This is a genomic window from Pedobacter nutrimenti, from assembly GCF_032678445.1.
Lineage (GTDB): Bacteria > Bacteroidota > Bacteroidia > Sphingobacteriales > Sphingobacteriaceae > Pedobacter > Pedobacter nutrimenti_A.
Genome location: NZ_JAVTSQ010000019.1, coordinates 57,672 through 108,992 on the forward strand (window position 1 = coordinate 57,672; position 51,321 = coordinate 108,992).

Consider the following 51,321-nt stretch of genomic DNA (forward strand, 5'->3'; position numbering starts at 1 on the left):
GCAGCCGGAATGATGGCCACAACAGCGATGCAACTGGCTATTGATGCTTTTGGACCGATAGCAGATAACGCTGGTGGTATTGCGGAAATGAGTGGTCTGCCTAAAGAGGTACGTGAGCGTACAGACAATCTGGATGCGGTAGGAAATACAACTGCTGCTACGGGTAAAGGCTTTGCTATTGCTTCTGCAGCTTTAACTTCCCTGGCTTTATTCGCTGCCTTTGCAGGGATTTCGGGAATCACTTCTATTGACATTTATAAAGCCAATGTACTTGCAGGTCTGTTTGTAGGCGGCATGATCCCCTTTATATTTTCTTCACTTTGTATTTCTGCAGTTGGCCGTGCAGCCATGGCCATGGTACAGGAAGTAAGAAGACAGTTTAAGGAAATTCCGGGCATTATGGAATACAAAGCTAAACCGGAATACGAAAAATGTGTAGCCATTTCTACCAATGCTTCTATTCGGGAAATGATGTTGCCGGGTGCAATTGCCCTGGTCGTTCCATTAATTGTAGGTTTTACTTTTGGTCCTGAAGTTTTAGGTGGACTACTGGCGGGTGTTACCGTATCGGGGGTATTGATGGGTATCTTTCAGTCCAATGCCGGAGGTGCCTGGGACAATGCTAAAAAGTCTTTTGAAAAAGGAGCGATGATCAATGGCACCATGCAATATAAAGGATCAGATGCACATAAAGCTTCTGTAACCGGGGATACTGTTGGAGATCCTTTTAAGGATACCTCCGGTCCTTCTATGAATATCCTGATCAAGTTGATGTCTATTGTATCCCTGATCATTGCCCCTCATATCGCTGTAGGCACCGGAAGCAACGCTCAGGCTAAACTGATTAAGAAAACGGAGACGGTAAAAACAATCCATATAAAACCTTAAAGGTCGTTTAAACCATTATCATTGTTACCGTTAAAAAGGGATTTTCAGATGAAAATCCCTTTTCTTTTTAGAGTTTTTTAACTAGGTTTGGAACGGATATAATTTTACATTCAACCTACATTCATAAAAAACACTTAAACTAAACCTCAAACTATGTTATTTAAAAAATCTATAGACTCCCTGATTAAGGAATCTAATGAGAGCGGTGAAGGCACTCTGAAGCGGACGCTTGGTGTTGGCAATCTCGTCGCTCTGGGTATTGGTGCCATTATTGGTGCGGGGCTATTTGTAAGAACAGCTGCCGCAGCGGCAGACCATGCAGGCCCGGCAGTAACCTTATCCTTTATTCTTGCAGCTGTAGGTTGCGGACTTGCCGGTTTATGCTATGCAGAATTTGCTTCAATGATCCCGATAGCAGGAAGTGCATATACTTATTCTTACGCTACAATGGGAGAAGTGGTGGCCTGGATTATAGGTTGGGATTTAGTCTTGGAATATGCACTTGGCGCAGCCACGGTATCTATTGCCTGGTCTGAATATCTTAACAAATTACTGGAGAATTTTGGTTGTTCTGTACCTTATGCCTTATGCCATTCTCCTTTTCAAACCTCGCCTGATGGAATTAGTGGAATCATCAATCTTCCAGCCCTGTTTATTGTGTGTCTATTGACTTTTGTTCTCATTAGAGGAACACAAGAATCGGCTACCCTAAACGGAATTATTGTTATTTTAAAAGTAGCTATCGTAATTGCTTTTATAGCTATTGGCTGGGGCTTTATGAATCCTGCGAATCATACACCTTATATCCCTGTGAATGAAGGCGAAGTGAAATTTTTAAAAGGACAGGAGGGCTTCTTTGACTTCTTTACACATAGTTTTGGGAAATTTGGCTGGTCTGGAATTATTGCAGGTGCAGGTGTTGTATTCTTTGCTTTTATTGGCTTTGATGCAGTATCTACTGCTGCTCAGGAAGCTAAAAATCCAAAAAAAGACATGCCTGCGGGAATTCTGATTTCACTTGCGATTTGTACTGTATTGTATGTATTATTTGGTCACGTGATCACTGGTGTTGCTAACTATACAGAGTTCGCCGGGGCTGGTAAAGAGGCTTCTGTAGCTTACGCTATTGAAAAGTATATGCACAACTATCACTGGCTGTCTACTCTGGTCACTGTAGCTATCCTGGCTGGTTTTTCTTCTGTGATTCTGGTGATGCTTTTAGGGCAGTCAAGAGTGTTTTTCTCTATGTCTAAAGATGGATTGGTTCCAAAAATGTTCTCTGCAGTTCACCCTAAATTCAAGACACCTTACAAATCAAATCTTATTTTCCTTGTTTTTGTGGGTTTATTTGCGGCATTTGTACCAGGAGATGTTGTTGGAGACATGACCAGTATTGGAACTTTATTTGCATTTACACTGGTGTGTATTGGAGTAATTGTTCTCCGTAAAACGGATCCCAACAGGGAAAGACCATTTAAAACTCCTTTTATGCCAGTTGTTCCTATCCTCGGGGCAGCAGTTTGTATACTGATGATGATTGGTTTGGGTAGGCATAATTGGGAGCGTCTAATGATCTGGATGGTTTTGGGCTTTATCATTTACTTTGCTTATAGTGTAAAGCACTCTATAGTACGTAAGAATCAAAAGTTACAGAAATAAAATCGCGTTCATTTGATAAAATAAAAGAGGCTACTGGTTACAGTGGCCTCTTTTATTTTATCAACATTTATTGCTTAGCTTTGTAATCTAAATTCGCTGCTATGGAATTCAACCTACGCCAAATCCTCTCCACCTCTATGGTCCTGTTTGCCATCATTGACATTTTAGGTGCTATTCCTGTAGTGATTGAACTCCGCAGAAAGGCCGGACATATCCAGTCTGAAAAGGCGACCATTGTTGCCGCAGTATTGATGATCATTTTCTTGTTTGCCGGAGAAACTTTACTGAAAGTCATTGGACTGGATGTGGAGTCCTTTGCCATTGCAGGTTCTTTTGTGATCTTCTTTATTGCCATGGAAATGGTTCTCGGCCTGACGATATTTAAAGAAGGAGATGCTCCTGAAACCGTATCCATTGTGCCATTGGCTTTTCCTTTAATTGCCGGCGCAGGAACTATGACGACCTTGCTTTCCTTAAAAACAGAATATGCTACCCAAAATATTATTGTTGGGATTATGATCAATATGATCTTCGTTTATTTTGTTTTGAAAAATACAGAAAGACTGGAAAAGCTATTTGGTAAATCCGGGCTGAATGTCTTAAGAAAGGCCTTTGGAATTATCTTACTGGCCATTGCCATTAAATTGTTCAGAAGTAATACCCACCTGTAACTTTTCCTGCAGGATCGCGTCTTATAGTTAAGTAATAAGTATATGAACAGCTTTGAACAATATACGTTGATTATTGGCCTGCTGGCCGTCTGTATTGAAGCCCTTAGACATCTGAAGGACGGTGTGCGGCATTGGCTGCATCCTCAGCCCCATAACAAAAGGGATTAGTTTTTGATCAGCCTGGCAGCAAACATGGTATCGGCCTTATCCTGATAACCTTTGATGACCTCCATACGTTCCAGGCTCAGGCCTAGTTCTTTTTGCAGGTAATCCACCACCTCTTCGTTTTCCTGTTTAAAAACGGAACATGTGATGTAAATTAAAGGTTTCCCCTCCTTTAGGTATTTGACAACACCTGCAGCAATACTTTTTTGCAGTTTGTTAAAGTAGGCTATTTTATGCTCTTCGAATGTTGTAAGCATTTCCGGTGTCCGTCCCCAGGTACCCGAACCCGAGCATGGGGCATCCAGAATGATCCCGTCAAAAGCATAGTGATGTAATTCCTGATCATTATTCTGAAGCAGGTCAAGTACCTTTTTCTGATATTTTTTCAATCCGGCTGTTTGAAAACGTTCGTCCAGATTGCGCAGGCTGTTTTCCCGTACATCACTGACCAACAGTTCAATCTTTGGTTCCAGATCATGCAACAAAAGAGATTTTCCACCAGAAGCTGCACAGCAATCCCACCAGTAATCATATTTTTGAGGCTCGAAAAAGGCACCGGTTTTCTGAGAAGACAGATCTTGTACCTGATAGGCGCCCTGATTGGATAATACCTGGTCCAGTTTAGTGCCGTTCGGAAGTCCAAATGTCTTTCCATCGATATCATGTACCACTACATTTGCTGCTTTTAGGGCATTTAGAATCTCTAGAGAACGATTTTGCTGTATCCTGATGAACAAGTCCGGCTGGATAAAAAAAGACTGTAAAAAGGCTTCTGTATCAATTTCCTCAGAAAGCAAACCAGAAAAAGGAAATACCTCTTCGAGCTGGAACGCAGGATATGCATCACCAACCAGCGCAAGTTTGGCCGGAACAGGAAGTTCCACCTGCTCGGCAAAGTGTGGCAAATGGGCCTCAATCATCAAACTGCTGGTATTGTTGCATAAAAAATCGGCAACAGCAAGACGTTGCAATGTATTTTCTGCGGGTAAGGCTTTACCCAAACGATAAAAACTATACATGTACCGGCTGGCCCAACGCCTGTCAGAAGAGCCCATTTGCTTATACTTTTTAAAATGTCCCACTAAAAACCGGTGCAGCGGCAAAGCGCCGTCATAGCTTTTCAAGATCAGCTCAAAAGCTTTGATCTGGTGCTCTAATCTCATTCTATTATGTTTAAATCGTAGTCCTTATACTTTAAAAGCATCAGGCTGGTATTAATATACCCGTATTGAGGGTCATGGATAAAATTAAAAGAATTATGCAGGCCTTTATATCTTTCTCTGGTTAAATATTTCAAGTAATTTTCACCATGTTCAGACAACTGTTTTCCAAAGAAATAACCAATATCAAAGCCTTTAAAAGAATACTCACTCGGTTCAAAACTAAATGTCTTTCGGTATTTTTTCACAAAGTCAATAACTACCGGGCTCTTGTAATTTACTTTATAAGAAGAACTGATTACGGTATTGAGGAGTTGCAGCTTTTCTGTTGTATAATTTTGTTTCACCCAGTCAGGATGGCCAAAAAGATCGATATCAAAACCAGCTTTTTTCATTTTCACCAGTTTATCTATACTTGCTGCCACAAACTTGCGATCAGATGAACTCAGCATGACCACATATTTCTTAGTCTTTACAGCTTTTGTTTCCATGGTAAAAACGGAAGCATATTCTTCGAATTTAAACTTGCTGGCTTTTTGTGAAACAAAGTATTCCCGTAGCGGTTCTCCCAGGGTTTCATCTCCATTCTTCCTGGCATTGATCAATATCACTACCGTATTTGCCGGGTCATATTTCCTGACAATAAAGTTGCCCATTTTCTTGGCATGAAGGTCAATATTATTGACGATGGAAATGAGGTTCGGGTTTCCAAACTCTGAGGGTTGTGTCGCTGCCAATGGAGAGACGACAGGCAATTGATGTGCAATGGAATAGGCTGCCATCGCTTTAAGCCCATCCGGAAACACAGGTCCAATAATCAGGTTGTTTTCCAATAAACTTCCGGTATTGAACAAGCGGTTCAGCTGGTCATTGTCATCGCGGGTATCATAGACATTCACTTTGAAATTTAAGCCTGCAGCAGCCGCGGAGTCAATCCCCATTTTAAAGCCCTGATAGAAATCAATGGCCATTGCATATCGCTCTATATCGGCTTTACTTTCCGTTTTTGGCTTGAACTCATTCAGTTTAAACGGCACGAGCAAAGAGATACTCGCTTGTGTAAATTTCTTAGCGGGTTTCTCTTCTTCTTTTTTGACTTCGGCAGTGACTTTATTCTTATTGGGCCGTACCTTTTTCGAACAGGAAGAAAGGTACAGCCCAAGAAGGATCAATAGGAAATATTTACTCCCACTCAATCGTAGCCGGTGGTTTTGAACTAATATCATATACTACCCTATTTATTCCTTTTACTTTGTTAATGATTTCATTAGAAATTTTAGCGAGTATATTGTATGGAAGATGACACCAGTCAGCGGTCATTCCATCAACAGATTCTACAGCCCTGAGACAAATTACATGCTCATAGGTACGCTCATCTCCCATTACCCCAACAGATTGTACAGGTAAGAAGATGGCTCCGGCCTGCCAAACTTTATCGTAAAGGCCGGCTTCTTTAAGGTTATTGATATAGATAGCGTCGGCTTCCTGAAGGATCGCTACTTTGTCGGCTGTTACTTCTCCAAGGATCCTGATGGCAAGCCCCGGACCAGGGAAAGGGTGACGGCCAATAATAAAATCTTCCAGACCTAATGAACGTCCTACTCTTCTTACTTCGTCTTTAAATAGTGTATTCAATGGTTCTACCACCTTTAACTTCATAAAGTCTGGTAGTCCGCCAACATTGTGATGCGATTTTATTGTTGCTGAAGGTCCTTTAACAGAAACGGATTCGATCACGTCGGGATAAATAGTCCCTTGTGCCAGCCATTTAACATCCTGCACCAAATGCGCTTCATCGTCAAAAACCTCAATAAATACGCGGCCAATAGCTTTGCGTTTCAATTCCGGATCTTTAACACCTGCCAGCTGGCTTAAAAAGCGGTCTTTGGCATCTACACCTTTAATGTTCAGCCCTAAATGTTTGTATTGTTCCAGAACGGCATCATATTCTCCTTTACGAAGCAAACCATTATCAACAAAAATACAATGCAGATTTTTCCCGATGGCCTTGTGCAACAGGATCGCAGCAACACTGGAATCTACACCTCCGGAAAGGGCAAGTACGACCTTATCATTTCCTAATTTTGCCTGAAGGTCGGCTATAGTCGTTTCTACAAAGGCATCCGGTGTCCATTGCTGATGACATCCACAGATATCAACCAAGAAGTTTTGAAGCAATTGCTTGCCATCCAAACTGTGGGTTACTTCCGGGTGGAACTGAATTGCATATGTCTCGGTATTTTTAACCTGGAAGGCAGCAACCCTTACACTGTCTGTACTGGCAATCAGTTCAAAATCTTCAGGAACAACAGTGATGGTATCTCCATGGGACATCCACACCTGAGAATCTGAGGAAATATTTTTAAACAGTGGGTTTCCTTTAGCTACATAATTCAGATTTGCCCTTCCGTATTCCCTTGTAGAAGAAGCCTGAACTTCCCCTCCGGATTGCTGAGCAATGTACTGAGCTCCATAACAAACCGCCAGCACCGGGTAGTTTTTATGGAATCTGGACAGATCAATTTGAGGAGCATCTTCCTGGCGTACTGAGTAAGGACTACCGGAAAAGATAACACCTTTTACGTCTGATGAAAACTCTGGAATGTTATTGAAAGGATATATTTCGCAATAAACGTTTAATTCGCGAACTCTGCGTGCAATTAACTGTGTATATTGGGATCCAAAATCGAGAATTATGATTTTTTCTAGCATGGACACAAAGTTAGTATTTATTCACTTCTACACCGAATCTTTTTAAGAAATCAACCCCCTCATCACTCGGAAGTCCTTTATACTCTGCATAGGAGTCTTTATAGACCACTACTTTAATGCCTGAGGAGAGGATTAAACGTGCACAGGCTATGCAGGGGGATAATGTGGTGTACAATGTTCCGCCTTCAATATTAGAACCATTTTTGGTGGCAAACAGGATGGCATTTTCTTCTGCATGCAGTGCCAGGGAGCAACTGCCTCTGGAGTCTCTGTCGCAACCGGTTTCCGGCCATTCCTCATCACAGTTATGTGTCCCCGAAGGAGGGCCATTATAGCCTATAGAGATGATCCGGGTATCTTTGGTCAGGACAGCGCCTACCTGAGCCCTGACACAATGTGAACGGGCAGACAGATCTGTGGCCAGGTGCATAAATATATCTTTAAATCCTTTCTTCATGGGCTGCATTTCAATTAAAACGGATGCAAATATAGGCGAAAAAAAATCCCTCCCTTATTTATTCAGGGAAGGATTTCTTGATTGTTTTATTCCTTTAATGTCCGCCGGAAAGTTTCTTATCGAAACTGATGCCCTGCGATCTCAGGATTCCACTTACCCTCCAGGCATAAAATGCCAGGTAAGAAAAACATATGATACCTACAACATAACTATACTGGATGCCGGTGAATTCGGATACATAACCTTGGATCCAACTGATGATACCTCCACCCATGATCATCATGATCAGGAAGCTACTGCCCTGGCTGGTGTTTTTGCCTAATCCACTTACGGCTAAAGTAAAGATACAAGGCCATAAAGTACTGCAGAATAATCCTACACTGGTAAATGCATATACACTCACCATGCCTTTGGTAAACATACCGATCAACAGGGCTGTAATGCCAATAAACGAGAATATAAGAAGCATCCTGGCCGGATTTCCTTTACTGGCCATATCTGCAATGATCAATACCAGAATAATTAATCCGTACACATAGAACGGTGCCAGGTCATGATGAAACATCGCATTCACCCCTAAGAAAATCGCAAAAGCTAAATAAGGAGCAATAAATCTCAATATTTTCTGGGTTCCTACATTATCTGTGAAAGCCTCTACCGCCCCGGTCCATCTACCGATCATCATACTTGCCCAATACAGGGATACATAGGGTGCAATATCTTTAATCGCAAATCCAAGATCTCTTTCCATATAAGCAGGAAGATTACTGGCTGTTGATACTTCAACACCTACATAAACGAAGATTGCAACCATTCCTAATACCAGTTGAGGGTATTTTAAAGCTGAGCCTTTCATACTTGAATCCTCTACTTTAGCCTCAACCAAAGTTGGCCTGTCGGGTAAAGAAGATAGTTTCAGGAATATGGCTACCACAATAAATGCAACACCTAAGATCAGATAAGGCACTTTAACGCTTTCTATACTTACGTTTTCGCTTGCGCTGGACAGAGAACCAAAAATAGCAAAACTCACAATCAGGGGGCCTATTGTTGTACCAAAATTATTGATCCCTCCGGCAAGCGTTAAACGCTGTGAACCTGTTGTAATCGGACCTAAAGCGATAGCAAGTGGATTTGCAACTGTTTGCTGCAGGGAGAACCCAAGGGCAACAATGAACAGACCAGACAACATCAGCGGAAATGAGCCTAAGTTCGCGGCAGGATAGAACAATAAAGTTCCTACAGCAGAAATAACCAGACCTAATGCCAATGAATTTTTGTAACCGATCTTATTGACAAGATCTTGTTTCATAAGAACCGAAACTGCATTATAGATTAATGAGCCCACAGTATACGCAATGTAAAAGGCTAATGACACCCATTGACTTTGGCTTTGGGTAAGGTCAAAGGCTTTTTTGAAAACGGGAATTAAAATGTCATTACTGGCGGCTACAAAGCCCCAAAAAAAGAATACCGTGACGAGGGGTATGAACTGCCCCCATTTGGTCTGTGTTTGTTGTTCCATGTTTATGGTTAGTGAAAAGTTTTAAGCGCTAAACTTAAATAAAAATTGTTGTATACCAAAGTGTATTGTTTACACGCTAAAACTAGTAAAAAAATAGGCGTATTTAAGGTATAAAATTGCATATTGCATAAAAATACGTTTAGGTTAGATGTTTGAAGCAATATTACAAGGGATAGGTGCAGGGGTTTTATTTTCGTTTTTAACGGGGCCTGTATTCTTCTCCATGATTAAAACAAGTATTGAGAAGGGATTTAAAGCGGGATTTTCTTTAGCCATTGGCGTTATACTAAGTGACATCGTATTCATCAGCGCCACCATTTTCAGTTCGCAATTTGTAGATTACAATTCAAAATACAATCAGTATATAGGTATTATTGGCGGGCTCTTCCTATTGGGTATTGGCCTATATTATCTGATTAAGAAAGTAAAGGTCAATTACGAAATTGATGAAAAGATCAAAATCCGGAAACGGGGTTATATTATCAAAGGTTTCCTGATGTGCCTGCTGTCGCCAACTACCCTAATGTTCTGGATCATGGTTGGCGGAATTGTTTCCGTACAATTGCATTATGATATGAACGAGAAGATTGTCTTCTTTATCATCGCCATGGCTACACAACTTTCCATGGATTCTATAAAGACCTATTATGCAGCAAAACTGAGGTACAAGATCAAAGAAAAGTCTATCCAAACCCTAAACCGCATTGCTGGAGGGGTGATCATTATCTTTGCCATCAGGTTGTTTGTTGAAGTGATCCTGAAATATTACAGATAAAAAAAGCCCTTGCCTGAAATCAGACAAGGGCTTTAGTTTTTATCTATCAGAGTCGCTTAGTAAGCTCTCTGGTTGCTTCCTTCTTTCCAGTTTACAAATGCTTTGTTTACGACTTTGTTTCCTCCCGGAGTCGGATAGTTCCCCGAGAAGTACCAGTCACCAGTATGATTTGGACAAGCTACATGTAAGTTGTCCAGAGTCTGATAAATCACCTCTACTTCAGCAACTGTATCCTTTGGTGTAATGATCTTCGTAATCTGCGCTGAGATCTCTTCCTGTGTAAAAGGACGATAGATATCCTTCACATGATTTACAATCTCTTCTTTAGGCAACAATAGGGAAGCTTTACATTTCTCATAAACTTCATCAATAATATGTTTTAAGCCTCTCTCATGTAACAGCTGTATGGCCGCTTCAAAAGCAACGAACTGCCCCATCTTAGACATATCGATACCGTAGCAATCCGGATAACGGATCTGTGGCGCTGAAGAAACAATGATGATCTTTTTAGGGTGAAGCCTGTCAATGATCTTGATAATACTTTGTTTAAGTGTAGTTCCCCTTACAATAGAATCATCTACGGCTACCAGCGTGTCCGTATGATTTTTGATCAACCCGTAAGTGGTATCATATACGTGTGCCACCATATCCTGACGGTCGGCATCCTGTGTAATAAATGTTCTTAACTTAACATCTTTGATGGCCAGTTTCTCTACCCTTGGGCTCAAAGACAATAGTTCATCCAGTTCCTGGTCATTCATTGGTTCCTTCCGTCCCAGCAAAGCATCTTTCTGCAGCTGACGGATATGTCCATGAATTCCCTCCACCATTCCATAAAAGGAAACTTCTGCTGTATTAGGGATAAAAGAAAACACGGTATTTTTAAGGTCCCCATCTACCGCTTTTAAGATTTGTTTGCAAAGCAGGCTTCCAAGGTGTTTTCTCTCTTTATAGATATCGGCATCTGATCCTCTTGAAAAATAAATCCTTTCAAAAGAACAGGCTCTTTTTTCCAGGGGCTCCCTGAACATTTCCTGAGTTACTGTTCCGTCTTTTTTTACAATCAGTGCATGTCCGGGCTCAATTTCTTTAACATCTTTCAGTGCAATGTTAAAAGCTGTTTGAATTGCCGGGCGCTCCGAAGCTGCAACCACAATTTCATCATCAACATAGTAAAATGCAGGACGGATACCAGCCGGATCACGCATAAAGAAAGCATCTCCGTTTCCAACTATTCCTGAAATGGCATATCCCCCATCCCAGGTTTTCGCAGAGCGGCGAAGTATATTGGCAATATTTAATCCATCAGATATTTTGTGCGTGATCTCTACGTTATCAAATCCTTCTTTTTTATACGCATCAAATAATTCCTGGTTTTCATCATCTAAAAAGTGTCCGATCTTTTCCAGTACAGTAACTGTATCTGCCTTTTCCTTTGGATGTTGTCCAAGCTCGTACAGCTGTTCCAATAATTCATCTACATTGGTCATATTGAAGTTACCGGCAATCACCAGATTTCTTGTCATCCAGTTGTTCTGGCGCAAAAACGGGTGGCAATTTTCTATGCTATTTTGTCCGTGTGTACCATAGCGAAGGTGTCCCATCAGCACCTCCCCGATAAAGCTGACATTTGCTTTCAGCCACTCTGTGTCTTTCATCAGTTCCGGTGTTTCGTTCTGAATGTCCACAAATTTACTTTGCACATATCCAAAGATATCTGCAACGGCATTCTGTGCCATGGAACGATAACGGCTGATGTACCGATGACCTGGTTTTACATCCAGTTTGATGGTGGCAATACCTGCACCGTCCTGACCACGGTTGTGTTGTTTTTCCATCAGCAGGTACAGCTTATTTAAACCGTATAAGGCTGTTCCATACTTTTCCTGATAATAAGATAGGGGTTTCAAAAGACGGATAAAAGCAATTCCGCACTCGTGTTTTATCTGGTCACTCATTGATGTGTGTTTTGAGCCGCAAATTTACCGTTTATAAAACTCAGAACCTAGAAAGAAGTAGAATCTTTCGCCGGATTTACTATTCTCTGACTAACAGCACAATACAAGCTATGAGGCAAGCCCTAACGCAGAAGGTGCACTTGTTTAGACTGCACTGTTTGTTCGAAAAATAAGGATGCATTCGTATCAAAAACAGTAGTATCTCCTGAGGTATAGAATAACCGTTGTCCTTGTTGCCCGATTTTACCGGCAATTTCAGGATGGTTATGCAGGTACTGAGCCAGGCTCGCAGAAACGATCTCACCCTGCGAAATCAGGGAGATCTTCTTAGGAAGCAATCGTTCAAGTTTTGGAATCAGTAAGGGATAATGCGTGCATGCCAACAGAATACAATCCAGATCTGGTGCGTTGCCAAGCAATTCCTCCAGATATTTACGGATAAAATGATCAGCCCCGGAGGTGAGGTGTTCATTATTTTCTATAAGAGGAACCAGCATCGGACAACTTTGCTGTACCACCTTTAATTTAGGATAAAATTTTTCGATCTCAATAGGATAAGAATTCGAATTCACCGTACCTCGGGTCCCCATAACCCCGATAATATTACTTTTGGTATAATGACCTATTACTTCTGCTGTTGGGCGGATTACCCCAAGCACCCTGTGGTTCGGATATTTTATTGGAAGTACTTTTTGTTGTATGGTACGCAGGGCTTTGGCAGACGCTGTATTACAAGCCAGGATGACCAAGGGACAGCCCTGGGCAAAAAGCCATTCTACACATTCAAGCGTATATTCATAAACGGTTTCAAAGGAATGATCTCCGTAAGGTGCACGGGCATTATCTCCAAGATAGATATAATTATATTCAGGGAGTTCCTTTATAATGGATTTAAAAACCGTTAAGCCTCCATAACCAGAGTCAAATACCCCTATTGAATTTGTTTTGTTCATTTGCAAAAAAAGCGGACCTGAGGAATATTCCTCAGGTCCGCCAATTTAAATATTTTTCATCACAGAATAATGTTTTTTATCGGTGATGAAGCTATCATGGGTTTCTACTCATGATGGTTTGTCTGTTTATTTCTTTGGAGTTGGAACAGCTGAAGCAGAAATACCTAATTTAGTTTTAACTGCAGCAGTCACATCATCACCACCTTCAGAATACAATAAGTTGTTGGCACCTTGCTGAGAAGCAATATCGAATACGTAAGCCAAACCTTTTTCCTTAGCTACAGATTTAACCGCAGTTTCGAATTTCTGGTTAATCGGAACAAACAATTCACCTTGTTTGGTTGCTACATCCTGTTGAGCTTTTGCACGTGCATCGTTGATGCGTTTTTCCATTCCTTGTAACTCTTCACCCATAGTTTGAAGTTCTTTAGTTACAACATCTTTATTTGCTTCACTTAAGGTTTTTTGTTTCGCTATAGCAGCTTCATACTTTGTTTGGTACTCAGTCTGCATTTTAGTGATTTCATCCTGTTTTGTTTTAGCAAGAGTTTCAAGTGTACTTTGTGCAGCTTTTGCTTCAGGCATAACAGCGAATATTGCCTCTGAATTTAAGTGCCCTATCTTTTGTTGTGCATTTGCTACATTAGCTGTAAACAACAATCCCGCCGCTACAAAGAATACATTAATTAACTTTCTCATTTCTATTTTTCCTTATTAATTGTTTTAAATTTTATGTTTGTGTGTTATTTGATCACCGTTCCTGGCTTATAACCAAGTTTGATAATAATGTCGTTGCTCAGGTCATAACTGCTGCTGGCATAGATCATCATCGTTGCTTCACTGCTTTTGTCAAAAACAAAATCAATGTATTTACTTTTAGCCAGATCCGCAACTGTTTTAGTTACTTTCTCCTGGATAGGTTTTAAAAGCTTCGCTCTTGACTGGAAAAGATCTCCGTCCGGACCAAACTTCTGGCGCTGGAAATCCTTAGCTGCTTTTTCCTTTTCAATAATTTCGTTTTCTCTCCTCTTACGCATATCATCTGTCAGTAATACCTGATCTGCCTGATAAGCTTTATACATTTTATCAATCTGGGTGAAATTATTATCCACCTGTTGTTGCCATTGCTGAGATAACACGTTCAGCTGATTTAAAGCTGATTTATACTCCGGCAAATGCTTGAGTATATATTCTGTATCCACATACGCAAACTTCTGCGCAAAGGCACCAACACCGGTGAAAAGCAAGAAGCATATTAAAACATATTTCTTCATAAAATTATTATTGAAATCCTCCCAATTGCTGTGCGATACTGAAAGTGAAGTTTTGTCTACCATTATCCTGTACTCCAGGAATCTTGTCAAACGCATGTCCATAATCAATACCTAACATCCCAAATATCGGTAAAAATATCCGAGCTCCAATACCTGCAGACCTTCTTATGTTAAAAGGATTGTAGTCACTGAACTTGTTCCAGGTATTACCGCCCTCAGCAAAGCCCACAATATAAGCAGTTGCCTGCTGACTTGCAATAACCGGATATCTTAATTCCAGTACATACTTTGTAAAAATTGGGCTACCTGAATTTTGTGCAATCGTTGGATCAGAACCTACCGGGATTACGGCATTGTTCGCATATCCACGCATTTTAATAATTTCAGATCCTTGTAAGAAGTCAAAGCCCTGCATACCATCACCACCCAATTTGAAACGCTCAAATGCTGATTGTCCAACCGCTTTATTGTACTCTCCAAGGAAACCAAACTGTGCCTGAGACATCAGAATAAGTTTACCTGCAATTCTTTGGAACCACTGACCTTCAAATTTCCATTTATGGTATTCCGTAAATTTATAACGCTGTTTATCTGATGCAGTTGCATAGTTAACATTATTCAATAAAGAATACGGAGGTGTTGCCTGAACTGTAAAACGGAAATAAGATCCTGCAGTTGGGAATATAGGGGAATCCCTTGAATCCCTGCTCAGCTCCTGCGTTAAGTTAAAGTTGTAAGAAGTACCTGTGCTGAATTTGTACCCAGGATAATTGTTCAGAATATACTGTTGTATGTTAACAGAGTGAGTTAACTGGAAATAGTTATCCGGCCAGTTTAACCTTCTACCCAAACTTACAGTTACCCCGTTTAAGCGAATTTTAGAATATTGAGGACTGGATTCATCCACACCATAGATTCCGGTTCCACCATTGGAAGAAAGAGAGGTAAAAGCACTCAATCCAAAACTTACCGGTTTTTTACCACCTAACCATGGTTCAGTGAACGAGAAGCTATACGACTGGTATTGTTTACCATTGGTTTGACCACGTAGGCTCAACTTCTGCCCGTCTCCTTTTGGAAGTGGTTTATACGCTTTAAGATTAAACAAGTTTCTTAAAGAGAAGTTATTGAAAGTCAATCCAAGTGTACCGATGATACGTCCACCACCAAAACCTCCTGACAATTCAATCTGATCTGATGGCTTTTCTTCTACGGCATATTCAATATCAACCGTTCCGTCTGCCGGGTTTGGTTTCGGAGTAGGTACAGTTTTAGACTCATCAAAATTACCCAGTTGCCCAATCTCTCTCACCGTTCTCACCAATTGTTCCTTTGAAAATTTCTCTCCTGGTCTTGTTCTCACATCTCTCAGTACAACCCTGTCATTGGTAATGGTATTTCCTTTTACCGTAATACGGTTATTTGTATACTGAGGTCCTTCGTAAATACGCATTTCCAGATCAACTGTGTCGCCGTGAATTTTAGTTTGTACCGGATCAACATTAAAGGTCAGATAACCATCATTCAAATAGATACTGGAAACATCATCGCTATTTCCGGTTCCTCTTAATCTTTTCTCCAGTTTTTCTTCACTGAATACTTCACCTTTTTCAATGCTTAGTACTTTCTCCAAAAGTTTGGTTTCATATTTAGCATTTCCAACCCAGCTAATGTTACCAAAGTAATATTTAGGTCCCTCAAAAACATCTATCTTAATACCCACTGCCTTATCACTGTACTGGTAGATACTATCCTTTACAATAGCCGCATCCCGATAACCCCGTTCCTGCATTTTTGCAATGAATTTAAGTTTATCTTCTTCGTATTTCGTCTTGTTAAACTTTCCTGAGCCAAAGATCTTATAAAATGCCTGTTGCTTCGTTTTCTTTAAAAACTTACGCAGCTTGGCATCACTGAAAACTTTATTACCTTCAAAGTTGATCTCATGCACCTTTACCTTACGGCCTTTCTCCACATCTACCACCAGGATAACGTTGTTTTCCTGAGTAGGATCGGGCTTGGTCTTGTAATTCACTTTGGTGAAGAAATAGCCTTTTTCAGACAAGAATTTGGTAATGGTCCCTGTAGTTGTATTGTACAGGTTTTCATTCACAACTGTCTTTCCGGTTTTGGCATTAAGCTTTTCCATGATATCGGTTTTTTGAGATTTGCTTAAGCCAACAAGCTCAAAAGAACTTAAACGCGGACGTTCAACAACCTCTATCTCAAAGTATACCGTATCCAGATCAAGTTTCGTAATATCCAATTTAATATCATCGAACAAGCCCTGTGCCCAGAGGTTTTTAATCGCATTACCAGTAGCCTCACCTGGAAGTGTAATGTGCTCTCCTTTGATCAGTTTGGATAAGGTGATAATTACATCCTTATCCAGATATTTCGCTCCGGTTAATGTTGTACCTCCAATAACATACTCTTTTGGATTAAAGTAGTCCATATCCAATCCACTGACTTTCAATGAAGGTGTTGCAGGATTGGAAGGGCGTGTGATCTGTGCCATTGTTGGTAACCCGAACAATAACAATAATATAAGTTGGTATATTCTTTTCATTTACAATCTAAAATCGTCGCTAAGTTAATTTAAACACATGTTAAAAAGTGTTAAAAGTAAAATTAGTTCAATTGCTCACTAATTTTGCCAAAGCGTCTTTCGCGTTTCTGGTAGTCTACAATAGCTTCAAACAGGTCTTCCCGCCTGAAGTCGGGCCATAAGGTTTCTGTAAAATATAATTCGGTGTAAGCCATTTGCCACAGTAAAAAATTACTGATCCTATGTTCTCCACTTGTCCTGATCATCAGTTCGGGATCAGGAATATTGTATGTACTTAACTGAGAAGAAAAATTCTCTTCCGTTATATCTTCAATTCCGATCTCTTTGTCCAGTACTTTTTGGGCTAATTTTTTTGCAGCATCTACAATTTCCCATTTTGCACTATAGCTTAATGCGATGGTTAAAGTACAGCGCGTATTGTGCGCCGTTTTGTCCATGGCATCCTTCAGATCGTCAATACATTTCTGCGGCAACGATGACGTATCACCTATAGCATTCAGCCTGATATTATTCGCCGTAAGTCTTGGTGTTTCCTGGTTAATGGTAGAAATGAAAATCTCCATGAGTGCATTAACTTCTTCTGCGGGACGGTTCCAGTTTTCTTTGGAAAAGGCATAGATCGTTAGATATTTAACTCCAATATCTGCACATCCTTCTACAATATCTTTTACAGATAACACCCCATTTTCATGTCCGAAAACCCTGAACTTACCCTGATTTTTTGCCCATCTCCCGTTACCATCCATTATAATCGCAATGTGCTCAGGTAAACGCGTAAGGTCAATTTGTTCTTTAAATCCCATCTAACTATATGAAAATGATCCCCAAAAGTCTAACATTTTTGGGACACAAAGGTAAAATTTTCTATGATTATTAGTCTATTTATATGAAAATCATGCTAAAAGGTAAAACATTTTTCGGATAAAAATGTATACGAGATTCCAATTTGCATAAACATATAGGTATCTCTTTTTCTTGAATCTCCCCTTTGACTGCCTGGTGGCCTGTGTCCTGATGGATCAGCCAGGAAGATGTGCATATAATCATCTCCCTGAACCGGATATTTATATACCCCGCTCACATCATCCAGATAATCGGTATAGGCTGTTCTATAACCCACCTGGGAGAAAAAGCTCCAGTTGGAATTAAAATTAAACTTTACTCCTGCTCCATAAGGAATACTGATCGCATAATTTCTATAGGGTGTACTCTGCCCCTCTGTTTTATACAGCCTCAAATCTCTTGCCTCCCCATTTATTTTGATTCTGGGATTAAAAATAACACCCCCAAGTCCTGCATAGATATACGGCGTAAAATTTTTTCTTCCTCCCCCCGCGAAATAGTCAAAAAAGTTAAAATCAACCTGTGCACTCACTTCATTAAGAGGGGTATAAAATTTCAGATTTCTGTCCTTGAAATCTGCGTTGGAAGATTGTGAATCATCTCCACTGATCCGTCCATAGTTATAATGGAGTCCAAGAGCCCAATGTGAATTAAAATTAAGTTTCGCAAAAACCCCGGCAGACATACCTGTAACTTTCAAGGGGTTATCCGGATTAAGATCGCCCATATAGCCTGCTGCACCAGCACCAAGCCCTACTTCCCAAGCCTGAGCTCTGGCTCCTGACGCAGACATCAGGATCAATATAAAATGGAGCAACAGTGATTTAAATTTCATTCTAATAATTCCGGGTGTCTATTCCCCAAAGCAATTTATTTCTTAAGGTGGTCAGATAGCTCTCATTGTTCAGTCTGACCAGATTGACATCAAAACTCGCCTTTTTAATACTGATTTTAACGGAACGGTCTACTGTTACTGTCCTGGAATCACAGGATACCAGGAATTTCGCACTTCTGGCCTCCACTTCAAAAGTTAAAGTTACATTATCCGGCACAATAAGCGGACGTACATTTAAATTATGTGGTGCAATGGGTGTAATGACAAAGCTTTGTGAACTGGGAAGAATAATTGGCCCTCCGCAACTCAGAGAATAGGCGGTGGAGCCAGTAGAAGTCGCAATGATCAGCCCGTCTGCCCAGTAAGAGTTGATAAACTCTTCATTCATATAGGCATGGATCAGCATCATCGCAGAATTGTCCCTCCGGTGAATGGTGATGTCATTCAACGCAAAATTCTCTTCTCCAAAAAGATGGAGTTTAGACTCCAGGCTCAGTAAACTCCGACTGTCCAGTGCGTACTGTTGGTTTAACAAAGCCTCAATTGCTTTTTTAATCTCATCTTTATTTATACTCGCCAGAAAACCAAGACGTCCAAAATTAATTCCGATCACCGGTATGCCCGAATCACGGACAAGCGCAAGGGTATCCAGCATAGTTCCGTCGCCACCTAAACTGATCAGTACGTCTGCCTGGCCAATCAGTTCTGCATTTTCCTTAAATGTCGTGATCTTCGCATTTAATTTCACTTTATCTGAGATAAAGTGATGATACTTTTCATAGACCAGAGCATCCACATTATACAGGGAAAGAACATCAAAGACATCCTGAACATAAGGCAATACTGTGTTGTTGAATTCCCTTCCGTAGATTGCAATCTTCATCATGAAAGTACCGGTTTTATCATAAAAATGAGCTTAGCGTAAGCTGCTGTTTTCATTATACGTTTAAATAGTTCATAAAAGAGTTATAGCGATCTTCAGTTCCCTGATCAGTAGAAGTGCTGTTAAAAACAGCCTTAACGATGTAATTATACCTTTCAAAGGAGGAAATGATGCCAGATAACTCGGTCTTATTAATTTTTAGGGTCACCTCCAGTTTGGTAGAATCAGGAAAAGACTGTACATAGGAAGACAGGATCTGGGCATTATCAGCCTCTACGATCTGCGCCATATGAGATAAAGAATTATTGCGGTTACTGATCTCCAGCACAATAACACCTCCAGGTTCTTTAACAGCATAAATCTCTGCAGAATACCCGATAAGACTGTGCACTGAAATCACACCCAGATAGTTCTTACTATAATCCAATACGGGCAAAACAGATAATTTGAGTTGATCAAAAAGCCGGATCACATCATATATATGAGAATCCTGATAGACAAATGGATTGAGGATTGCCAAGGACAAACTACCAATTGCTTGTTCAACATCCCTTACTTCAATTAGTTCTTCCTCAGCCACCAATCCAAGAAACTGAGTTTCATTTACAATAGGCAAATGATACAGTTTGAACTCAGACAAACGATCAAGCGCCTTCTGAACAGTATCAGAAGTTCTTAAAGGCGGGATCGCATTCGATATGAGTTCAGAGGCAAACATTACTTCAGCAATATGCGGTTTAAAAAAGTATTCAGAAATTCATTAAAAACTTCAGGCTGCTCCATCATTGGGGCATGCCCACATTTATCTACCCAGTTCAGTTCAGAATTAGGTAATAATTCGTAAAACTCTTCTGCAACATCCGGCGGAGTCACTTTATCCTGCCTGCCCCAGATTAGAGATACAGGTATGGTAATCTTAGACAATTCTTTGGCCATGTTGTGCCTGATTGCAGACTTTGCCAGCGCAAGAATACGTATTACTCTGGAGCGGTCGTTTACAGTTTTAAAAACCTCATCAACCAGTTCTTTTGTAGCTGTTGCAGGATCATAAAATGTAAATTCTACCTTCTCACGGATGTAATCATAACTTTCTCTTCTTGGGAAAGATCCTCCAAAAGCATTCTCATACAGACCTGAACTTCCTGTAAGTACCAGAGCCTTCACATGCTCCTGATGGGCGGCCGTAAAAACAAGGCCCACATGACCACCCAGGGAATTCCCTACCAATACGGTCTGTTCCAAACCTTTGTGTTTTAAAAAACGGTGGAGATGTTTAGATAAACTTTTCACCCCCAGCGTAAGGATGGGCAGCTCATAAATCGGAAGGATAGGCACCAGTACACGATAGTTTTCTTTAAAATAATCTATCGTTTGTTCCCAGTTGCTCAGTTCACCCATCAAACCATGAAGTAATACCAGAGTTTCGCCCTCTCCTGCCTCTATGTATTTAAACCCATTATCTTCTATTACTTCGTACTTCATATTTTTTATGTGGATGTGCTACTAAGTTAGTAGACATAAGTTAATTTAAGGCAATAATAAAGGATTAATTTTTTTTAAAACAATCCTTCTTATTTTTAACACAATTTATGCCAATTGTGATTTAACAATTTCAGCAATAAGTTTACCATCCGCTTTACCTGCTAACTCTTTATTAGCCAAACCAATAACCTTCCCCATATCTTTCATGGAACCTGCTCCGGCAGCGGCGATAATTTTAGAAATTATTTCTTCTACTTCGGCTTTTTCAAGCTGTTTAGGCAAGAATTGGCCAATCACATCAATTTCTTCATCTTCAACCTGAGCAAGATCTGCACGGCCTTGCTGTTTATAGATATCCGAGGATTCTTTACGCTGCTTAATCAATTTTTGAAGAATTTTTATTTCCGTATCTTCTGTAATCTCTTCTGCAGAACCCTTTTCTGTTTTAGCCAGCAATAAAGCAGCTTTGATAGCTCTCAAGCCTCTCAGTTGCGCTTGATCCTTAGCAAGCATTGCTTTTTTTATTTCCTGATCAATCGTATTTGATATCATAAATTTTGTTTCTTAATTATAGTTCCTGTTGCCTGCGCCGTAGGCATGATCAGCATATCATTAATATTAACATGTGCCGGACGGCTTACCGCAAACCATATGGCATCAGCAATATCCTGGGCAAGTAGTGGCTCCAGTCCTTTATACACATTTTTGGCCCTTTCTTCATCTCCTTTAAAACGCACAAGAGAGAATTCTGTTTCCACCATACCCGGATTTATTGCCGTCACTTTAATACCATGGGGAAGCAGATCTATTCTCATTCCCTTATTTAATGCATCAACGGCATGCTTGGTCGCACAGTATACATTTCCATTTGGATAAACTTCCTTACCTGCAATAGAACCAATATTTATAATATGGCCTTTTCCGGCAGCGATCATCCAGTTGGAAACGATCCTCGACATATACAGCAGGCCTTTAACATTGGTGTCGATCATCCTGTCCCAATCATCAGTATTACCCTGATCTATAGGATCAAGCCCTTGACTTAGTCCGGCATTATTGATCAAAACATCCACTTTTTTCCAGGCTTCCGGCAAGGCTTCCAGTCCTTTGATTAAAGCTTCGTTTTCCCGCACATCAAGCACTAATGCCTGTACTTCTACCGCATATTTATCCTCAAGGTGTAAAGAAAGCTTTTCCAGAATTTCTGAACGTCTCGCCAAAAGGATAAGTTTATAACCTTGCTGGGCAAACAAGGTTGCACAAGCCTTACCTATACCTGAAGTTGCGCCTGTTATTAATGCAATTTTTGAATTCATCGCTTTAGTTTATCCTACAAAAATATAAATATAATGAGCCTAAACACTATTCAAAGAATAAACTGAATGTTACATGACGCAACATGAGCTTGTCTATAGGGGTTGAATAGGCATTGTTGTCCTGTTTTAAGACACTTCCGAAGGAGGAGGAATATTTAATTTCGGGAGACATTTTAAAGTATTCAAAATAAAGATCAAAGCCAATCCCTGCCTCGTAAGAAAAATATCCCTTACGGTTTTTCAGAAACTTATCAATGGCCGCATTGCCTTGATCATTCGTTTTTTTGGCAGAAGAAATATCCATAGAATACTTAGCCCCACCCAATAAATAAGCCCTGAAATTGTTAAGACGGTCAGACTTCACTTTGAGACCAAGTGGAATTTCCACCATTGTAGCCTGCACTTTCTGCTCTTTGAACGGCAGAGAATTAGGAACTGGTACTGCTGGTGACTCATATTCGTAATCGAGCAAACGATCATTAAAAATCAGAATTGGCGTAAAACGGACATCTGCATGTTCGCTCAGCCTGGTGTTCACAACAAACCCAACGCCAAAGCCAGGAGAAGATTTCGCAGTTATGGATTTTAGCCCGGGTGTGATTTGAGTAGATGTGCCAGGAGAGGTATCATTAGGTCCCTGTACTTCATAGAAAGGCTGCCGCCACTCTGCTTTTTTAAACACTTTGTATTGAGAGGACAAATATTGAAAGGTAAAACCAAAATGAATGGCATCGTCATCTACCCCGCCACCCCAGTTCTGGGCTTTAGCGAAGCTGCAGATGAATAAACAGGAAGCCATTAAAAATAGTTTTCTGATCATTTAATCCCTGTATATATTGAACTTATTCCAAATGTTAACGAAATATGTTTTGTTTCTTTAAATCCCAGCCTATCCATCAGGTCAGTAAATGCTTTGCCATCAGGAAAGGCGTTTACCGATTCTGGAAGATAAGTATAAGCTCTTGCATCTTTAGAAAAAATCTTACCGAATACCGGAAGAATATGCTGAAAGTAAAAATTATATCCCTGTTTAACTGGAAATGTTTGTGGTTTCGAGAATTCCAGCACAACGATTTTGCCTCCGGGCTTCAACACCCTGAGCATATCCGCCATTCCTTTTTCCAGATTCTCATAATTACGAACGCCATAAGCAACAGTGATTGCATCAAAATGATCGTCTTCAAACTGCAGTTTTTCAGAATCCCCAATTTTCACAGAATATATGCCACCCAACTGACGTTCTTCAATTTTTTTACGGGCCACTTCCAGCATACCTGCAGAAATATCTACCCCAATGATCCGCTCCGGATTCAGGATCTTAATGGCTTCAAATGCAAAATCGCCTGTTCCTGTAGCCACATCAAGCATCAGCTTTGGCTGAACAGATTTCAGTTCCCTGATCGCCCTTTTGCGCCAAATAATATCTATTCCAAGGGAAAGAAAATGGTTCAGGAAATCATAGGTTTTAGAGATATTGTTAAACATATCTGCAACCTGCTCCTTCTTAGTAGCAGATTCTGACTGGTATGGGGTTATTTTTTCATTCATGGTTGTGCAACAAAGATAAGTAACTAATTTTCTACCTTTGTAAAATGATTATAAAATCAGCAACATTCATTTGCAGTAATACCAAGGTTTCGGCTTTGCCTATTGCAAATATGCCCGAATATGCATTTATTGGGCGCTCAAACGTAGGAAAGTCTTCATTAATTAACATGCTGGTCAACCAGCATGGCCTGGCAAAAACTTCCCAGAGACCTGGAAAAACCCAGCTTATCAACCATTTCCTGATCAACGAGAAGTGGTATATTGTCGATTTACCTGGTTATGGATACGCTAAAGTATCCAAGAACAGCCGTGAGAAGTGGGAGAAATTTATCCGCCACTACATCACTAAAAGAGAAAGCCTTCAGTGCGTATTTGTTTTAATAGACAGCCGCCTGGAACCTCAAAAAATTGATCTGGAATTTTGCTGCTGGCTCGGCGAATGTCAAATTCCTTTTGCACTGATCTTTACCAAAGCGGATAAACAATCTGCGGTAAAAACAGATCAGAATGTAGCCCAGTTCAAAAAGTCACTGAGCGGGTGGTTCGAAGAAATCCCGCCATATGTAATCACCTCTGCAGAAAAGGCACAGGGAAGAGATGAAGTACTCCATTTTATTGAACAAGTAAATCATGACTTTGTCATGCCGGACCTGAGCGCAAAAGAGAATTCCCAACAATAAAAACTTTATGAAGAAGTATTTTTCACTCGTGCTTTTCGCACACTCGGTTTTTGCACTACCATTTGCACTCATCGGATTTTTCCTGGGCATCACAACAACAAATACGCCCTTTCATTGGCTGCTGTTTGTATTGGTTTTGCTTTGCATGGTCTTTGCCAGAAATTCTGCAATGGCCTTTAACCGATATCTGGACAGAAATATCGACGCTAAAAACCCCCGAACTAAAATGAGGGATATTCCCGCGGGTAAAGTTTCTGCTAATGAAGCCCTGATCTTTGTGATCATTAATTGCATCTTATTTATGATCGCCACTGCTTTCATTAATAAGCTTTGTTTTTATCTTTCACCTGTAGCCTTATTTGTCGTATTATTTTATAGTTACACCAAGAGGATTACGGCGTTGTGTCATATGGTCCTTGGTCTAGGTCTCTCCCTGGCCCCCATTGGTGCTTATATTGCGGTAACCGGTCACTTTAGCCTGGTTCCTGTACTCTATTCTTTTGCAGTGCTGTTCTGGGTAAGTGGTTTTGATATTATCTATGCCTTGCAGGATGAAGACTTTGATAAAGAAGAAAAACTACATTCCATTCCTGCCGCATTAGGTATCCGCCGGGCATTGAATTTATCTGTGGTCCTACACATTTTTTCTGCGCTGTGCGTTATACTCCCGATCTTTTTCGTTCCCTTTAGCTGGGTCTACTATATTGGAGTTGCATTCTTCTGCTTTATGCTGATCTATCAACACCTGCTGGTGAAACCAAATGACATCAGCAAAGTAAACAAAGCATTTGCAACCACCAATGGATTCGCTTCGGTGATATTTGCCCTTTGCTTTTTAGTGGATACCTTTATAAGAACTCATTTTTAATTTTAGAATCTATGATTAACTTGACCATACCTACAAAAAACAGACATTATATTCCGCAGGAACTGGATATAAAATGGGATAACCTATCTCCTATTTTCGACGAACTTCTTGCCCGGCAGATAGACAATGCAGCAGCACTTGAACAATGGTTAAAAGACAAAAGCGAACTTGAGGCCGCACTCGAAGAGGATTTCGCCTGGAGGTATATCAAAATGAGCTGCGATACTGCCAACGAAGATCTGGTGAAGGATTTTCAATACTTTGCTACCGAAATAGAACCAAAAATAGCTCCTCTGGCCAACCAGCTGAACCAAAAGCTTGTAGCCAGCGCTTATATAGATGAGTTAGATAAAGACAAATACTTTGTTTACCTGAGAGCAGTGAGAAAAGCCCTGGAAATATACAGAGAAGAAAACATTGAACTTTTCACCAAATTACAGGTTGCCCAGCAGAAATACCAGTCTGTAACCGGTGCGATGAGTGTAATTCTCAATGACCAGGAATATACCCTGGAACAAGCTTCCAATTTTCTGAAAGACACCAGCAGAACTGTACGCGAAGAGGCCTGGAAAACCATTCAGCAACGTCGTCTGGTAGACAAAGACACCTTAAATCTGTTATTTGACGAATTGGTGGCTATGCGCAACCAGGTGGCGCTAAATGCAGGCTTCGAAAATTACCGTGATTACATGTTCCAGGCTCTTGGAAGGTTTGATTACACCCCTAAAGATTGTTATGATTTCCATGAAGCCATTGAAAAGGAAATTGTTCCAATACTCAAAGAGCAGGCAGAAAACCGGGCACATTTATTGGGTCTTGAAGTACTTAAACCCTGGGACCAGGAAGTAAGTACCAGCGGAAAGCCGGCTCTTAAGCCTTTCAAAAATGGACAGGAACTGATTGACAAAAGCATCGAATGCTTTAACGCTATAGATCCAAAACTAGGACAAATGCTTGCCATTATGAAAGCAAATAACCTGTTTGACGTAGAGAGCAGAAAAGGAAAAGCACCTGGTGGCTACAATTATCCCCTTGCTGAAACCGGAGCACCTTTTATCTTTATGAACTCTGCAAACTCCCTGCGCGACCTTACCACAATGGTTCATGAAGGCGGACATGCTGTACATACTTTTTTGACGGCAAATCTGGAACTGAACGATTTTAAACATTGTCCTTCAGAAGTTGCAGAACTGGCCTCTATGAGTATGGAGCTGATGTCAATGGATCATTGGGATGTTTATTTCGACAAGGAGGAAGACCTCATAAGAGCAAAAAAAGAGCAATTACTGGATGTATTAAAAACACTTCCATGGGTAGCGGTTATTGATCAGTTCCAGCACTGGATCTATACCAATCCTACCCATAATGCGGCCGACAGAGAGGAAGCTTTCCAGCAAATTTACAAACGCTTTGGTGCAGGTTTCTCTAATTGGGAAGGACAGGAAGCCGAATTTAAAAATATCTGGCAAAAGCAATTGCACCTTTTTGAGGTACCATTTTACTATATAGAGTATGCTATTGCACAATTAGGAGCCATAGCCATCTGGAAAAATTTCAAAGAGCAGCCTGAAAAAGCACTGCAGCAATATCTTGATGCATTGGCGCTGGGTTATACCAAACCAATGAACGAGATTTATGAAACTGCAGGGATCAAATTCGATTTCAGTTCAAAATACATTAATGAATTGGCCACCTTTGTAAAAAATGAACTGGACAAATTAGCTTAGTTTCAATCCTAATTTATAAGTTTGAGAAAACAACCAGACTAACCACTAACTTATGTTTGAAAAGCTATTTAGAAAAAAATCCATCACCAAAATACTGGAAGATGCAGAAAAAGGATATGGTGATCATGGCTCACACCTACACAAAACATTAGGCGTAAGAGATTTAACAGCTTTCGGCATAGCAGCCATTATTGGAGCTGGTATTTTCAGTACCATTGGAAAAGCCAGTGCAGATGGTGGCCCGGCAGTAATCTTTCTTTTTATTTTTACAGCCGTGGCCTGTAGCTTTGCAGCCTTTGCCTATGCAGAGTTTGCCTCTATGGTACCGGTTTCAGGGAGTGCATACACCTATTCTTATGTAGCTTTCGGGGAGCTGGTGGCCTGGATCATTGGCTGGTCCCTGATTATGGAATATGCCATTGGGAACATCACTGTTGCCATATCCTGGTCAGATTACTTTACCAGTTTGCTTGCCTCTATACATATACCGGCATTAGGAATTACAGGGATTCATCTGCCAGACTGGATGACCATGGATTATCTGACTGCTTTTAACGGGCATAAACATGCGGAAGCGTTAATCAATGCGGGTAAAAGCTATACCAATCTGGACGAAGCAACCAAACTGGCCAATAACGCCTGGATCACTGCGCCGAGAATTGGCAATTTCCATGTGGTTGCAGATCTTCCGGCATTGGGTATTATCATTTTTATTACCTGGCTGGTATACAGAGGCATGAAAGAATCAAGGAATGCCAGCAACGCAATGGTCGTTGTCAAACTGGCTGTAATTCTTCTGGTGCTGTCTGTGGGCATCTTTTATGTCGACACCAACAACTGGAACCCCTTTGCCCCCAATGGGGTGAGTGGTGTCCTCAAAGGGGTATCTGCTGTGTTTTTTGCCTATATCGGATTTGATGCCATTTCTACAACTGCAGAAGAATGCAAGAATCCGCAGCGCGACCTTCCAAAAGGCATGATGTGGGCTATTATCATATGTACCATATTATATGTAGCCATTGCTCTGGTATTAACAGGCATTGTAAATTATAGTCAACTGGCCGTAGGAGATCCTTTAGCTTTCGTGTTTGATCACATTAACCTGAAACTAATGAGTGGAATTATCGCCGTGAGTGCCGTATTTGCCATGGCTAGTGTATTGTTGGTGTTCCAGATGGGCCAGCCAAGAATCTGGATGAGCATGAGCCGCGACGGTTTGCTTCCAAAATCCTTTTCAAGGATTCATCCCAAATACAAAACCCCATCTTTTGCAACTATCGTTGTCGGATTTGTGGTTGCTGTTCCTTCTTTGTTTATGAACCTGACCATCGTCACAGACCTCTGCTCGATAGGTACCCTTTTTGCCTTTGTTCTGGTTTGTACCGGTGTGCTTGTACTACAAAACAAACCCGATGTGAAAAGGGGAAAATTTAAAATCCCTTATGCCAATTCCAAATACATTATACCGGTTGTCGCCGTTGCTCTCCTTGTATTGGCCTTTACCAAATACAAAAAAGAAAGCAGTGATTTTCTATACAATACACCTAAAGTACAGGAGCCGATCAGCCTGATTACCTCTCTAAACAAAGAAGAATTACAGTCGGTACAAAACCAGATCAAAACTACGCAAAGTGCCTCGCAGCTTAGCGGGAAAGACATAGACGCGGAAGCTTATCTCGGCAACCTGTCTGCAGAAGATTATCAAAAATTTGTAGATCAGACTTCTATATCTGCAAACAAGAAATATGAAAGCGGCTGGAGCCTGTTTAAACACAAAATCCCAATGTGGATCTTCTTTTTTATCTGTATCTTCATTTGCTATTATTGTATAACAAAAAACCTGTCATTAATCCCTGTTCTGGGCTTAATCTGCTGCTTGTATATGATGTGTGAACTGGGTATCTCCAATTGGATCGGCTTTGGCATCTGGCTGGTTGTCGGATTGGTTGTTTATTTCTTGTATGGATTTAAACACAGCAAACTTAACCTTCAAAATAAGTAAAAAAAGAAGAGGATGGCCTTATCATCCTCTTCTTTTTTATACAGACAATCTGTTCAGTTCTATATCATCTGTTGGAACAAAGATCAATGGAACTTTTTCCACGTCCACATAGCTGGAATCCAAACCAAAACCACGTTCTTCAGACAGACTTAGTCTTTTCAGAATGAAATAATAATAAAGAACAGACTGCTCATAAAAACTCAATGAAGTAAATTTAGACAAATGTTTTTCCAGTAATACAAATCTGAAATCACCTGCAATTTTATGTCTTTTCAACGAAGTATACTGGCTTGTGATATCCACTTCTCCGTTTTTCACCAACTCCTCTACCACTTTTCTGTATAATAAATTGACTTTCTGCTCTACACGAAATCCAAGTTTAAAATCAATGCGGATCAATTTTCCGGGAATCAGGAATTCAACCTTATAGTCACTGGTAAAAGGTTCATCTACCACATCAACATGCACCAGCCAGTAAATATCTGCCCGTTTCGGTTCCTTCTGTATAATAGAATAGATGATCTTAGATTCTATCTCCGTTTTAAAATTTGCACTGGTGAGGTAAACCAATTGAGAAGAGTATTTTGGAACGGATTCATCCCTGCTTAATTCGTCTATAATTTCATAATAATCTTCAATCTCTACATATTTAACAAATCTGTTCTTGATCTTTCTGGCAATAAACCAACTCCACATCACGGTAAAAATAGTGGCCCCAATAAACAAGGTTACAAAACCTCCATGCAGGAATTTGGTCATGTTACCGGCAAGGAAAGCCAGTTCTAATAAACCATAGACCAGTACAAAAATGGCGATCAGGTAGCCAGGAACTTTCTTCATCAGCATGTACACGGCTACTAAAATCGTAGTAGACAGGAAAGTCAGGTTAATAGCCAATCCATACGCTCCCTCCATATGAATAGATTTCTTAAAGATCAAGACCACCATAATACAACCCGCACAAAGCAGCCAGTTGATGGAAGGAACATAAATCTGTCCCTTCTGGTTACTTGGATAATTGATCCGTACTTTTGGCCAAAGATTTAACCGAACTGCCTCTGCTATTAATGTAAAAGATCCAGTGATCATAGCCTGGCTGGCAATAACCGCCGCGATAGTTGCCAGGGCAACCATCGGCAATAAATAAGAATCGGGAACAATCTGATAAAACGGATTCTGTGTCGCATTATAGCTTGGGTGCTGAAGTAACCAAACTCCTTGTCCAAGGTAATTCAGCACCAATGTCGTTTTAACAAAGATCCAGCTGATGTGGATATTCTGTTTGCCACAATGTCCAAGGTCAGAATACAGGGCTTCTGCTCCTGTCGTACAGAGAAATACCCCACCAAGAATGACAAGCGCTTTAGGATTCGTAGCCAATAAATGATAAGCATAATACGGATTTAAGGCCCTGATGATTGAAAGGTCCTGAACTACAAAAATAATACCCAAAAAACCCAGTGTTGCAAACCAGAGGAACATGATTGGACCAAATAATTTACCAACTGTGCTGGTTCCAAATTGCTGGATAACAAATAAAACGACAATGATACCCAAGACCACCGGAATTACCTGGAACCATGGAAACTTCATCTGCAAACCTTCAATAGCTGTAGTTACCGTAATACTTGGAGTAATGATCCCGTCGGCTAATAAAGCACAGCCTCCGATCATAGCAGGAATAACCAGCCATTTTGCCTTCTTACGAACCAAAGAATACAAAGAAAATATTCCTCCCTCTCCTTTGTTGTCTGCCCGAAGTGTGATGACAACATATTTAATAGTCGTTTGAAGGGTGAGGGTCCAGATGATACAAGATAAAGCACCCAGTACCACCATTGGAGTAATGGCCTGCCCTGCATCATCAACTGTATTAAAGATTGCACGAAGCGTATATAAAGGTGACGTACCAATGTCACCATAGACTATCCCTAAACTGATGAGTAATCCAGCAAAGGATAGATTATTTAAGTTTTTTTTATTCGACACGTGTATATAAATCAGATTCGGAATTAACAGATATAAAACGCTATATTCACGCTTATAATTTAATGACTGAAAATCAACAAGTTACAAACAGTTAAATTTGAGATACGTTAAAATCTGTTAAATATTGTTAAATGTTTCTTTTCTAAACAAAATATTTGATTTTTTTGTTTTATAATTTATATTTTTGCTGCTACTAGATATGAATAAACTGTCCAAAATAACGCTCTGTGTATACGTCTCTTGCATTACCTGCATTGGTATAATGTGCAGCATGGATGCTATGGCTCAGAAATCGGACAGTATCTATTACAACAGCAAGGTAAAAAAGGTCAATAAAACCCCTCAAATCAAAACAAATATACAGTCCTACAGACCTGTTTTTGATTTTATTCCTTACAACAGCCTGCTGATGAGCAGCAAAACCGCAGCTTCCAAATCTGATAAAATACTTACCGTACTTAAAGTTTATCCAAATCCTGTGGATGACCAGATCAATGTAAGTTTAAAACTGGAACGCGAAACCAATCTTTCTATTAAAGTTATGGACCTTTTGGGTAATGAGGTAATTACACTCATGAACGAACGTTCCCCATCTGGAGAAATTACCAAGAGCTTTACAATTCCTAACCGCTTAAACAGTGGAATTTATTTCCTTCGGATTGTTGCAGGTGCGGAAACCAGCGTAAAACGAATCTCCGTTTTATAGTTTTCAGCTATTCTTTACTACTTTTACTTCCTTTAACAACACCATTTCCGTATGAAACCATCATGAGTTTACCCTCAAAAAGTAAAGAATGAAACTCCTGATAGCTTCATTACAGATGAAAAACAAATTTATATTCCAATGAAAGTTATTGCTATTGGCCGCAATTATGCCGCTCACGCTAAAGAATTGAATAATCCCATCCCCTCTGTTCCGGTTATTTTCATGAAACCAGATACGGCTGTTCTGAAAGATAACAAACCTTTTTACCTTCCGGAATTTTCTTCAGACATCCATTACGAATTGGAAATTGTCTTAAAGATCTGCAAAGAAGGCAAACATATTCAAGAAAAGTTCGCAGCCAATTATTTCGAAGAAGTGGGTTTAGGTATAGACTTCACAGCACGCGATATCCAAAGCCAGCACAAAGAAAAAGGATTACCCTGGGAACTTGCCAAGGCCTTTGATAACTCTGCTGCCATTAGCAGCTTTGTACCCAAATCAAAGTTTGAAAATCTATATGATCTGCAATTCGAACTACAAATCAACAAAGAAACACGTCAAAATGGAGATACTAAAAATCTGCTCTTCCCGTTTGAAAAAATAATAGCCTTCGTTTCACAATACATTACTTTGAAAAAAGGAGACCTGATCTTTACCGGGACCCCAGAGGGTGTTGGACAAGTCCACGCTGGTGATCATCTTGAAGCCTGGCTTGCCGGAGAACAATTACTTAATTTCCATATAAAATAATTTTAATGTTCAGACCTTACGCCGTACTCCTTTACTTTATACTGAGTTCCTTTTTCGCCAACGGACAGCAAATCTTTAGCGGCAACAAATATCCGCAATTTGATTTCCATCCACCGCTGGACATTACGCCTCCCGCCCTTGCAGGGTCATTTGGAGAAATCAGGCCTAACCATTTTCATTCCGGTATGGACTATCGCACCAACCAGCGCGAGGGTTATCCGGTATATGCGGTAGCTGACGGATACGTTTCCCGGATTCGTGTACAAAATAGTGGTTTTGGGCAGGCGCTTTATATCAATCATCCTAATGGCTACACCACGGTATACGGACACCTTCAACGCTTCAATCCTAAAATAGCGCAGCAGGTTGAAAAAATACAATATGAGAAGAAATCTTTCGAAATAGATGAATTTCCGGCAGCCACTCTGATTCCTGTTCGTAAAGGAGATCTGATTGCCTGGTCTGGAAACCGGGGTAGTTCAGGTGGTCCACACCTCCATTTTGAAATAAGAGATACCAAAACAGAGGCAACCATAAACCCACAACTCTTCGGCCTGGACATCCCGGATAATATTCCGCCGGTCATCTATGCGATGTATATTTATCGCCTGAATAAACAAGCCTTTAACGAGTTCACACCAAAGCAGTATTTCCAGGTGGGTGGCGGTGCCGGAAAATATCATTTGAACCAGGTCAGTACCATTCACCTCGGTGGAGAAGTTGGATTCGGAATTACGGTAACGGATAAACACAATGGGGCATCAGGTACCAATGGCGTGTATTCTATAGAACTGGAAGTAGATGGGAAACCAGTATACACTTCCGCTTTGGAGCGTTTTAAATTCGAAAATAGCAAAGCCGTAAATTCCCATATCGACTTTCCTGCATTTTTGAACACCAAACGTACCATTCAAAAAAGCTTCGTTGATCCCGGTAACCCTATGGGAATCTATTTCAACCTGGTTAACAACGGAAGAATTGAGTTCGAAGAAGGAAAGACTTATGCACTCAAATACACCATTACAGATGCAAAAGGGAATCAAAGTGTCCTTGCTTTTAATGTTCTGGGAGACAGCAAAGCAACTATAGCTTCAAAAACCCTTCCGGCAGGCACTCTTTTTCCCTACAATCAAGTTAACGAATTCAACAACAACCAGATCAAGGTGATCATTCCTGCGGGAAACCTCTACAACGACCTGAACTTTATCTATGCAGAACATGCAAGACCTGCGGTAAATGCATATTCTGCTGTTTATCAAATCCATAACACCCTCACCCCATTACACACAGGGTTTGAATTATGGATCAAGGCCGATTCCAGTTTGAACAAGTATAAAGACAAAGCTGTAATCGTCAACACTGGCAGATCTTCTCAGGGAGGTTATTTTGAAAACGGCTATGTTAAAGCGAAACCGAGAAGTTTTGGAAGCTATTTCATCTCTATCGACACTATTGCTCCAACCATAGTTCCCGTCAATGTTTCCAATGGGCAAAGTATGAAGGGGATTAGTAAAATGACTTTTAAAATAAGAGATAACCTTTCCGGAATCAAAAGCTTTAACGGCTATATTGATGGAAAGTGGGCTCTTATGGAATTCGATGCCAAAACGGCTACCTTATGGCATAGCTTTAATGACCAAACCGGCAGTTCCGGCAAACATACCTTAAAACTGGTTGTTGACGATGTAAAGAACAACGTTAAAACCCTAACTATTGATTATTACAAATAACAATCCTATGAGCGAATTAAAAGAAGGCCAGAAAGCCCCTGAATTTACATCAACAGACCAAAATGGCGCTGCTGTGTCCCTGTCTCAGTTTACAGGAAAAAAAGTAGTCTTATATTTCTATCCAAAAGATGATACCCCTGGTTGTACAGCAGAAGCCTGTGATTTCAGGGATAATTATCAGGGCTTAACGGCAAAAGGAATCGTGGTTCTTGGTGTCAGCGTAGATGATGAAAAATCACATCAAAAGTTCGTCACCAAACATAGCCTGCCATTTACCCTGGTGGCTGACACAGATAAAAAAATCGTTGAGGCTTATGGCGTTTGGGTAGAAAAAAACATGTATGGAAAGAAATACATGGGTATCGCACGTAAAACCTTCCTGATCGACGAACAAGGTATCATTACGCATATCATTGAAAAAGTAGACACCAAAAATGCCACCGCGCAGGTTTTGGAACTACTAAAATAAACCTATTAACGGAAAGGAATTTAGGCCGCTAGTGTATAACTAAATTTCTTTCCTGATCAATTTAAACGGCATCAGCGCATTTGCCTCTGCATTTAGATAAAAAATCTACCTTGCCCTCTTCTGCAATAGAACAGCAATGCCCGTTTCATTTTCTCCTTCTACCCGCTTCTAACACCTGATCGAATGTTGCAGATATTCTTTGCTGCCAATTCTCGGCTTCCATGTTAAATAAAGTTAAATTCAGAAAATAAACCTACAAATATTTTTGTAGGTACAAATTTATTTGTAGGTTTATATATGGAAATCAATCAACCGGAAAAATCAAAGAAAATAGAACCGACCAAAGCGGAGTTGGAAATTTTAACAATCTTATGGGAGCATGGACCATTACCTGTACGTGCTGTGATGCAGGAAATCAATAAGATCCGGGAATTGAATTACACTGCAACACTAAAGCTTATGCAATTGATGGTGGATAAAGGAATTTTAAAACGCGACGAACGTAAAATGCAGCATGTGTATCATGTAGTGGAAGAGGAGAAAAAAACGAAGGCGCATTTACTGGATAAATTTCTGGATACTTTATATAAAGGATCGGCCAGCAGTTTGGTGACACAGCTGGTGGGCAATAAAAAAACAACGAAAGAAGAACTGGCTAAAATGAGAGCCCTGCTAGAGGAGGCAGAGCGGAAAAACAACCATTAATACGATAAAAAAATGGAAAAGATCATCAGCAGTTATATGCCTGAAAATATGGCAGAGGCAATTACCCACACGCTCCTGCACAATCTATGGCAGGGAATGGTGCTGGTGATTCTGGTGGCAATGATTCTTCATTTGACGAAACGGACCACCGCGATATGGCGTTACCGTCTTTTGACGTCGACTTTACTATTATTTACTTTGGTAGTCGCTTTAACTTTTATCCTGGAACTCTATACTGTTCCCGTCCGTGATTTCAATTTGCCAGGTCTGCATGCTTCAGATTCAAAGAATTTTCCTGCACTACTTTGGCAAAATCTGAACTTTTCCTTAAAATACGTTCATGAACATGCCGGCCTTATCACGATGTTCTGGATGCTTGCCGTTATTGTACAAATTTGCCGGCTATCACTAGGCTTTTATGTCCTCCAGCGCATGAAAATGGTTCGTATAGCTCCGGTAAGTAAATTCTGGCAACAACGGATGCAAGAATTGTGCGCAAGTCTGGGGCTGCGGCATACCGTAAATTTGCTGGAATCCGGAATTGCGCAAGTGCCGGTAGTGATCGGTTATCTTAAACCTTTAATACTGATTCCAGTTGGATTGATTACAGCACTGAACCAGGCTCAGGTAGAAGCCATCCTTTTACATGAGCTGGCACATATCCGTCGCAAAGATGGCCTGATCAATCTGATTCAGATACTTATGGAAACGCTGTTGTTTTTTAATCCCGCAATTTGGTGGTTGTCCTCTCTGATCAGGTCTGAACGTGAGAATTGTTGTGACGATATAGCAGTTCAACATTTAAATAGTCCGGTCGATCTCATGGGCGCAATGGTATATTTTGAACAATACCGTCAGCAACAGGACAAATTGAGTTTGGCCTTTTCAGGCGCAAGTGCCAGGATGCCGGCCAGAATGGAAAGACTTCTAAAAGGGAAAAAAAATTCGCCCGGGAAACTGGACCTTCTGGTCATTGCGCTGCTCTTAACTATAGGTACATTAGCGATGGTGCTTGGCCCAAGGAATCAAGTACAATTCCTAGTCAAAGTCCCTGTATCGGTGGGAAAACCTAGCGCAGAGGCCAATCGTAAGGCCCACGAAGACAAAAAAAGAGCCGAAACTGATGCCATACGCCGAACGAGGCCGTATGCTGTCCATAATACCGCAGGCAGTAAGAGGGAAATAGCTCCCTAATCCCTAACCTTAAACTTTTATCCGCTTCCCACGCACACCAGATCGGTGTCCCTGGCCAGCTATTGCCTCATTTTTTCAAATATCAAATCATGTTTAGGAATTATTTTAAGATCGCGGTCAGAAACCTGCATAAGCAACTTATACTTTCATTGATCAATATATTAGGCTTAAGTATTGGCCTTGCCTGCTGCATGCTGATCTTACTGTACATCACCAACGAGTTGAGTTTTGACCGCTTTCATCGGCATCAAGCGCAAATTTATCAACTCACCTGCCTGCGCAGTGAGCAGGACGGAACAAGTAAAAAATTCGCCATTGCAGCCTTGGTGCAAGGGCCAGCCTTTAAACAAAGTATTCCTGAAATACTCGAGTATACCCGCGTAAACACCAGGGAGACTGTACTAAGAAATAACCACCAGATAAGCACTGAACAAATCAGTTGGGTAGATGAAAGCTTTTTTAAAGTTTTCACCTTTCCGTTGCTTACAGGTGATCCCCGTACCGTGCTAAAAGATCAACACTCCATGGTCCTAAACGAACTGATCGCAAAAAAATACTTTGGATCAGCCGCAGCTGCCCTGGGCCAGTCTATAGAAGTGGAGGTTAATGGAAAATTTGAACTTTTTAAAATCTCAGGAGTGGCCAAATCAGCGCCGCAAAACTCCAGCATTCAGTTCAGTCTGCTCCTTCCTTTCTCGTATTTTCAGTTTGCATATCCGGATAACGGATGGATGTGGGTGTCCTTCCCAACCTATTTTTTGCTTTCGCAGGGTGCAAATATTTCCCAGGTGGAACGTAAAATGGACAAAATCTATAGCTCTAACGCTAAAGAGGAGATCGATCTAAACCATTTGGCTGGATATGGAAACCATTTCAAGTGGGGTTTACAACCACTGACCCGTATGCACCTAAATACAGATTACGAAGGAGCACCTGCTGCCAGCGACCCGGTGTATTCTTATATTCTAGGAGGAGTTGCGCTATTTACCCTGATCATTGCCTGTATCAATTTCATCAACCTAACCATTGTCCAATCGGTGAAAAGAAGCAAAGAAATTGGCATGCGAAAGGTTATTGGAAGCAGCCGAAGGCAGTTAACCATCCAGTTTTTAAGCGAGTCGATGCTGACCTGTCTGCTGGCGTTTATATTAGCCTTATTTTTAGCCGGCACAGTCTTGCCTGTCTTTAACAGTTTATGTGATAAAAACATTAGCCTGCATGATCTTTGGAACTGGAAGTTAGTGACAGCCTTTGTACTCTTGTTCCTGAGTACTGGATTCGCCGCCGGTTTTTATCCGGCACTGGTACTTTCGTCCTTGGCACCAGTAAATGCGCTGGCGGGTAAGACAGGGGTGATCGGAAAGAATGAGCTAACCAAAAGTCTGGTAGTCTTTCAATTTGCGCTGGCCACTTTTCTCATCATTTCTACCCTGTTCATTTATGCGCAATTTAACCTGTTAACCAAGACCCCGGTTGGCTATCCAGACCAAAACCTTCTGAGCGTAAAAATAGCAGAGGGCATCAGAAGCCGGTCATTGATGGAGCGCTACAAAGCAGCATTTTCCAGAATCCCAGGAGTAAGCGGAGCCGGCTATAAAAATATCGGACATTTTGGAGGCAAAACACAGGCTGCTGGTAAAGAGTTTACAGCCACTTATGAACATGTAAATGAAAACTATCTTTCGGTACTTGGTGCAATAATTATGCGCGGCCGAAACTTCTCTTCCTTATTTGGCTCAGATTCTTTGTCTTCAGTACTGGTCAATCAAACCCTGGTTAGAAAGGTTGGCTGGAAAGATCCCATTGGCCAGACTATTGATTACATGAACCTTCCGGGATGGGGGAACCGGAAAATGGTCGTCATTGGAGTAGTAAAGGATTATCATAACGAGTCTTTAAAGGAAAGGATTCAGCCGATGATCTTTACCGGGGAACCTTCACTACCTTTAGGGGAGATGATCATCAGAATCCGCCCTGAAAACAGTTCACAGACTTTAGCGGAGCTGGAAAGCGTGTTTCATCATCTGAATCCGGAACATCCCTTTGAGTACCAGTTCCGTCAGGAATCCAACCACAACAGTTACCGATCGGAAGAGCGGTGGAAACAGATCATGACCTTTGCAGCCGGACTCGCTATTTTTATCTCCAGTACCGGTCTGTTTGGCCTGGCCATGCTGACAGCAAAAAAACGGGAAAAGGAGTTTGGAATTCGTAAAGTCCTGGGTGCTTCCGTCAGTTCGCTGGCTTTGATGTTGTGCAGAGAGTTCTCAGGTCTGATACTGATCTCCTTTTTGCTGGCTATCCCTCTGGCTTGGCTGGTCATGCATAACTGGCTGGAGCATTTCCCTTATAGGGTGAACCTATCCTGGTGGCGGTTTGCTATGGCAGGATTAGTAACCATGTTTATTGCCTTGTTGACCGTAAGCTACCAGGCAGTTAAGACAGCACGCGCAACCCCTATTCAATCCCTTCGAAAAGAATAATTTATCATTTAATCCTTAAAAACCAATAATTATGAAAAAAGTAATTCTATGGAGTTTCGCACTTTTAGCTCTTATTAGTACACACGTGAATGCCCAGACTGAAACAACTGGCGAAAAACCGATTAAAGTTGGCAATCAATGGCAGATGCCTAAAGATGCCATATTGCGATCCAGGGCATTCGCTCAAAAGCTGCAGAAGTCACTAAATTTAGATCAATCCACCACCAAAAAGGTATTTAATGCCTACATGGGTAATGCCAAATCAGTGGATGAGATTCGTATGGGCAAAGGCTCAGAAAAAGAGAAAAAAGATGCAATGGCGGCTAATCAACATGCCTTTGACGAAAGCCTTAAGACGATTCTTTCCCCTGAACAATTTAGCAAATACCTAAAGAGCAAAACCTGATATTCTGAAACGCTGCCTGTCCCGCAGATCTCTGCCTCCTCACCTGGCCTCCTCCCTCTGCAATTTGCTACGGAAAATTCTCGTACACTGCGGAAAGGCCTCAGAGATCTGCGGGCTTCTTCAGCCCGCCTGATATCGTTAGCCTTGAAGCAGATGTACAGAATTTTCCGACATAATTCAGCCCCCTAACATCGTTAGCCTTGAAGCAGATGTACAGAATTTTCCGAAACAATACACCTCTCCATCCTTTATATCCCGTAATTAAACTACACCATTCTGCAACTTTATAAAACATAATTCCTCCTCTATTATACGTCAATATGACATTTATTTAAATTCATCAAAATTTATAGTATAAAATTCAAATGAAGATGTATTTTTGACATAACTACCGTGTTAAACAAGTAAATAATTACATTTGCTCGTATTAACACATTTCCATATTTAATGAAACATACAATCAATGAATTAGAGGATATTGCTTCTCAAGTAAGGAGGGATATTGTAAGAATGGTTCACGGATGTCAATCCGGACACCCAGGTGGATCATTAGGATGCGCAGATTTCATGACCGCACTGTATTTTGAAGTGATGAATCATTCTACTGATTTTACAATGGATGGTAAAGGTGAAGATCTGTTTTTTCTTTCTAACGGTCATATCTCCCCTGTTTTTTATAGCGTATTAGCCAGATCAGGTTATTTTGAAGTAAGCGAACTGGCAACTTTCAGAAAATTAAACTCGAGGTTGCAGGGTCACCCTACAACCCATGAGCACCTTCCGGGAATCCGAATTGCCTCAGGTTCATTAGGCCAGGGCATGTCTGTTGCTATAGGAGCAGCACAAGCTAAAAAACTCAATAAAGACCACTCTATTGTATATACTTTGCATGGTGACGGAGAACTACAGGAAGGACAAAACTGGGAAGCCATTATGTATGCCCCGCACAATAAAGTTGACAATTTAATTGCTTCCATCGATTATAACGGGCAACAGATTGATGGTCCAACAGAAAAAGTATTGTCCCTAGAAAACCTCCAAGCCAAATTCGAAGCTTTCGGATGGCATGTTATTGAGTCTGATGGAAACGATATGGAATCCATCGTGAAAGCTTTGCATTATGCTAAAACCTTAACAGGAAAAGGCAAACCAATCTTAAACTTAATGAGTACTCAAATGGGTGCAGGTGTTGATTTCATGATGGGATCACACAAATGGCATGGCGTTGCCCCTAATGACGAGCAACTGGCCGCTGCCCTTGCCCAATTACACAGTACCCTAAAAGATTATTAAGAATGAAAGCCTGCAGCGCAGGTTTGGACACCTTTAAAAACACTTAAGAACGTGAAAAAGTATACATATACAGAAAAAAAAGATACCCGTTCCGGATTCGGGGCCGGACTTCTTGAAGCTGGAAGAAAAAACCCGGAGGTCGTTGCACTATGTGCTGACCTTGTAGGCTCTTTAAAAATGGAAGCCTTTATCAAAGAATTTCCTGAACGTTTTTTCCAGATTGGTATTGCAGAAGCCAACATGATTGGGATCGCTGCCGGATTAACTATTGGCGGTAAAATTCCTTTTACCGGAACCTTTGCCAACTTCTCTACCGGTCGTGTTTATGATCAGATCCGCCAATCGGTTGCTTACTCTAACAAAAATGTAAAGATCTGTGCTTCACACGCCGGCCTAACACTAGGAGAAGATGGAGCAACACACCAGATCCTGGAAGATATAGGTCTGATGAAAATGTTACCAGGAATGACAGTGATCAATACCTGCGATTACAACCAGACCAAAGCCGCAACCATTGCCATTGCAGAGTATGAAGGTCCGGTATATTTACGTTTTGGACGCCCGGTCATCCCTGTATTCACCGATCCTGATCAAAAATTCGAAATCGGTAAAGCCTGGATGGTAAACGAAGGCACAGATGTAACCATTATCGCTACCGGTCATATGGTTTGGAAAGCCATCGAAGCCGGAGAGAAACTGGCTGAACTGGGCATCGATGCAGAGATCATCAACATCCACACCATTAAGCCGCTTGACGAAGAAGCGATTCTGAAATCTATTAAGAAGACAGGCTGCGTGGTTACCGCAGAAGAACACAATAAATTTGGTGGTCTTGGAGAAAGTGTGGCGCGTTTATTGTCTACAGAATTACCAACACCGCAAGAGTTTGTTGCTGTAAATGACAGTTTCGGAGAAAGTGGTACACCAGATCAGCTCATGACAAAATACGGTTTAGACACTGTAAATATTGTTGAAGCTGCTCAAAAAGTGATCAAAAGAAAGAAATAATACATGAAGCAGGTTGAAGACGCAGAAATACTGGAGAAGTTCTCAAACGAGAAAACCCGAAGTGAAGCCTTTAACCTGCTTTTATCTAAATATCAACAAAAGATATACTGGCACATTCGCCGCCTGGTGATTGATCATGATGACACCGACGATCTGGTTCAGGACGTATTTATTAAAGTCTGGCGAAACCTTGAAAAGTTTAGAAGTGATTCCCAGCTATACACTTGGATCTATAGAATCGCGACCAACGAATCCATTACTTTTCTGAACAAAAAGAAACAGAGAAACAATACCCCTTTAGATGAAGTTTCTGAAGAACTTGCAGACAGCCTCGTGGAATCTGCCTATTTCAACGGTGATAAATTGCAACTTAAACTGCAGCAAGCTTTACTAACCTTACCGGAAAAACAGCGGCTTGTTTTTAACATGAAGTACTTTGATGATTTAAAATATGAAGAAATATCAGAAATCCTGGGCACAAGTGTAGGAGCCTTAAAAGCCTCATTTCACATCGCAGCAAAGAAAATTGAAACTTTCTTATTAAATGATGATATTTCATTTTAAACCTTTTGGCATTTAATCTATCCATATAACTGTTATGAATGATGAAATAGAAGATAAGTTGAAAGTAAAGGTAAAACAGCCGGGCTTTTCTGTACCTGAGCATTATTTTGACCAGCTTACGGAAAGAATTCAGACGAAGGTATCAATGGAAAAGTTAAAGGATCTTTCCAATGGGGAAGGCTTCAGTGTTCCTGTTTCTTATTTTGAACAGCTGGAAGCAAGAATCAAAGAAAAGACCACGACGGTTAAACCAAAGAAAGAAGCTGGCCTATTCCGTTTATGGCGCTCAGACATCATCAAATATGCATCTGCCGCCTGTTTTGTTTTGATAAGTGCCTTTGGTCTGTACCTAAACAATCACCGCAGTATTCCTTCGGTAAAATCTGCAGATATGGCCACCGAGCAAACCTTGTTTGACATTGATGAACAAATGATTATTGATCATATTCAAGCCAACAAAGACACGAAAACAACCACCAATGCTTCAGAAAAAGAATTGGAAGATTATATTTTAAATAACTATTCTCAAAACGACATTGCTTCCAATCTTTAAAAAGACAGAAGTATAATTTGAGTAAAACTACAAGAACATGAAAAACCTCATCGTATTGACTTTTTTAATCTGCCTTGGCCAATTTGCTTCAGCACAGCGTCAAAATGAAAGAAGCAATGACATTGAGTCTTACAAAGTGGCCTATTTGACCAGTAAACTCGAACTTACACCCGAAGAATCCAAAGCTTTCTGGCCAATTTATAACAACTGGCAGAAGGAGCAGGCAGCATTAAGGGCAGAGCGTGCCGAAAAAATGATCAGCTTTAGAAAAACAAATGAAATCGATGATCTTTCTGACAACCAGGTAGAGTCGCTATTAACCAGTGAACTCAACTTTAAACAAAAAGCACTGAACATTGAGAAGAAATACTACTATCAGTTAAAATCGGTACTCCCTATAAAAACAGTTGGAAAATACTACAGAGCCCAGGAAACCTTTAAAAGGGAATTACTCAACCGCTATCGCGACGGCAAAAAGCGGGATTAACCCATTTTTTGCCTTTTAATCAGGTAAGCCTGCAATACCGGAATAAACCCCTCTGCCAGATCTGCATCTATCCAGTCAATCTTATATTGCGCACATTTTAATTGAATCTGCTGCCGGTAGATCCGCATCTGTTCCAAATAACCTTCTCTGACTTTGGAGGGGTGTAGTTTTAAAGATGCTCCTGTCTCCATGTCAATAAACTCGTAAGGTTTATTCTCAAATTCAAAAGAAATTTCTTTAGATCTATCTGTTACATTAAACAGGACTACCTCATGTTTATTGAACTTTAAATGCTGTAATGAAGCAAATACAGCCTCCAGTTGATCTTCCTGCCGGATGGTCTGGAGCATATCGCTAAATACCACCACCAGCGACCTTTTGTGAATCAATTCAGCCACCTGGTGCAAAGCAACCGCCAGATCTGTTGGCACATTGACCTGATCATGCTGCAATATACCCTCCAGTTCAGCAAACAAATACTTCTGGTGCATTCCTGTAGACTTCGCCGGGGTATTCAGGATCACCTGATCTGTAAACAGGCTCAAACCAAAAGCATCTCGCTGCCGTCTTAAAAGAAAGATCAGCGCTGCAACTGCCTGTACCGAAAAGCGAAGTTTGTTCAATTTTGCATCAGGGAAATACATAGATGAAGAAACATCTATTACAAACTGACAGCGCAAATTTGTTTCCTCCTCATACCGCTTGCTGTACAATTTATCTGTCTTCGCAAAAAGCTTCCAATCTATATTTTTAACATTATCTCCGGGATTATAGGCCCGGTGTTCTGCAAACTCAACCGAAAACCCATGAAAGGGGCTCTTATGCAAACCGGTAATAAAACCTTCTACAACCTGTCTGGCCAACAGTTCCAGGTTATCCAGGGTATTTAAGTTCTCAGGGTCGAGTTGCGATGACATCTTATAAATCTAGTAAAAATATACCTGCATAAAAAAAGCGTCTGCAAAACACAGACGCTTTCAAATATATCAGATTGTAATTACAATTGTTTATCTAATTTTCCTGCAAGTACAGATTTTGGTACTGCACCTACTTGTTTATCCACTACTTCTCCACCTTTGAAGAACAATAAAGCAGGGATGTTACGAATTCCAAATTGTGTGGAGATCTGAGGGTTGTTATCCACGTTCACTTTACCCACGATCGCTTTTCCTTCATATTCTTTCGAGATCTCATCAACAACGGGACCTACCATACGACACGGACCACACCATTCTGCCCAAAAGTCTACTAAAACGGGTTTATCAGATTTCAATACAACTTCCTCGAAGTTTGCATCTGTGATTTCTAAAGCCATAATTTCTATTTTATTTAATTGATTCTTATTTACTTACTTAGAGCTAGAATGAGTAGAAACATTTGAACTTATTGTTGCCCTTGTGATTACAAAGATATAATCAATACTAATGCCATTACACTTGTAATGTCAAAATGACATTAGTTCAACTTATAATTGACAACATTCAAACCGGTTAACTGTTCCAGAAAATGGTTATTCGGGTTTATTTTTAACGATTTTGAAGGCAAATCCAGTTGAATATTCTGTTCCCTATCATATACGGCAAAATTAAGTTTACAGTTTTGCTGATCTGTACTGGCCTTATTATCTTCAATAATTTCATGTATAGAGCTTAAAAAAGCTGCATTAATCCCTTCAATTGGAATTTGTATAGTTAGTGATTTGGCCAGCTTATCCCTCAGATCAGAAAGCAGGGCTATCGAAGTAATTTTAAACTCCCAGTCCCCTTCCTTCCTAAAACGCTCACCAACTCGTCCCCTGATCTGCAGGAAGTAACCATCGGTCAGGAATTGTTTGAACTTAATAAAATCCTCTCCAAAAAGCGCCAGCTCGCAACTGTCGTCATAGTCCTCAAAAACAATTGTTCCAAAAGGTTTACCAGTCTTGGTCATTCGCTGAGCGGCTATTACCACCAAACCACCAACCACCAGTTCCCTGTTTTTAAGGGCCTCAAATTCTGCTAACACCTCCTCATTTGTATCTCCGGTCCTGATTTTATTGATAATACTCAAATGTTTCACGGAATGCTGACAGAAATTCTGCAGTTCAAACTTATAATTATCCAGGGGATGTCCACTTAAAAAGATCCCTATAGCATCCTTTTCATACTTGAGGCGGTCAATCAATCCCCATTCCGGAGCAACCGGTAAAGGAGGTTCCATAATCAAATCTGCAATGGAACCACCAAAAAGTGAGGATTGTGACGAAGCTCCGTTGTTCTGAAAATCATTTGCGTATTTGATCAGTTTCTCTATCCCGTTCAACTTGTCGTTGATCCCCACATGAAAATACTGTGCCCGGTGGAACCCGAAACTATCAAATGCCCCGCTGTACACAAAACTCTCATAAGCCTTCTTATTCACAGTCCTGGTGTTGGAACGTTTTGCAAAATCATAAATACTGACAAAGTGACCCTTTTCTGCCCTTTCTTCAATGATACTCTCTACCGCTTTCTCTCCTACCCCCTTCACACCAGACAGTCCAAAACGGACCTCACCACGATCATTTACCGAGAACTTAATATCAGATTCATTTACATCCGGCCCAAGTACCTGAACGTTCATTTGCCGGCATTCTTCCATAAAAAATGCCACCTGCTTAATATCACTCATGTTGTTGGACAGTACCGCCGCCATATATTCTGCGGGATAATGTGCCTTCAAATAAGCAGTCTGATAAGCAATCCAGGCATAACAGGTAGAGTGTGATTTATTAAAGGCATAAGAAGCAAAAGCTTCCCAGTCCTTCCAGATCTTCTCCAGCACCTGCGGTGCATGTCCCTTTTCTGCCGCCTGGGTTACAAATTTCGGCTTCATCTTGTCCAAAACATCCTTCTGCTTCTTACCCATGGCTTTACGCAAAACATCGGCCTCACCTTTAGTAAATCCAGCAAGTTTTTGTGATAAAAGCATCACCTGTTCCTGGTAAACCGTAATTCCATAGGTCTCCTTCAAATATTCCTCGCAAGCATCCAAATCATATTTGATTTCCTCTTCCCCGTTCTTCCGGCGAACGAAACTTGGAATATATTCCAGTGGTCCCGGACGGTACAAAGCATTCATCGCAATAAGATCGGCAAATACGGTTGGCTTAAGCTCCTTCATGTATTTTTGCATCCCGTTACTCTCGTACTGAAATATCCCTATGGTTTCCCCACGCTGGAAAAGTTCGTAGGTTTTAACATCATCAATCGGAATTTCATCCGGATTCAACTCAATACCACTCCTCAGTTTCACCAGTTTTACCGTATCCTTGATCAATGTCAGGGTCTTTAAACCCAAAAAGTCCATTTTCAGTAATCCAGCACTTTCCACTACCGAGTTATCAAACTGGGTTACATACAAATCTGAATCTTTTGCCGTAGCAACCGGAACGAAGTTGGTAATGTCATCCGGTGTAATAATCACTCCGCAGGCATGAATACCTGTATTCCTCAAAGAACCTTCTAATATTTTTGCTTGCTGTATGGTTTCGGCACTCAGATCCTTTGATCCGGCCATAGCCTTAAGTTCTACTACCTTTTCATACTCATCCGCCCTAAGCGCTTCTTTCAGGTTCTTCTCATCCAGGTTAAAGATTTTGGCCAACTTCATATTCGGGATCAGCTTAGCAATCTTATCTGCCTCAAACAGCGGTAAATCCAATACCCTTGCTGTGTCCCTGATGGAAGACTTGGCTGCCATGGTTCCATAAGTAATAATCTGGGCAACCTGATTGGCCCCATATTTCTTAATTACATAGTCCATAACCCTTCCACGGCCCTCATCATCAAAGTCAATATCAATATCGGGCATAGATACCCTATCCGGGTTCAGGAAACGCTCAAAAAGCAAATCATATTTGATCGGGTCAATATTGGTGATCCCCAGACAATAAGCCACTGCAGAACCCGCAGCAGAACCCCTTCCCGGTCCAACAGATACATCCAGATTTCTTGCTTCAGCAATAAAATCCTGCACAATAAGGAAATACCCCGGATATCCCGTTTTCTCAATGGTCTGCAACTCAAAGTCAAGGCGCTCTTTAATGTCGGGTGTAATTTCTCCGTACCGTTTTTCAGCCCCTACATAAGTCAGGTGCGCAAGATATTTATTCTCCCCTCTTTTTCCACCATCCGTTTCATCCTCCGCAACAAGAAATTGTTCAGGAATACCAAATTTGGGTAAGAGTACCTCTCTGGCCAGCTTATAAATTTCTATCTTATCTACAATCTCCCCAATATTGAGGATCGCTTCAGGAAGATCTGCAAAGAGTGCTTTCATCTCTTCACCAGACTTAAAATAATATTCCTGATTGGGCAGACCATAACGGTAACCACGCCCGCGTCCTATAGGTGTAGCCTGCTTTTCACCATCTTTTACACACAATAAAATATCATGGGCGTTGGCGTCTTTTTTATTGATGTAATACGTATTATTTGTTGCGATCAGCTTTACATCGTGTTTTTTAGCCAGACTGATCAGTGATTTATTCACAATATTTTCGTCATCCTGGTTGTGACGCAGAACCTCTATATAAAAATCATCTTTAAATTGTTCTTTCCACCAGAGCAAAGCTTCTTCCGCTTGTTTTTCACCCACGTTTAAGAGTTTACTTGGAATCTCTCCGTACAAGTTTCCCGAAAGAACCAGAATATCTTCCTTATATGCTTCAATTACCTTTCTGTCTATCCTCGGCACATAATAAAAGCCTTTGGTATAAGCAATAGAAGACATTTTGGCCAGATTGTGATAGCCTTTTTTATTCTTAGCCATTAATACAATCTGGAAACCATTGTCTTTGCGGCTCTTGTCCAGGTGGTCTTCACACACAAAGAACTCACAACCTACAATTGGCTTTAGAATCACATCTACCGGTTCCTCCCCCTTCTCTACAGCAGCCTGATTCCTGGCCTCTGCGCCTTTATTGTAATTCAGAACCTGATTCACAAAGTGAAAGGCCCCCATCATATTGGCATGATCAGTCATGGCCACTGCAGGCATTTTATCTGCAGCTGCAGCTTTGATCAGATCAGGAATATTGATGGTAGACTGTAATACGGAAAACTGCGTGTGGTTATGTAAATGCGCAAATACTGCATTTTTCAATTCCTCCTGATTTTCCTTCAGGGCTTGTCTGGACAGACCACCACCCTCTGCCTTTTTAAGGCGCTCGCGAATTTCCTCAGAAGCAGCCTTAAGGTTGATATGTTTTAATCCTGTTGTTGGAATAACCCCAGGATTACGTTCTTTAAAAGCCCTTACATAATCCGAATCCCTTTTGAGTTGTTCTGGTTTAAATCCATCAATTTTCAACAACTGCAGGAAACACCTGGTCGTCGCTTCAACGTCGGCGGTAGCATTATGTGCTTCGGCAAAGGGTTCACCAAAAAGATACTGGTGCAATTCAGTCAGGTTTGGCAATTTAAATCTGCCTCCCCTTCCCCCTGGCAGTTTTAGTAGTTCGGCCGTAACTTCTGTACAAGTATCCAATACCGGCATTTCTGCCAGCCGGTTTTCTACGCCATAGCGGTAAAACTCACAACCCATAATATTGACGTCAAAACCAACGTTCTGACCTACTACAAATTCCGCTTTGGATAAGGCGATATTAAATTTTGCAAGAACCTCTTCAAGTTCTATCCCTTGCTCTTCTGCCAGTTCCGTAGAAATTCCGTGGATACGTTCGGCATCATAGGGAATATTAAACCCCTTTGGTTTAACCAGATAATCTTGATTTTCTATCAGTACCCCAAACTCATCATGGAGTTGCCAGGCAATCTGTATACAACGCGGCCAGTTATCGGTATTGGTAATGGGCGCATTAAAATTACCTGGTAAACCAGTCGTCTCGGTATCAAAAATCAAATACATATGGGGGTAATTAAGGATTCTCGCTTAAAAAAAAAGAATAACCAAAATTACGGATTTTTTAAATGTTCCGAATGCTAATGACCGAATAAATTCCTAATTTTCTAAGCTGCTGATTTTTTCGTTTTTAATGAACAGCTAACTTTTGTTTCGCCGCAGATTTATGCTCCTGTGAAACCAGTTTAGTGGTATCATACCCTTTCTCCTTGCAGCGGGCAATAATATCATTAAGCAATTGCTCATCAAGCTGTGGCTTCCTTGCCATAATAAACAAATATTTATGCTTAGGATGCCCAATCACCACATAAGAATAATCTTCTGCCAGTTCAATGACCCAATAGTCTACTTTAAAAGGCCAAACAAACTGAGCCTTATAAATGGCGTTACCAGTACCTCTTATCGTAAACAACTTAGAGCGGATATATTTTTGCTTTAGCTCTCCAATAACTTTGTAGGTGGTAAATACCGCATAATACCCGTCTGGATGGATCACATAAGTCTCGATCGTTTGCCTCCAGTGCTTATCCAGGAACGTTGGGATGGAGCAAAGTGAGTACCACTTTCCAGCATAAGAGAGCACATCTACTTTTTCAACAGGTATATTGTCCATATCAAGTTCTCGTTTCTATAGTATTAAGCAAATGTAAATTCTTTATCATAAAACCCCCAAGGAATCATAAAGTTTTAAAAAGCATTTTTTATAAAGCAGTAATTGTATAACTTGTTCACATATTAATGGAATTTCCAATATAAACGTATACGACTATGAAGATAACTGTTGTAGGAGCAGGAGCCGTTGGCGCCACTTGTGCTGATAATATTGCAAGAAAAGAGCTGGCACGTGAACTTGTACTTTTAGATATTAAAGAAGGCTTTGCAGAAGGCAAAGCGATCGATATGATGCAAACAGCTGCACTTCTGGGTTTCGATACCAAAATTACAGGTGTAACAGCCGACTACAGTAAAACTGCCGGATCAGCCGTTGCCGTCATCACTTCAGGTCTGCCCCGTAAACCCGGGATGACCCGCGAGGAACTTATTGGCATTAATGCAGGTATTGTGAAAGGTGTAGCCGAAAACATCCTGAAATATTCCCCTGAGGCCATCATCATTGTGATCAGCAACCCAATGGATACCATGACCTATTTGTCTTTAAAATCCCTGGGGATTCCTAAACATAGAATTATTGGAATGGGTGGAGCTTTAGATAGTGCCCGTTTTAAATATTACCTGAGCACCGCACTCAACTGCAGCGCAAACGATCTTCAGGGTTTCGTTATTGGTGGCCATGGCGATACGACAATGATCCCCCTGACCCGTTTTGCAACCTATCAGAGTTTGCCAGTAACAGAATTACTGGATCAAACCATTTTAGATAAAGTGGCTGCCGATACTATGGTAGGCGGCGCAACCCTAACCGGATTATTGGGCACTTCGGCCTGGTATGCACCCGGGGCAGCAGGAGCTGCTTTGGTAGAAAGCATCGTCCGCGATGAAAAGAAATTATTTACCTGCTGTGTTGCCTTAGATGGAGAATATGGCCAGAAAGATATCTGTCTTGGCGTTCCTGTGGTGATTGGCCGCAACGGGTGGGAATCCATTATCGACTATAAACTCAACGAAACTGAACAAGCCGCTTTTAACAAAAGTGCAGATGCAGTAAGGAATATGAATAATGTTTTAGCAGAAATGAAACTGATCTAAGTACATGAGGGCGATACATGTTCCTTTGAAATTGATCAATTTACAAGACGACGGTTTCCATCTTTTGATGGAAATTGTTGTTTTTGGCGAATCCCACCTGGCTGTCCTTGATACAGGGGCATCGAGATCCGTATTTGACAAAACATTACTGGAAAAGCACCTGTCTGATGACCTTGAAGTTTCACAGGAAAATACAGATGAAAATTACGCAACCACCCTGTTCAGTACGTCAAGTACTTTAATGGCAACCATTCCAGTTTTAAAACTAAATGGACTTAAATTAAAGAAATACACTGCAGTAGGCCTGGATCTCGACAGCGTCAACGCCACTTATCAGCAAATGGGACATCCGGTTATTGCAGCCATTATTGGCGGCGATATCCTGTTCCAGCATAAAGCGGTTATTAATTACAAGAAACTACAGTTAAAACTGTATAAATAAAA

At 40.8% G+C, this 51,321-nt stretch carries 47 protein-coding genes (1 of these 47 cut by a window edge); 23 read left to right on the forward strand and 24 right to left on the reverse strand.

What is annotated here, in order from left to right; translation table 11 throughout:
• The 3 genes from R2S08_RS26485 to R2S08_RS26495 form a co-directional block, all read left to right on the forward strand.
• Positions 1–888: the 3' end of a sodium-translocating pyrophosphatase gene (locus R2S08_RS26485; RefSeq protein ID WP_316837948.1), read on the forward strand. The gene continues 1,314 nt to the left of window position 1, outside the view; only the last 888 of its 2,202 coding nucleotides appear in the window; its start codon lies beyond the left edge, outside the window; its stop codon occupies positions 886–888.
• A gap of 153 nt (positions 889–1,041) precedes the next feature.
• The gene (locus tag R2S08_RS26490; RefSeq protein WP_316837949.1) at positions 1,042–2,547 is read left to right on the forward strand and encodes an amino acid permease; all 1,506 of its coding nucleotides are present in this window, start codon (positions 1,042–1,044) and stop codon (positions 2,545–2,547) included.
• Positions 2,548–2,648: 101 nt separating this feature from the next.
• Positions 2,649–3,218: a MarC family protein gene (locus tag R2S08_RS26495; RefSeq protein ID WP_316837950.1), complete on the forward strand. Its 570-nt coding sequence runs from the start codon at positions 2,649–2,651 to the stop codon at positions 3,216–3,218.
• Positions 3,219–3,382: 164 nt separating this feature from the next.
• Here the strand turns inward: R2S08_RS26495 and R2S08_RS26500 are convergent, their stop codons facing one another.
• The 5 genes from R2S08_RS26500 to R2S08_RS26520 all read right to left on the reverse strand — a co-directional run bounded on the left by R2S08_RS26500 (position 3,383) and on the right by R2S08_RS26520 (position 9,237).
• Positions 3,383–4,546: an RsmB/NOP family class I SAM-dependent RNA methyltransferase gene (locus R2S08_RS26500; protein ID WP_316837951.1), complete on the reverse strand. Its 1,164-nt coding sequence runs from the start codon at positions 4,544–4,546 to the stop codon at positions 3,383–3,385.
• Positions 4,543–5,769 (reverse strand): ABC transporter substrate-binding protein, encoded by a 1,227-nt coding sequence (locus R2S08_RS26505; RefSeq protein WP_316837952.1) that lies wholly within the window; start codon positions 5,767–5,769, stop codon positions 4,543–4,545. Before R2S08_RS26505 ends, R2S08_RS26500 begins: the two co-directional genes overlap by 4 nt.
• Entirely contained in the window at positions 5,726–7,255 is a 1,530-nt protein-coding gene (gene guaA / locus R2S08_RS26510) for a glutamine-hydrolyzing GMP synthase (protein WP_316837953.1), read from the reverse strand. Before guaA ends, R2S08_RS26505 begins: the two co-directional genes overlap by 44 nt.
• Before the next feature lie 10 nt (positions 7,256–7,265).
• The gene (locus R2S08_RS26515; protein WP_108554357.1) at positions 7,266–7,712 is read right to left on the reverse strand and encodes a deoxycytidylate deaminase; all 447 of its coding nucleotides are present in this window, start codon (positions 7,710–7,712) and stop codon (positions 7,266–7,268) included.
• Between the two features lie 94 nt (positions 7,713–7,806).
• Positions 7,807–9,237: an MFS transporter gene (locus tag R2S08_RS26520; RefSeq protein WP_316837954.1), complete on the reverse strand. Its 1,431-nt coding sequence runs from the start codon at positions 9,235–9,237 to the stop codon at positions 7,807–7,809.
• A 148-nt stretch (positions 9,238–9,385) separates the two neighbouring features.
• Here R2S08_RS26520 and R2S08_RS26525 point away from each other — a divergent pair, with 148 nt between their 5' ends.
• Positions 9,386–10,012, forward strand: a complete 627-nt coding sequence (locus R2S08_RS26525) for a LysE family translocator (RefSeq protein ID WP_316837955.1) — start codon at positions 9,386–9,388, stop codon at positions 10,010–10,012.
• Positions 10,013–10,068: 56 nt separating this feature from the next.
• Here R2S08_RS26525 and R2S08_RS26530 read toward each other — a convergent pair whose 3' ends face one another.
• The 14 genes from R2S08_RS26530 to ubiE form a co-directional block, all read right to left on the reverse strand.
• Positions 10,069–11,970, reverse strand: coding sequence for an amidophosphoribosyltransferase (locus R2S08_RS26530; protein WP_316837956.1), 1,902 nt, complete (start codon positions 11,968–11,970; stop codon positions 10,069–10,071).
• Positions 11,971–12,092: 122 nt separating this feature from the next.
• Positions 12,093–12,923: a glutamate racemase gene (gene murI, locus R2S08_RS26535; RefSeq protein ID WP_316837957.1), complete on the reverse strand. Its 831-nt coding sequence runs from the start codon at positions 12,921–12,923 to the stop codon at positions 12,093–12,095.
• A 126-nt stretch (positions 12,924–13,049) separates the two neighbouring features.
• Entirely contained in the window at positions 13,050–13,622 is a 573-nt protein-coding gene (locus R2S08_RS26540) for an OmpH family outer membrane protein (protein ID WP_316837958.1), read from the reverse strand.
• 44 nt (positions 13,623–13,666) lie between these two features.
• On the reverse strand, positions 13,667–14,197 hold the full coding sequence (locus R2S08_RS26545; RefSeq protein ID WP_316837959.1) for an OmpH family outer membrane protein: 531 nt from the start codon (positions 14,195–14,197) through the stop codon (positions 13,667–13,669).
• A 7-nt stretch (positions 14,198–14,204) separates the two neighbouring features.
• The gene (bamA, locus tag R2S08_RS26550) at positions 14,205–16,715 is read right to left on the reverse strand and encodes an outer membrane protein assembly factor BamA (RefSeq protein WP_316837960.1); all 2,511 of its coding nucleotides are present in this window, start codon (positions 16,713–16,715) and stop codon (positions 14,205–14,207) included.
• A 113-nt stretch (positions 16,716–16,828) separates the two neighbouring features.
• On the reverse strand, positions 16,829–17,569 hold the full coding sequence (locus R2S08_RS26555) for an isoprenyl transferase (RefSeq protein ID WP_133778759.1): 741 nt from the start codon (positions 17,567–17,569) through the stop codon (positions 16,829–16,831).
• Positions 17,570–17,664: 95 nt separating this feature from the next.
• Positions 17,665–18,444, reverse strand: a complete 780-nt coding sequence (locus tag R2S08_RS26560) for a DUF6089 family protein (RefSeq protein ID WP_316837961.1) — start codon at positions 18,442–18,444, stop codon at positions 17,665–17,667.
• Between the two features lies 1 nt (position 18,445).
• On the reverse strand, positions 18,446–19,327 hold the full coding sequence (locus R2S08_RS26565) for an NAD kinase (RefSeq protein ID WP_316837987.1): 882 nt from the start codon (positions 19,325–19,327) through the stop codon (positions 18,446–18,448).
• Between the two features lie 55 nt (positions 19,328–19,382).
• Positions 19,383–20,045: a CBS domain-containing protein gene (locus R2S08_RS26570; RefSeq protein WP_316837962.1), complete on the reverse strand. Its 663-nt coding sequence runs from the start codon at positions 20,043–20,045 to the stop codon at positions 19,383–19,385.
• Positions 20,045–20,809, reverse strand: a complete 765-nt coding sequence (locus R2S08_RS26575; protein ID WP_316837963.1) for an alpha/beta hydrolase — start codon at positions 20,807–20,809, stop codon at positions 20,045–20,047. Before R2S08_RS26575 ends, R2S08_RS26570 begins: the two co-directional genes overlap by 1 nt.
• A 105-nt stretch (positions 20,810–20,914) precedes the next feature.
• The gene (locus R2S08_RS26580) at positions 20,915–21,361 is read right to left on the reverse strand and encodes a GatB/YqeY domain-containing protein (protein ID WP_316837964.1); all 447 of its coding nucleotides are present in this window, start codon (positions 21,359–21,361) and stop codon (positions 20,915–20,917) included.
• Positions 21,358–22,125, reverse strand: coding sequence for an SDR family oxidoreductase (locus R2S08_RS26585; RefSeq protein ID WP_316837965.1), 768 nt, complete (start codon positions 22,123–22,125; stop codon positions 21,358–21,360). The genes R2S08_RS26580 and R2S08_RS26585 overlap by 4 nt, the downstream gene beginning before the upstream one ends.
• Positions 22,126–22,171: 46 nt before the next feature.
• On the reverse strand, positions 22,172–22,945 hold the full coding sequence (locus R2S08_RS26590) for an outer membrane beta-barrel protein (protein WP_316837966.1): 774 nt from the start codon (positions 22,943–22,945) through the stop codon (positions 22,172–22,174).
• Entirely contained in the window at positions 22,942–23,673 is a 732-nt protein-coding gene (gene ubiE, locus R2S08_RS26595) for a bifunctional demethylmenaquinone methyltransferase/2-methoxy-6-polyprenyl-1,4-benzoquinol methylase UbiE (RefSeq protein WP_316837967.1), read from the reverse strand. The genes R2S08_RS26590 and ubiE overlap by 4 nt, the downstream gene beginning before the upstream one ends.
• A gap of 44 nt (positions 23,674–23,717) precedes the next feature.
• Between ubiE and yihA the strand changes: the two genes are divergently transcribed.
• The 4 genes from yihA to R2S08_RS26615 are packed head-to-tail and all read left to right on the forward strand — an operon-like array spanning position 23,718 to position 28,950.
• The gene (gene yihA, locus R2S08_RS26600) at positions 23,718–24,353 is read left to right on the forward strand and encodes a ribosome biogenesis GTP-binding protein YihA/YsxC (RefSeq protein WP_133778767.1); all 636 of its coding nucleotides are present in this window, start codon (positions 23,718–23,720) and stop codon (positions 24,351–24,353) included.
• A gap of 7 nt (positions 24,354–24,360) precedes the next feature.
• A complete protein-coding gene (locus R2S08_RS26605; RefSeq protein ID WP_316837968.1) occupies positions 24,361–25,221 on the forward strand; it encodes a UbiA-like polyprenyltransferase in 861 nt (286 codons plus the stop codon).
• Positions 25,222–25,232: 11 nt separating this feature from the next.
• Positions 25,233–26,948 (forward strand): M3 family oligoendopeptidase, encoded by a 1,716-nt coding sequence (locus R2S08_RS26610; RefSeq protein WP_316837969.1) that lies wholly within the window; start codon positions 25,233–25,235, stop codon positions 26,946–26,948.
• Between the two features lie 52 nt (positions 26,949–27,000).
• A complete protein-coding gene (locus tag R2S08_RS26615) occupies positions 27,001–28,950 on the forward strand; it encodes an amino acid permease (protein ID WP_316837970.1) in 1,950 nt (649 codons plus the stop codon).
• A 36-nt stretch (positions 28,951–28,986) separates the two neighbouring features.
• Here R2S08_RS26615 and R2S08_RS26620 read toward each other — a convergent pair whose 3' ends face one another.
• Complete coding sequence (locus R2S08_RS26620) at positions 28,987–30,939, reverse strand: KUP/HAK/KT family potassium transporter (RefSeq protein WP_316837971.1); 1,953 nt, start codon at positions 30,937–30,939, stop codon at positions 28,987–28,989.
• Positions 30,940–31,219: 280 nt separating this feature from the next.
• On the opposite strand from R2S08_RS26620, the gene R2S08_RS26625 reads away from it, so the two are divergent.
• From R2S08_RS26625 to R2S08_RS26685, 13 genes are all read left to right on the forward strand, one after another.
• The gene (locus R2S08_RS26625; RefSeq protein WP_316837972.1) at positions 31,220–31,645 is read left to right on the forward strand and encodes a T9SS type A sorting domain-containing protein; all 426 of its coding nucleotides are present in this window, start codon (positions 31,220–31,222) and stop codon (positions 31,643–31,645) included.
• A gap of 138 nt (positions 31,646–31,783) precedes the next feature.
• Positions 31,784–32,395, forward strand: coding sequence for a fumarylacetoacetate hydrolase family protein (locus R2S08_RS26630; RefSeq protein ID WP_133778772.1), 612 nt, complete (start codon positions 31,784–31,786; stop codon positions 32,393–32,395).
• A gap of 5 nt (positions 32,396–32,400) precedes the next feature.
• Positions 32,401–34,125: a M23 family metallopeptidase gene (locus R2S08_RS26635; RefSeq protein ID WP_316837973.1), complete on the forward strand. Its 1,725-nt coding sequence runs from the start codon at positions 32,401–32,403 to the stop codon at positions 34,123–34,125.
• Positions 34,126–34,132: 7 nt separating this feature from the next.
• On the forward strand, positions 34,133–34,594 hold the full coding sequence (gene bcp / locus R2S08_RS26640; RefSeq protein ID WP_316837974.1) for a thioredoxin-dependent thiol peroxidase: 462 nt from the start codon (positions 34,133–34,135) through the stop codon (positions 34,592–34,594).
• Positions 34,595–34,891: 297 nt separating this feature from the next.
• The gene (locus R2S08_RS26645; protein ID WP_316837975.1) at positions 34,892–35,299 is read left to right on the forward strand and encodes a BlaI/MecI/CopY family transcriptional regulator; all 408 of its coding nucleotides are present in this window, start codon (positions 34,892–34,894) and stop codon (positions 35,297–35,299) included.
• Between the two features lie 12 nt (positions 35,300–35,311).
• Entirely contained in the window at positions 35,312–36,493 is a 1,182-nt protein-coding gene (locus R2S08_RS26650) for a M56 family metallopeptidase (RefSeq protein ID WP_316837976.1), read from the forward strand.
• Between the two features lie 89 nt (positions 36,494–36,582).
• Complete coding sequence (locus R2S08_RS26655) at positions 36,583–38,976, forward strand: ABC transporter permease (protein ID WP_316837977.1); 2,394 nt, start codon at positions 36,583–36,585, stop codon at positions 38,974–38,976.
• A gap of 31 nt (positions 38,977–39,007) precedes the next feature.
• Positions 39,008–39,382, forward strand: a complete 375-nt coding sequence (locus tag R2S08_RS26660; protein WP_316837978.1) for a hypothetical protein — start codon at positions 39,008–39,010, stop codon at positions 39,380–39,382.
• A gap of 426 nt (positions 39,383–39,808) precedes the next feature.
• Positions 39,809–40,675 (forward strand): transketolase, encoded by an 867-nt coding sequence (locus tag R2S08_RS26665; RefSeq protein WP_255564637.1) that lies wholly within the window; start codon positions 39,809–39,811, stop codon positions 40,673–40,675.
• Positions 40,676–40,726: 51 nt separating this feature from the next.
• The gene (locus R2S08_RS26670) at positions 40,727–41,683 is read left to right on the forward strand and encodes a transketolase family protein (protein ID WP_316837979.1); all 957 of its coding nucleotides are present in this window, start codon (positions 40,727–40,729) and stop codon (positions 41,681–41,683) included.
• A 3-nt stretch (positions 41,684–41,686) separates the two neighbouring features.
• Entirely contained in the window at positions 41,687–42,247 is a 561-nt protein-coding gene (locus tag R2S08_RS26675; RefSeq protein WP_133778780.1) for an RNA polymerase sigma factor, read from the forward strand.
• Positions 42,248–42,281: 34 nt separating this feature from the next.
• Positions 42,282–42,800, forward strand: coding sequence for a hypothetical protein (locus tag R2S08_RS26680; RefSeq protein WP_316837980.1), 519 nt, complete (start codon positions 42,282–42,284; stop codon positions 42,798–42,800).
• A 37-nt stretch (positions 42,801–42,837) separates the two neighbouring features.
• A complete protein-coding gene (locus R2S08_RS26685; protein ID WP_316837981.1) occupies positions 42,838–43,287 on the forward strand; it encodes a hypothetical protein in 450 nt (149 codons plus the stop codon).
• Here the strand turns inward: R2S08_RS26685 and R2S08_RS26690 are convergent.
• The 4 genes from R2S08_RS26690 to R2S08_RS26705 all read right to left on the reverse strand — a co-directional run bounded on the left by R2S08_RS26690 (position 43,284) and on the right by R2S08_RS26705 (position 49,783).
• Positions 43,284–44,204 carry a DUF58 domain-containing protein gene (locus R2S08_RS26690; protein WP_316837982.1) on the reverse strand — a complete coding sequence of 307 codons (921 nt, stop codon included), beginning with the start codon at positions 44,202–44,204 and terminating at the stop codon, positions 43,284–43,286. The two genes, R2S08_RS26685 and R2S08_RS26690, sit on opposite strands and share 4 nt — an antisense overlap.
• Before the next feature lie 80 nt (positions 44,205–44,284).
• Complete coding sequence (gene trxA, locus R2S08_RS26695; RefSeq protein ID WP_108552243.1) at positions 44,285–44,602, reverse strand: thioredoxin; 318 nt, start codon at positions 44,600–44,602, stop codon at positions 44,285–44,287.
• Between the two features lie 140 nt (positions 44,603–44,742).
• The gene (gene dnaE / locus R2S08_RS26700; protein WP_316837983.1) at positions 44,743–49,176 is read right to left on the reverse strand and encodes a DNA polymerase III subunit alpha; all 4,434 of its coding nucleotides are present in this window, start codon (positions 49,174–49,176) and stop codon (positions 44,743–44,745) included.
• 124 nt (positions 49,177–49,300) lie between these two features.
• Positions 49,301–49,783 (reverse strand): lipocalin family protein, encoded by a 483-nt coding sequence (locus R2S08_RS26705; RefSeq protein WP_316837984.1) that lies wholly within the window; start codon positions 49,781–49,783, stop codon positions 49,301–49,303.
• Between the two features lie 155 nt (positions 49,784–49,938).
• Between R2S08_RS26705 and mdh the strand changes: the two genes are divergently transcribed.
• Positions 49,939–50,877 (forward strand): malate dehydrogenase, encoded by a 939-nt coding sequence (gene mdh, locus R2S08_RS26710; protein ID WP_316837985.1) that lies wholly within the window; start codon positions 49,939–49,941, stop codon positions 50,875–50,877.
• A gap of 4 nt (positions 50,878–50,881) precedes the next feature.
• Positions 50,882–51,319 (forward strand): aspartyl protease family protein, encoded by a 438-nt coding sequence (locus R2S08_RS26715; protein ID WP_316837986.1) that lies wholly within the window; start codon positions 50,882–50,884, stop codon positions 51,317–51,319.
• Positions 51,320–51,321: the final 2 nt, after the last annotated feature.

Coding starts and splice junctions, on each gene's coding strand:
- R2S08_RS26490 (WP_316837949.1), top strand. CDS start 1,042: ATGTTATTTAAAAAATCTATAGACTCCCTGATTAAGGAATCTAATGAG.
- R2S08_RS26495 (WP_316837950.1), top strand. CDS start 2,649: ATGGAATTCAACCTACGCCAAATCCTCTCCACCTCTATGGTCCTGTTT.
- R2S08_RS26500 (WP_316837951.1), bottom strand. CDS start 4,546: ATGAGATTAGAGCACCAGATCAAAGCTTTTGAGCTGATCTTGAAAAGC.
- R2S08_RS26505 (WP_316837952.1), bottom strand. CDS start 5,769: ATGATATTAGTTCAAAACCACCGGCTACGATTGAGTGGGAGTAAATAT.
- guaA (WP_316837953.1), bottom strand. CDS start 7,255: ATGCTAGAAAAAATCATAATTCTCGATTTTGGATCCCAATATACACAG.
- R2S08_RS26515 (WP_108554357.1), bottom strand. CDS start 7,712: ATGAAGAAAGGATTTAAAGATATATTTATGCACCTGGCCACAGATCTG.
- R2S08_RS26520 (WP_316837954.1), bottom strand. CDS start 9,237: ATGGAACAACAAACACAGACCAAATGGGGGCAGTTCATACCCCTCGTC.
- R2S08_RS26525 (WP_316837955.1), top strand. CDS start 9,386: ATGTTTGAAGCAATATTACAAGGGATAGGTGCAGGGGTTTTATTTTCG.
- R2S08_RS26530 (WP_316837956.1), bottom strand. CDS start 11,970: ATGAGTGACCAGATAAAACACGAGTGCGGAATTGCTTTTATCCGTCTT.
- murI (WP_316837957.1), bottom strand. CDS start 12,923: ATGAACAAAACAAATTCAATAGGGGTATTTGACTCTGGTTATGGAGGC.
- R2S08_RS26540 (WP_316837958.1), bottom strand. CDS start 13,622: ATGAGAAAGTTAATTAATGTATTCTTTGTAGCGGCGGGATTGTTGTTT.
- R2S08_RS26545 (WP_316837959.1), bottom strand. CDS start 14,197: ATGAAGAAATATGTTTTAATATGCTTCTTGCTTTTCACCGGTGTTGGT.
- bamA (WP_316837960.1), bottom strand. CDS start 16,715: ATGGCACAGATCACACGCCCTTCCAATCCTGCAACACCTTCATTGAAA.
- R2S08_RS26555 (WP_133778759.1), bottom strand. CDS start 17,569: ATGGGATTTAAAGAACAAATTGACCTTACGCGTTTACCTGAGCACATT.
- R2S08_RS26560 (WP_316837961.1), bottom strand. CDS start 18,444: ATGAAATTTAAATCACTGTTGCTCCATTTTATATTGATCCTGATGTCT.
- R2S08_RS26565 (WP_316837987.1), bottom strand. CDS start 19,327: ATGAAGATTGCAATCTACGGAAGGGAATTCAACAACACAGTATTGCCT.
- R2S08_RS26570 (WP_316837962.1), bottom strand. CDS start 20,045: ATGTTTGCCTCTGAACTCATATCGAATGCGATCCCGCCTTTAAGAACT.
- R2S08_RS26575 (WP_316837963.1), bottom strand. CDS start 20,809: ATGAAGTACGAAGTAATAGAAGATAATGGGTTTAAATACATAGAGGCA.
- R2S08_RS26580 (WP_316837964.1), bottom strand. CDS start 21,361: ATGATATCAAATACGATTGATCAGGAAATAAAAAAAGCAATGCTTGCT.
- R2S08_RS26585 (WP_316837965.1), bottom strand. CDS start 22,125: ATGAATTCAAAAATTGCATTAATAACAGGCGCAACTTCAGGTATAGGT.
- R2S08_RS26590 (WP_316837966.1), bottom strand. CDS start 22,945: ATGATCAGAAAACTATTTTTAATGGCTTCCTGTTTATTCATCTGCAGC.
- ubiE (WP_316837967.1), bottom strand. CDS start 23,673: ATGAATGAAAAAATAACCCCATACCAGTCAGAATCTGCTACTAAGAAG.
- yihA (WP_133778767.1), top strand. CDS start 23,718: ATGATTATAAAATCAGCAACATTCATTTGCAGTAATACCAAGGTTTCG.
- R2S08_RS26605 (WP_316837968.1), top strand. CDS start 24,361: ATGAAGAAGTATTTTTCACTCGTGCTTTTCGCACACTCGGTTTTTGCA.
- R2S08_RS26610 (WP_316837969.1), top strand. CDS start 25,233: ATGATTAACTTGACCATACCTACAAAAAACAGACATTATATTCCGCAG.
- R2S08_RS26615 (WP_316837970.1), top strand. CDS start 27,001: ATGTTTGAAAAGCTATTTAGAAAAAAATCCATCACCAAAATACTGGAA.
- R2S08_RS26625 (WP_316837972.1), top strand. CDS start 31,220: ATGGCTCAGAAATCGGACAGTATCTATTACAACAGCAAGGTAAAAAAG.
- R2S08_RS26630 (WP_133778772.1), top strand. CDS start 31,784: ATGAAAGTTATTGCTATTGGCCGCAATTATGCCGCTCACGCTAAAGAA.
- R2S08_RS26635 (WP_316837973.1), top strand. CDS start 32,401: ATGTTCAGACCTTACGCCGTACTCCTTTACTTTATACTGAGTTCCTTT.
- bcp (WP_316837974.1), top strand. CDS start 34,133: ATGAGCGAATTAAAAGAAGGCCAGAAAGCCCCTGAATTTACATCAACA.
- R2S08_RS26645 (WP_316837975.1), top strand. CDS start 34,892: ATGGAAATCAATCAACCGGAAAAATCAAAGAAAATAGAACCGACCAAA.
- R2S08_RS26650 (WP_316837976.1), top strand. CDS start 35,312: ATGGAAAAGATCATCAGCAGTTATATGCCTGAAAATATGGCAGAGGCA.
- R2S08_RS26655 (WP_316837977.1), top strand. CDS start 36,583: ATGTTTAGGAATTATTTTAAGATCGCGGTCAGAAACCTGCATAAGCAA.
- R2S08_RS26660 (WP_316837978.1), top strand. CDS start 39,008: ATGAAAAAAGTAATTCTATGGAGTTTCGCACTTTTAGCTCTTATTAGT.
- R2S08_RS26675 (WP_133778780.1), top strand. CDS start 41,687: ATGAAGCAGGTTGAAGACGCAGAAATACTGGAGAAGTTCTCAAACGAG.
- R2S08_RS26680 (WP_316837980.1), top strand. CDS start 42,282: ATGAATGATGAAATAGAAGATAAGTTGAAAGTAAAGGTAAAACAGCCG.
- R2S08_RS26685 (WP_316837981.1), top strand. CDS start 42,838: ATGAAAAACCTCATCGTATTGACTTTTTTAATCTGCCTTGGCCAATTT.
- R2S08_RS26690 (WP_316837982.1), bottom strand. CDS start 44,204: ATGTCATCGCAACTCGACCCTGAGAACTTAAATACCCTGGATAACCTG.
- trxA (WP_108552243.1), bottom strand. CDS start 44,602: ATGGCTTTAGAAATCACAGATGCAAACTTCGAGGAAGTTGTATTGAAA.
- dnaE (WP_316837983.1), bottom strand. CDS start 49,176: ATGTATTTGATTTTTGATACCGAGACGACTGGTTTACCAGGTAATTTT.
- R2S08_RS26705 (WP_316837984.1), bottom strand. CDS start 49,783: ATGGACAATATACCTGTTGAAAAAGTAGATGTGCTCTCTTATGCTGGA.
- mdh (WP_316837985.1), top strand. CDS start 49,939: ATGAAGATAACTGTTGTAGGAGCAGGAGCCGTTGGCGCCACTTGTGCT.
- R2S08_RS26715 (WP_316837986.1), top strand. CDS start 50,882: ATGAGGGCGATACATGTTCCTTTGAAATTGATCAATTTACAAGACGAC.